The 57,671-nt window shown below is 44.5% G+C and carries 53 protein-coding genes, 1 pseudogene and 1 riboswitch (1 of these 55 running past the window's edge); of the genes and pseudogenes, 18 read left to right on the top strand and 36 right to left on the bottom strand.

From position 1 onward, the window contains the following. The 3 genes from elbB to L3V43_RS19240 form a co-directional block, all read left to right on the top strand. Positions 1–59: the 3' end of an isoprenoid biosynthesis glyoxalase ElbB gene (gene elbB, locus L3V43_RS19250; RefSeq protein ID WP_237117214.1), read on the top strand. 592 nt of this gene lie to the left of the window's left edge; only the last 59 of its 651 coding nucleotides appear in the window; its start codon lies off the left edge, out of view; its stop codon occupies positions 57–59. Between the two features lie 244 nt (positions 60–303). After that, the gene (locus L3V43_RS19245; RefSeq protein ID WP_010607776.1) at positions 304–696 is read left to right on the top strand and encodes a cytochrome c5 family protein; all 393 of its coding nucleotides are present in this window, start codon (positions 304–306) and stop codon (positions 694–696) included. Positions 697–918: 222 nt separating this feature from the next. Further along, positions 919–3,489 carry a diguanylate cyclase gene (locus L3V43_RS19240; protein WP_237123941.1) on the top strand — a complete coding sequence of 857 codons (2,571 nt, stop codon included), beginning with the start codon at positions 919–921 and terminating at the stop codon, positions 3,487–3,489. Here L3V43_RS19240 and rep read toward each other — a convergent pair. Beyond that, positions 3,475–5,490 carry a DNA helicase Rep gene (rep, locus tag L3V43_RS19235; RefSeq protein WP_010607774.1) on the bottom strand — a complete coding sequence of 672 codons (2,016 nt, stop codon included), beginning with the start codon at positions 5,488–5,490 and terminating at the stop codon, positions 3,475–3,477. The two genes, L3V43_RS19240 and rep, sit on opposite strands and share 15 nt — an antisense overlap. Before the next feature lie 191 nt (positions 5,491–5,681). Between rep and L3V43_RS19230 the strand changes: the two genes are divergently transcribed. Continuing rightward, positions 5,682–5,951: an accessory factor UbiK family protein gene (locus L3V43_RS19230; RefSeq protein ID WP_010607773.1), complete on the top strand. Its 270-nt coding sequence runs from the start codon at positions 5,682–5,684 to the stop codon at positions 5,949–5,951. Between the two features lie 66 nt (positions 5,952–6,017). Here the strand turns inward: L3V43_RS19230 and can are convergent, their stop codons facing one another. The 9 genes from can to ilvG form a co-directional block, all read right to left on the bottom strand. Next, entirely contained in the window at positions 6,018–6,686 is a 669-nt protein-coding gene (can, locus tag L3V43_RS19225; protein ID WP_010607772.1) for a carbonate dehydratase, read from the bottom strand. Further along, entirely contained in the window at positions 6,686–7,882 is a 1,197-nt protein-coding gene (locus L3V43_RS19220; RefSeq protein WP_010607771.1) for a methyltransferase, read from the bottom strand. Before L3V43_RS19220 ends, can begins: the two co-directional genes overlap by 1 nt. Before the next feature lie 27 nt (positions 7,883–7,909). Beyond that, positions 7,910–8,962, bottom strand: coding sequence for an ABC transporter substrate-binding protein (locus L3V43_RS19215; protein WP_102055918.1), 1,053 nt, complete (start codon positions 8,960–8,962; stop codon positions 7,910–7,912). Between the two features lie 122 nt (positions 8,963–9,084). Further along, positions 9,085–9,519 carry a hypothetical protein gene (locus L3V43_RS19210; protein ID WP_102055917.1) on the bottom strand — a complete coding sequence of 145 codons (435 nt, stop codon included), beginning with the start codon at positions 9,517–9,519 and terminating at the stop codon, positions 9,085–9,087. Positions 9,520–9,576: 57 nt separating this feature from the next. Beyond that, positions 9,577–11,118: a threonine ammonia-lyase, biosynthetic gene (ilvA, locus tag L3V43_RS19205; RefSeq protein ID WP_237117213.1), complete on the bottom strand. Its 1,542-nt coding sequence runs from the start codon at positions 11,116–11,118 to the stop codon at positions 9,577–9,579. A gap of 2 nt (positions 11,119–11,120) precedes the next feature. After that, entirely contained in the window at positions 11,121–12,977 is a 1,857-nt protein-coding gene (gene ilvD / locus L3V43_RS19200; RefSeq protein WP_102055915.1) for a dihydroxy-acid dehydratase, read from the bottom strand. 92 nt (positions 12,978–13,069) lie between these two features. After that, positions 13,070–13,993: a branched-chain amino acid transaminase gene (locus L3V43_RS19195; protein ID WP_102055914.1), complete on the bottom strand. Its 924-nt coding sequence runs from the start codon at positions 13,991–13,993 to the stop codon at positions 13,070–13,072. Between the two features lie 20 nt (positions 13,994–14,013). Then, positions 14,014–14,256: an acetolactate synthase 2 small subunit gene (gene ilvM, locus L3V43_RS19190; protein ID WP_010376329.1), complete on the bottom strand. Its 243-nt coding sequence runs from the start codon at positions 14,254–14,256 to the stop codon at positions 14,014–14,016. Continuing rightward, positions 14,253–15,914, bottom strand: a complete 1,662-nt coding sequence (ilvG, locus tag L3V43_RS19185; RefSeq protein WP_102055913.1) for an acetolactate synthase 2 catalytic subunit — start codon at positions 15,912–15,914, stop codon at positions 14,253–14,255. Before ilvG ends, ilvM begins: the two co-directional genes overlap by 4 nt. A gap of 528 nt (positions 15,915–16,442) precedes the next feature. Here ilvG and L3V43_RS19180 point away from each other — a divergent pair. Together L3V43_RS19180 and L3V43_RS19175 are read left to right on the top strand one after the other, a co-directional pair. Further along, positions 16,443–17,318, top strand: a complete 876-nt coding sequence (locus tag L3V43_RS19180) for a TraB/GumN family protein (RefSeq protein WP_237117212.1) — start codon at positions 16,443–16,445, stop codon at positions 17,316–17,318. A gap of 159 nt (positions 17,319–17,477) precedes the next feature. Beyond that, positions 17,478–18,095, top strand: coding sequence for a hypothetical protein (locus L3V43_RS19175; protein ID WP_010607762.1), 618 nt, complete (start codon positions 17,478–17,480; stop codon positions 18,093–18,095). Here L3V43_RS19175 and L3V43_RS19170 read toward each other — a convergent pair. Further along, a complete protein-coding gene (locus tag L3V43_RS19170) occupies positions 18,081–19,832 on the bottom strand; it encodes a response regulator (protein ID WP_237117211.1) in 1,752 nt (583 codons plus the stop codon). The genes L3V43_RS19175 and L3V43_RS19170 overlap by 15 nt on opposite strands. Before the next feature lie 142 nt (positions 19,833–19,974). Further along, a riboswitch (Lysine riboswitch) is annotated at positions 19,975–20,153 on the top strand. A gap of 115 nt (positions 20,154–20,268) precedes the next feature. Here L3V43_RS19170 and dapA point away from each other — a divergent pair. The 5 genes from dapA to L3V43_RS19145 all read left to right on the top strand — a co-directional run bounded on the left by dapA (position 20,269) and on the right by L3V43_RS19145 (position 25,460). Further along, the gene (gene dapA, locus L3V43_RS19165) at positions 20,269–21,153 is read left to right on the top strand and encodes a 4-hydroxy-tetrahydrodipicolinate synthase (RefSeq protein ID WP_237117210.1); all 885 of its coding nucleotides are present in this window, start codon (positions 20,269–20,271) and stop codon (positions 21,151–21,153) included. A 10-nt stretch (positions 21,154–21,163) separates the two neighbouring features. Beyond that, positions 21,164–21,904, top strand: coding sequence for a 2,3,4,5-tetrahydropyridine-2,6-dicarboxylate N-succinyltransferase (locus L3V43_RS19160; protein ID WP_130163346.1), 741 nt, complete (start codon positions 21,164–21,166; stop codon positions 21,902–21,904). After that, a complete protein-coding gene (locus L3V43_RS19155; RefSeq protein WP_237117209.1) occupies positions 21,904–23,109 on the top strand; it encodes a PLP-dependent decarboxylase in 1,206 nt (401 codons plus the stop codon). Before L3V43_RS19160 ends, L3V43_RS19155 begins: the two co-directional genes overlap by 1 nt. 2 nt (positions 23,110–23,111) lie before the next feature. After that, a complete protein-coding gene (locus L3V43_RS19150) occupies positions 23,112–24,224 on the top strand; it encodes a M14 family metallopeptidase (protein ID WP_237117208.1) in 1,113 nt (370 codons plus the stop codon). A 213-nt stretch (positions 24,225–24,437) separates the two neighbouring features. After that, entirely contained in the window at positions 24,438–25,460 is a 1,023-nt protein-coding gene (locus L3V43_RS19145; protein WP_235368588.1) for a phospholipase A, read from the top strand. Between the two features lie 73 nt (positions 25,461–25,533). Here L3V43_RS19145 and L3V43_RS19140 read toward each other — a convergent pair whose 3' ends face one another. Continuing rightward, entirely contained in the window at positions 25,534–26,433 is a 900-nt protein-coding gene (locus L3V43_RS19140; RefSeq protein ID WP_010607756.1) for a bifunctional GNAT family N-acetyltransferase/hotdog fold thioesterase, read from the bottom strand. A gap of 173 nt (positions 26,434–26,606) precedes the next feature. On the opposite strand from L3V43_RS19140, the gene L3V43_RS19135 reads away from it, so the two are divergent. Next, positions 26,607–27,296, top strand: a complete 690-nt coding sequence (locus tag L3V43_RS19135) for an SAM-dependent methyltransferase (protein WP_010607755.1) — start codon at positions 26,607–26,609, stop codon at positions 27,294–27,296. Positions 27,297–27,328: 32 nt separating this feature from the next. Here L3V43_RS19135 and dtd read toward each other — a convergent pair whose 3' ends face one another. Genes dtd through L3V43_RS19120 form a run of 3 tightly spaced genes read right to left on the bottom strand, consistent with a single transcriptional unit; the run spans position 27,329 to position 29,657 of the window. Next, the gene (gene dtd, locus L3V43_RS19130) at positions 27,329–27,769 is read right to left on the bottom strand and encodes a D-aminoacyl-tRNA deacylase (protein ID WP_237117207.1); all 441 of its coding nucleotides are present in this window, start codon (positions 27,767–27,769) and stop codon (positions 27,329–27,331) included. 19 nt (positions 27,770–27,788) lie between these two features. Then, positions 27,789–28,733, bottom strand: coding sequence for an alpha/beta fold hydrolase (locus tag L3V43_RS19125; protein WP_237117206.1), 945 nt, complete (start codon positions 28,731–28,733; stop codon positions 27,789–27,791). Between the two features lie 42 nt (positions 28,734–28,775). Further along, the gene (locus L3V43_RS19120) at positions 28,776–29,657 is read right to left on the bottom strand and encodes a virulence factor BrkB family protein (protein ID WP_237117230.1); all 882 of its coding nucleotides are present in this window, start codon (positions 29,655–29,657) and stop codon (positions 28,776–28,778) included. A gap of 157 nt (positions 29,658–29,814) precedes the next feature. On the opposite strand from L3V43_RS19120, the gene L3V43_RS19115 reads away from it, so the two are divergent. Next, positions 29,815–30,462, top strand: a complete 648-nt coding sequence (locus L3V43_RS19115) for a DUF2959 domain-containing protein (RefSeq protein WP_237117205.1) — start codon at positions 29,815–29,817, stop codon at positions 30,460–30,462. A gap of 389 nt (positions 30,463–30,851) precedes the next feature. Further along, the gene (locus L3V43_RS19110) at positions 30,852–31,457 is read left to right on the top strand and encodes a PLAT/LH2 domain-containing protein (RefSeq protein WP_010607750.1); all 606 of its coding nucleotides are present in this window, start codon (positions 30,852–30,854) and stop codon (positions 31,455–31,457) included. 107 nt (positions 31,458–31,564) lie between these two features. On the opposite strand, the gene L3V43_RS19105 is transcribed toward L3V43_RS19110, so the two are convergent. Genes L3V43_RS19105 through L3V43_RS19085 form a run of 5 tightly spaced genes read right to left on the bottom strand, consistent with a single transcriptional unit; the run spans position 31,565 to position 36,207 of the window. Beyond that, complete coding sequence (locus tag L3V43_RS19105; RefSeq protein ID WP_237117204.1) at positions 31,565–32,227, bottom strand: 3-oxoacid CoA-transferase subunit B; 663 nt, start codon at positions 32,225–32,227, stop codon at positions 31,565–31,567. Continuing rightward, positions 32,227–32,931: a CoA transferase subunit A gene (locus L3V43_RS19100; RefSeq protein ID WP_235368591.1), complete on the bottom strand. Its 705-nt coding sequence runs from the start codon at positions 32,929–32,931 to the stop codon at positions 32,227–32,229. The genes L3V43_RS19105 and L3V43_RS19100 overlap by 1 nt, the downstream gene beginning before the upstream one ends. An 8-nt stretch (positions 32,932–32,939) precedes the next feature. After that, on the bottom strand, positions 32,940–33,695 hold the full coding sequence (locus L3V43_RS19095) for a 3-hydroxybutyrate dehydrogenase (protein ID WP_235368592.1): 756 nt from the start codon (positions 33,693–33,695) through the stop codon (positions 32,940–32,942). A 13-nt stretch (positions 33,696–33,708) separates the two neighbouring features. Then, complete coding sequence (locus L3V43_RS19090) at positions 33,709–34,887, bottom strand: homoserine O-acetyltransferase (protein WP_237117203.1); 1,179 nt, start codon at positions 34,885–34,887, stop codon at positions 33,709–33,711. 15 nt (positions 34,888–34,902) lie between these two features. Then, positions 34,903–36,207 (bottom strand): SLC13 family permease, encoded by a 1,305-nt coding sequence (locus tag L3V43_RS19085; protein WP_193522345.1) that lies wholly within the window; start codon positions 36,205–36,207, stop codon positions 34,903–34,905. Positions 36,208–36,455: 248 nt separating this feature from the next. On the opposite strand from L3V43_RS19085, the gene L3V43_RS19080 reads away from it, so the two are divergent. Next, positions 36,456–38,738, top strand: coding sequence for a TonB-dependent receptor (locus L3V43_RS19080; protein ID WP_237117202.1), 2,283 nt, complete (start codon positions 36,456–36,458; stop codon positions 38,736–38,738). Between the two features lie 97 nt (positions 38,739–38,835). Further along, positions 38,836–39,501, top strand: a complete 666-nt coding sequence (locus L3V43_RS19075) for a response regulator transcription factor (protein ID WP_235368596.1) — start codon at positions 38,836–38,838, stop codon at positions 39,499–39,501. 4 nt (positions 39,502–39,505) lie between these two features. Here the strand turns inward: L3V43_RS19075 and L3V43_RS19070 are convergent, their stop codons facing one another. Then, a complete protein-coding gene (locus tag L3V43_RS19070) occupies positions 39,506–42,964 on the bottom strand; it encodes a PAS-domain containing protein (protein WP_237117201.1) in 3,459 nt (1,152 codons plus the stop codon). A 166-nt stretch (positions 42,965–43,130) separates the two neighbouring features. Between L3V43_RS19070 and L3V43_RS19065 the strand changes: the two genes are divergently transcribed. Then, the gene (locus L3V43_RS19065; protein ID WP_158299091.1) at positions 43,131–43,343 is read left to right on the top strand and encodes a hypothetical protein; all 213 of its coding nucleotides are present in this window, start codon (positions 43,131–43,133) and stop codon (positions 43,341–43,343) included. Between the two features lie 6 nt (positions 43,344–43,349). Here the strand turns inward: L3V43_RS19065 and L3V43_RS19060 are convergent, their stop codons facing one another. The 13 genes and pseudogenes from L3V43_RS19060 to rpsJ form a co-directional block, all read right to left on the bottom strand. Continuing rightward, entirely contained in the window at positions 43,350–45,302 is a 1,953-nt protein-coding gene (locus L3V43_RS19060) for a methyl-accepting chemotaxis protein (protein WP_235368598.1), read from the bottom strand. A 361-nt stretch (positions 45,303–45,663) separates the two neighbouring features. Continuing rightward, positions 45,664–45,838, bottom strand: a pseudogene (locus L3V43_RS19055) (30S ribosomal protein S17); the annotation flags it as partial. A gap of 264 nt (positions 45,839–46,102) precedes the next feature. Next, positions 46,103–46,360 carry a 30S ribosomal protein S17 gene (rpsQ, locus tag L3V43_RS19050; RefSeq protein ID WP_023398452.1) on the bottom strand — a complete coding sequence of 86 codons (258 nt, stop codon included), beginning with the start codon at positions 46,358–46,360 and terminating at the stop codon, positions 46,103–46,105. Beyond that, entirely contained in the window at positions 46,360–46,551 is a 192-nt protein-coding gene (rpmC, locus tag L3V43_RS19045) for a 50S ribosomal protein L29 (protein ID WP_058031280.1), read from the bottom strand. Before rpmC ends, rpsQ begins: the two co-directional genes overlap by 1 nt. Continuing rightward, complete coding sequence (gene rplP, locus L3V43_RS19040; protein ID WP_095728988.1) at positions 46,551–46,964, bottom strand: 50S ribosomal protein L16; 414 nt, start codon at positions 46,962–46,964, stop codon at positions 46,551–46,553. Before rplP ends, rpmC begins: the two co-directional genes overlap by 1 nt. Positions 46,965–46,977: 13 nt before the next feature. After that, a complete protein-coding gene (rpsC, locus tag L3V43_RS19035) occupies positions 46,978–47,679 on the bottom strand; it encodes a 30S ribosomal protein S3 (protein ID WP_010376374.1) in 702 nt (233 codons plus the stop codon). 12 nt (positions 47,680–47,691) lie between these two features. Beyond that, the gene (gene rplV, locus L3V43_RS19030) at positions 47,692–48,024 is read right to left on the bottom strand and encodes a 50S ribosomal protein L22 (RefSeq protein WP_010376375.1); all 333 of its coding nucleotides are present in this window, start codon (positions 48,022–48,024) and stop codon (positions 47,692–47,694) included. A gap of 12 nt (positions 48,025–48,036) precedes the next feature. Then, positions 48,037–48,315: a 30S ribosomal protein S19 gene (gene rpsS / locus L3V43_RS19025; protein ID WP_010376377.1), complete on the bottom strand. Its 279-nt coding sequence runs from the start codon at positions 48,313–48,315 to the stop codon at positions 48,037–48,039. A gap of 16 nt (positions 48,316–48,331) precedes the next feature. Then, positions 48,332–49,156, bottom strand: coding sequence for a 50S ribosomal protein L2 (rplB, locus tag L3V43_RS19020; protein ID WP_010607737.1), 825 nt, complete (start codon positions 49,154–49,156; stop codon positions 48,332–48,334). Positions 49,157–49,173: 17 nt separating this feature from the next. After that, positions 49,174–49,476 (bottom strand): 50S ribosomal protein L23, encoded by a 303-nt coding sequence (rplW, locus tag L3V43_RS19015; protein ID WP_095728987.1) that lies wholly within the window; start codon positions 49,474–49,476, stop codon positions 49,174–49,176. After that, positions 49,473–50,075, bottom strand: coding sequence for a 50S ribosomal protein L4 (gene rplD / locus L3V43_RS19010; RefSeq protein ID WP_088529602.1), 603 nt, complete (start codon positions 50,073–50,075; stop codon positions 49,473–49,475). Before rplD ends, rplW begins: the two co-directional genes overlap by 4 nt. Positions 50,076–50,092: 17 nt before the next feature. After that, positions 50,093–50,728: a 50S ribosomal protein L3 gene (gene rplC, locus L3V43_RS19005; RefSeq protein ID WP_010376387.1), complete on the bottom strand. Its 636-nt coding sequence runs from the start codon at positions 50,726–50,728 to the stop codon at positions 50,093–50,095. Between the two features lie 27 nt (positions 50,729–50,755). Next, entirely contained in the window at positions 50,756–51,067 is a 312-nt protein-coding gene (rpsJ, locus tag L3V43_RS19000; RefSeq protein ID WP_010376390.1) for a 30S ribosomal protein S10, read from the bottom strand. A gap of 472 nt (positions 51,068–51,539) precedes the next feature. Here rpsJ and plsB point away from each other — a divergent pair, with 472 nt between their 5' ends. Beyond that, the gene (gene plsB / locus L3V43_RS18995) at positions 51,540–53,966 is read left to right on the top strand and encodes a glycerol-3-phosphate 1-O-acyltransferase PlsB (protein ID WP_102055894.1); all 2,427 of its coding nucleotides are present in this window, start codon (positions 51,540–51,542) and stop codon (positions 53,964–53,966) included. A gap of 49 nt (positions 53,967–54,015) precedes the next feature. Here the strand turns inward: plsB and L3V43_RS18990 are convergent, their stop codons facing one another. Together L3V43_RS18990 and L3V43_RS18985 are read right to left on the bottom strand one after the other, a co-directional pair. Further along, entirely contained in the window at positions 54,016–56,100 is a 2,085-nt protein-coding gene (locus L3V43_RS18990) for a TRAP transporter fused permease subunit (protein ID WP_235368600.1), read from the bottom strand. 36 nt (positions 56,101–56,136) lie between these two features. Next, positions 56,137–57,153, bottom strand: a complete 1,017-nt coding sequence (locus tag L3V43_RS18985; RefSeq protein WP_237117200.1) for a TAXI family TRAP transporter solute-binding subunit — start codon at positions 57,151–57,153, stop codon at positions 56,137–56,139. Between the last annotated feature and the right edge of the window lie 518 nt (positions 57,154–57,671).

Here is a 57,671-nt window from a genome sequence, read left to right as displayed (position 1 = left end):
TCCTTGAAGCCGCGACAGGTATCGAAAAGGCGGTGACGAAACTAATCGAAATGGCATAAAAGCGATCGCTTCTCCTACCCATTCGTAATAGTAAAGGAAAACGTTAGAGCCGATCGACTCACATTTCGGCCTAACGTTATTGCAAATTTAGGCGAAAAAGCTTGCCCTAACGCAATAAATTAATGGTTTTAACCATTTATACTCAAGTTTACGTTTTATAAATGAACAGGTGACGTTATAATCCCAATAATTCCGTCATCCATTATCGTGATTGAACACGTTCAAACGAAGTGAGCAAGGTAAATGAAAAAACTTTCAGCAGCACTTTTATTGCTATCAACAGCCGCAGTTGCGCAACCATACGACAATTCTTTAACTGAAGAAGCGATTAAGAAACGTCTTCAGCCTATCGGCTCAGTATATTTAGCTGGTGCTGAAAGTGCTGCAGAAGCCGAGCCATCAGGACCTCGTTCAGGTGAGCAAGTTTATCAAGCAGCATGTTTTGCTTGTCACGGCACAGGCGCACTAGGTGCACCAAAAACAGCTGACGATTGGGCGCCTCGCATTGCCAAAGGTAAAGACGTATTACTAGACCATGCGATCAATGGCTTCAATGCAATGCCTCCTCGTGGTACTTGTATGAACTGCTCGGATGATGAGATTGCAGCGGCAATTGATTTCATGACAAGCAAATAAATATTTCAACTTCTCTATATTAGGGTAAAAAGACTTATTGGACAGTGCAGCGTTTATCGCTGCATTTTCGTCTCAATATAGTGCCATAAAAGCCATGATTAACGCTGGCTTGATATCGCTCTATAAAACGAGCAGGAATGAGAAATTTACACTTGACCGCTTCGGCTAAAAGTGAAACTATTAAGCTCAATAATTAAACAACAATAAGAACTGGTTTCGTCATTGGAAGAGCCACAACAGCAGGTTAGGAGACTATCTCGGCGAACCGCCAGATTAGAGTCTTTACTTAAAAAGTATAAAAGAAAGTCTCAACTTCAATACACACTAATTCAGTTATCAGAACAGGCTAGTACTGTTGCTGAGCTTACCTTGTTGTATCCCGCAATCCACAATATTCTGTCTCAATATTTACCTAGCAAAAGCTTTTATGTTGTCCTGCAAAATCGCTTTACTCAAGCGCTTGAGCTATCGTATTTTGTTGATGAGAAAGATGGTATTTCTGTCCCTCTTCATGAAGCACATCACTTCAAAGATGGTGTAACTGGGTTTGTATTTAAAACCGGTGAAACTGTTTACCTCACCAAAGACGACATGCTATCGCGAGCCAATGCTGGCGATTTTAAGATAATGGGTAGTCAAGCAGAGCATTGGGTAGGTGTACCTATCTATCGCGATGGCGCAATTATTGGCGTTATGGTGTCGCAAAGCTACGAAGCGGAACAATCCTACAGCGATCATCAAGTTGAATTGCTTGAAGTGATGTCATTATATTTGGCCACAGCGATTGAACGCGTTAAAAAGCGTGAGTTACTAGAGTCTGAAGTGAAAATTCGCACGCGGGCACTAATGCAAAGTAATGAAGCACTTAATAAAGAAATAGAAAACCGCAAGCGTGCGCTAGAAAGACAGCAAATCTTATTCAAGATCTCTGAATTAGCAACCCAGTTCTCCGATATTGACGATGTTTACCAACAAGTTCACGACATTATTCGTTCTATTACTTTTGCCGACAACCTCTACATAGCGCTTTACGATAAAGAGACGAATTGGCTCACCTTCCCGTATAGCGTTGATGAAAAAACCAGTTACAACCCTCGCCCATTTGCAAAAGGGTATAGTGAGCTGGTCATTCGTACTGAGCAAAGCCAATTGATAGATAGTACCCGTGCCAAAGCCTTAGCACTAGAGGGCACGGTAGAGCGCCCTGCAGGCTATAACCACAAGCTTGCTGCAACGAGTTGGCTTGGTGCACCATTAAAAACGGCTACTGGCGTCATCGGTCTGATCGCATGCCAAGCTTACGAGCACAAACACGAATTTAATTATGATGATGTTGAGCTGATCTCGTTTGTATCTAATCAGATTGCCTCTGTACTACAAACGCACCTAGCGAACCAAGCACTTAAGATCAGTCACCAGCAGTTAGAACATCGAGTTGCGGAGAAGACCAAAGAGCTACAGCAAGCCAATTTACATCTACAAATGCATATGGAAGAGCGCAAAAAGATTGAGCAACAGCTTTATCATGATGCCCATCATGATTCACTCACGGGTCTACCAAACCGTAGTTTGTTTTTAACTCAGCTCGAAAAGACGCTGCAAAAACATCATCGTTACCCCGAAGATAACTTTGCCGTTCTCTTTATCGATTTAGATAAGTTTAAAGACATAAATGATGAATTAGGTCACCAAGCAGGTGATCAGTTTTTGGTGTGGGTGGCTCAGTCGTTTTTAGAGTGTATTCGTGAACACGATTTATTAGCACGACTTGCCGGTGATGAGTTCGTGATCTTACTTGATCACCTAACCGATCGTCAGCAAGCGGAAGATGTCGCCAAGCGTATTATCAAAGTCATGCAGCAACCTTTCTGCTTGAAAGGAGTATGCATGCAAAGTGGTGCCAGCATAGGTATCACCTATAGTAATAAGCTGTATCGTAACACCGATGAAATTATCAGAGATGCCGATGCGGCAATGTACTATGCCAAAAACGCTGGCCGTGGTCGCTATGAATTTTATCATCCATTACTTACCGCAAGCTCAAACGCTCAGAAGCAACAAGAACAGCATCACTTAGATAAGCTCCCTACTCACTTCCGCTGCACGGAAATCGTAAACTGGTCAGATAGCGCCCAGCCAATTGGCTTTTTGGAAGCCTTTGGCGAACATCCAGTATTAGGCAGCACCAGTTTTGATATTCTGAAAAAGTTTGCCGCAGAAAAATCTCAGCTGCTTGAAATTGAATTGCATCTACTAAACAAAGCGCAAGAAATAGCACGTAACCGCGATGAAGATATGCTATTTGGTTGTTCTGCAATGTTACTAGAAAGTGCACATTTTGACGCGTTAAAGCAGCAGCTACAGCGGCAAGACAAAACACTTTGTTTACTCTTCGAAGAGAGCGAAATTCGCTTTGCTTCTAGTCAGCAAGTATTAAATCTCAGAGCCTTGGCCGATATGGGGATCCCTATCGGACTGAATAATTTTGGTAAAGATCGCTGCGATCTAACCCTGATCAGCCAAGTTGACTTTACCTATGTCTTATTAAGCTCGACGTTTAGTAAACGCGTCTTACAACAAACGAGTTATGAGGTTCAATTGCAAGGTATTTTAGCCGTTACTAAAGTGAAGAATATTAAGGTCATCGCCCGAGGTCCTGCGATTTTAAACTTTAGAAGCTTACTGGAAAAGCATGGCTTGCAGCTATTTTTTGGCAAACAGCAAATGTTGGATAAGGGCAACGAACGTGTAGCCTTTATCCAAAATTTTGATAACGAATCAGTCCCGTCTTAGCATTGCCCGTAAATTCGCAACGTTAGATTTACCTTTTTCCATTCGTTCTGCCTGTGTCGCTACAGGCTTTTTCCCTTCAATTTGTAAATCATCTTGCGGCAATTCTTGTACAAAGCGACTCAGCTCTGGGGTGATTTGCTCACCAAATTGACGACGACTTTTGGTATAAGTCAATGTTAGGGTTTGCTGAGCGCGAGTTATACCAACATAGGCCAAACGCCTTTCCTCTTCGACATTATCTTCGTCAATACTCGTTTGGTGGGGTAGTAACCCTTCTTCCATCCCCACCATAAATACGTGTGGATATTCAAGACCTTTGGACGCATGCAGCGTTAATAACTGTACTGCATCTGAGTCATCTTCCTCTTCATTGCGCTCAAGCATATCTCTTAATGTGAGTTTGCTTACCACTTCTGGCAGTGTCATGGCGGGGTTATCAGCATCTCCCGTGAGCATATCACTTATCCAACGGTATAGTTCTGATACGTTTTTCATCCGCATTTCCGCCGCTTTAGCGCTGGGAGATGACTCGTAAAGATACGCTTCGTAATTAATTTCACGGATCATATCTTTTACCGCTTCCAAGGTATCTCCGCGGGTTGCTCGGTCGGAAAGCTCAACCACCCAGCGCGCAAATCCCATCAATGCATTTAAGCCACGACCCGCCAAACGGTCCGCAAGCTCTGACTCAAAACACGCCGCAAATAGACTAATATGACGCTCGTTGGCAAAGCTTCCTAGCTTTTCTAATGTTACCGGACCAATCTCGCGTCGTGGGGTATTGACGATACGTAAAAATGCGTTGTCATCATCTTGATTCACTAAGAACCGCAAATAAGCCATGATGTCTTTGATTTCACTGCGTGCAAAGAACGACATACCGCCACTAATTTTGTATGGAATACGGTTGGTCATGAGTGCTTTTTCAAACACTCTAGCTTGGTGATTTCCACGATAGAGCAATGCATAGTCGCGATAGCTGGTACGTTTCATAAACTTGTGTGAAATGATCTCCGCGACCACACGCTCCGCTTCATGTTCTTCATCACGAGTCGCTATCACACGGATCGGATCGCCATACCCCAGTTCACTAAACAGCTGTTTATCAAATTCATGGGGATTGTTGGCGATAAGGATATTCGCAGCCTTTAGGATCCGCCCTGCGCTACGATAGTTTTGCTCCAACTTGATAAGTCTTAGGCCTGGAAAGTCTTTGCTCAGTAGCACTAAGTTTTGCGGTTTAGCGCCACGCCATGAATAGATAGACTGATCATCGTCACCAACCACAGTAAAACGTGCGCGCTCACCTACCAGCAATTTCACTAACTGGTACTGGCTGGTATTGGTATCTTGATACTCATCCACCAGCAAATAGCGGAAACGTTGCTGCCAGCGCTCTCTCACATCAACTGACTGATTCAAAAGCAAAGTTGGGATCATAATAAGATCGTCAAAGTCTAGGGCATTGTAAGCACGCAGCTGTGTTTGATAACGCGCATAAAGCTGAGCGAATAGCGCTTTTTGCGGCTCTCGCGCTTCTCGAATAGCACGCTCAGGCAAAATAAGCTCGTTCTTCCAGTTACCAATCTGCATTTTCAGCAAATTGAGTAAGTCTTTATCACGCTCAAGCTCTTTTTCAGTGAGTTCACTTAACAACTGATTCGTGTCTTGATCATCAAACAAGGAAAAGCCAGGTTTATACCCTAAGGTCTTGACCTCTTTTTTAATGATTTCCAGCCCTAATGTATGGAATGTCGACACCCACAAACCCTTAGCTTCTTGCTTGCCCAAAGTTTGTGCCACACGTTCACGCATTTCTTTCGCCGCTTTGTTGGTAAAGGTGACCGCTGCGATATTCTTTGCTTTGTATTCACACTGCTGCACTAGGTAGGCAATTTTATTGGTAATAACCCGGGTTTTACCTGAGCCCGCACCTGCCAATACAAGGCATGGACCACTGATATATTTTACCGCTTCGTCTTGTTTTGGGTTGAGCTTCATGCAACTAATCCGGTTATCTTCTCGCTTGGCACAATGTTGGCTACAACTGTCAGTGCTGAGGGGTTGAGGAATTCTTATAAACAGGCCCTAGTTTATCGTATCCATGTAAAACTATGAAGCGAACCTTTTCCGTCTGCGGCGCATAAGGTAAGATGGACTTTGTATACTGACTCGCAAGCTAAGGTAAGAAGATGATTAATCCAGCCAAAATTGAAGAAATTGCTAAGCAAATTTCCAGTAACATGCCACAGGGCGTAAAAAATCTTGCTGAAACATTTGAAGCAAGAACGAAACAGGCGATCCAGAGCAAATTATCAGAAATGGATTTTGTTAGCAGAGAAGAGTTTGATATTCAAAGCAAAGTGCTGATCCGCACGCGTGAAAAATTGGTTGAACTTGAAGAAAAAGTGGCGCAGTTAGAAGCACAACTTGCCAGCCAAGCATCCGACTCGCAGAAATAAGCAACCACAGCTTCGGATAGTAAAGCGTGCGCTTGTGGCGCACGCAATCTCTAAACTCTGTTGACCCTAGCAATAGCGCTGGTTCACACCAAGCAGAGACTTTTCATAGCAAAGCGACAGTTGCTCCATATTTTCTACGGCGTTCACCACCTCATTTAAGAGGCCATCAGCAAGGCCATAAACCCACCCGTGTACCGTCAAAGCTTGACCTCGCTGCCAAGCATCTTGAACGATATTGCTCTGACACACGTTACGCACCTGTTCTATCACATTTAACTCGCAAAGCGCCGCACACTGCTTTTCTTTGCTCACTTGTTCAATAATCGCTTGGTGTTTCTCTTTCACATCAGCGACATGACGCAGCCAGTTATCGATAAGGCCAAACTTAGCATTATCGAGCACCGCTTGCACTCCACCGCAACCGTAGTGACCGACCACCATAATGTGATCTACTTTGAGCACCTCAACCGCATACTGCATGACCGACAAACAGTTGTGATCAGTATGCACCACGACATTGGCAACATTGCGGTGAACAAACAATTCTCCAGGCATTAAGTCAACAATCTCGTTGGCAGGCACACGAGAGTCAGAGCAGCCGATCCATAGATAATCTGGATTCTGTTGTTGCGACAGTTTTTTGAAAAACTCAGGATCACTGGCATTGGTGCGATCTGCCCACTGTTTATTATTATCGAGTAAGTGACTCAGTGGACTTGGGCTCGTATTACACATTAATGGTTCTCCGACTGACGTTCAGCCTGTATCAAAATATTCCTTGGGGTGAGCGACTTTTCGCAAAAAGTACTAAGGGTGACATCATACCCAGCTGCTTGCAGATATAAAACCCTATCCAGGACCAACCAGATCTCAATCGCACGACGAAACACGTGTCGTACTAGCTCAATTCTGTCCGTTACTTGCTTTCGTTCACGCCCAATACGTTCATATTGGTCAAAATCAATTCCGTCAGGTAGGACGAGCTGCTTCTGCTCAGCTGCCCAATAACAGAATTCACTAAACGACCCCGAAAAAATAGCCTTATTGACCGAAGGCACACTCACGTAATGTTTATCTGCGGTAAGTTCTCTGCGCAGCGCATCAAACCCTAAGCGCCAACTCACCTCTTTTTTACGTACTTGTGCCACTCTCCCGGGTGCTGTAACTGTCTCTTGCAGCGCTAACTTCATATCGTGATGAGATAAGTTGAGCTGACTCTGCTGTGCTTCAACACTCATGGCTTGATAATCAGGTGGTGTAAATAAGTGATAGCAGCATGGAGAGAGCGATAGCTTTTTCATGCCATTCGCCACTGCTTGGTGCATAAATACACGATGTAATTCACCACATGCATGCAGGGCAATACCATGGCGGTTTTCAACGAAGTGGTGATGTATGTCATCTTTCAACACGTCGGCACAATGAAAATGCAAGTTTAGATTTTGCCGCTTCGCACTTTCCTCTCCTTGTCGACACAGATCCGCTTGAAGCTCAATACTGTTCACTTCAGGCGCGCCATGATAAGAAAGCAATCGGCCTAAATGACCTTTACCTGCGCACCACTCTAGTACCGATGCTTTAGTTTCGTTTACTGCGGCAACAAAGTCTTGAAGTTGCTCTAATTTACGTCCCTTTATGCCATTGCTCAGCCAAAACGGTAACTCATCTCTACGGCCCACTTTTTGCGGTAAAGCACTTAAGACCGTAAGTTGTTCAAGTTCGGGAATATAGCGACTAAAAAAAGTAAAAAGGGCATCAGTGTCACTGTCTAATGTTGATACTGCATCGTCGCTTAATCGCAGTAATTCAGATTGTAGTTGTGGCCAAGGAATAGTGAGATGCTCAAAAGCAACGACTTGCCAATATTGTCGGGTATCGAATAATAATTTATCTAGAAGTTGAAAGCGTTTGCTCGGTTCCACAATGGCCACGGTTGTCAGGGAAACAATACCCTTATTCTAGCGTAATTGTTGATGATATTTACGAGAAAAAATTAAGTGGATATACATTGGAATACAAACCAATGTCAAAATCGCTGCAATAATCAACACCCAAGATAACTTAGGTTGTTCATTCTTCACTTCTGAATAAATAAAGCGCGCTTTGTGTTCATGAAACTGACTCACATCTAAGTGATATAGCTGTGCTATCCATTGCCATTTTGCCGTTGACATTGTTCCAATTGGAATATTAGCCACCTTTATGAACTCCCTTAACTTCTCTGCCTCAAATGCGAGCTGTTCCAAGGATTTTTGGGTAGCGTATTGCTGCTTCGTTATCGCTAAGGTTTCTTCTAGATGTAACATAGCGTATCGCCAACCTTTAAGGCTCGCACGACGAAAGCGTTTAACAAGCTCAGGGCGGTTTTCTAGTACGCTTTCCGTAGTAAAGAGCACGTCAGCATAAACGTTTAAACCAAACTGCTTTGGGCAAATTTCACGGGTTGATAGACCGCTTTGCTGTACTGCATAGGGCTCATTGGTGCTATAAACTTGCATCGCATCAAATTTACCAGCGATAAAGTCTTTCAGTGGCTCATTGCCTGAATACAAGCGCATATTTTGTGTATTGACGCCGGCACGTTGCAACATCATGAGCAACTCACCGTTTTCTGTGTGTCCTAAATGACTGAGGCGTTTCCCCTGAAAATCACGAGGAACATAAATATCACTGTCGGCTCTTACCATCCAACAATAAGGAGAAGACTGTAGTATCGCAGCAAGCGCCACAAAGGGTTTACCATTGAGTCTTTGTTTTAAGAGGCCTGAGTGAAACACACCAAACTGAGCTTGACCATATAACACACGAAAATCAACGTTAGGATTATTGGGATCGGCAGGAAGAATATGAACGTCTAACCCTTCCCTATGATAAAACCCTTTTTCCTTTGCCATATAGTAACCAGCAAACTGAAATTGATGTGTCCACTTTAACTGTAATGTGACTTTTTCAAGGGCTGCAATTTGAGTGCTCAAAAATAAAAGTAATAACGCAACATAGTACCTAAACATCATATCCTTGCGTTTTTCAACTGATAATAGCTAACTATAGTTTACAGTGCTCAGGCTGCCATTAAGATTGGATAAGTATTGAATATAACAGTAAGCTAAGTGCTACTTTAGCTGACTAGGGCTCAAAGCAGTTGTACTTTACAATTCTCTATATGTGTACCTAGTATGTTCTTAAGGTGATGATAGATCTGCTCTTGGCTGCCTTTACACATAATGTCATAGCCATTACCATTATTCTTCTCGATGATCCCAAGATAATTCTCATCGATAGCGACAGACTCAACTTGTGCTATTGGCATCATAGTTTTATTTTCCCCGTAGATGAGTATTAACTTCTCGCCCTCTTTTAATAACATCTGCTCTGGGCGTCTGTTGGTATCAAAATCGCCTCGGAATACGACCGATATCATTGTTATTACAAGCGCAATTGGCAAGAAAAGTGTGTGCTCGATCAGGTCTGGCCAAAGCGCGCTCACACCAAAATATAAGCCCGCAAACAATACAAGCCTTGCAACTAACGTGATGAAGATGTCCTTATTTGTTCTTTTTCTAATCATGTAATCCACTGATAAAATTAGATACTTTCATGACCAGCGTACCTAACTCAGTACTTATTATCCAGCCTTTTGCTTTGTTAACTGCTCGCCATGCAAAAAGCGTGTAAAACACGGGTTATTTGTTTCTTCTTGAAATTGATACGCTAACTTTGCAAGATGTTCATCAAAACGCTCATAATCACTGGGCTCAACTTCAAAAGCGGCTAACACATTACCCTGTGCCGCACCGTGATTGCGATAATGAAATAAAGTAATATTCCAATTACAGCCGAGCATGTCTAAAAAGCGCGCTAATGCGCCTGGATATTCAGGAAATTCAAACCGCAATAAACGCTCATTCATGACGCTTGGTGGTTTACCACCCACCATATATCTCACATGTAACTTTGCCAGTTCGTTATCTGATAAGTCGTCAAACAGATAGCCATTTTGATGCAACGAGGCGGTTAACTCAGTTAGTTCTTGCTGGCCATTTCTAAGCCCGACACCAACAAAAATTTGCGCTTCGCCACAGCCGGCATAGCGATAGTTAAACTCAGTGATCGCTCGGCCACCAAGAGAGTGACAAAAACGCTTAAAGCTGCCTTTTTCTTCAGGAATAGTCACCCCGAGCAATGCTTCATGTTTAGCACCTAGCGCCGTTCTTTCGGCGATATACCTCAACCGATCGAAGTTTAAATTAGCGCCTGACAAGATAGCCGCAACACTCAGCCCCTTTTCGCCCGTTTGCGCGAGCCACTTCTTCAAGCCCGCAGTTGATAACGCGCCGGAAGGCTCTGCAGTTGCTCTCGTCTCCACAAAAATATCTTGAACCGCCGCACAAATTTCATCGGCATTAACCGTCACGACTTCGTCGCAGAACTTTTGTGCTAATCGAAAAGTTTCTGTACCAATAAGCTTTACCGCCACGCCGTCCGCAAAGCCACCGACTCGCTCAAGCTCCACGGGCTCTCCCGCTTCAAGCGCGGCTTTAAGGCATGCACTGTCCTCAGCTTCTACCCCAATAATACGGATATCAGGGCGAAGTGACTTCAAATACACCGCCATTCCCGCAAGCAAACCACCACCTCCTACAGGAATAAATACGACATCTAGTTCATCAAGTTGCTGAATTAACTCTCGCGCCACCGTACCTTGGCCGATGATCACATCTTTATCATCAAACGGCGGGACAAAAACACCACTTTGCGCTGCACAAAGATCTAGCGCGTACTGCTTTGCCGCATCGAAGTGATGGCCGTGTAAGATCACTTCACCACCGAGTTTACGAACCGCGTTGACCTTGATCTCTGGCGTAGTCACAGGCATTACAATGGTGGCGTGCTGACCTAGATGCGTTGCACTTAGTGCAACCCCTTGAGCATGATTACCCGCAGAAGCGGTATACACCTGCGATCCTTTCGGTAACTGACGTAGCTTGTTATACGCACCACGCAATTTGAAAGAATAGACCGGCTGTTGGTCCTCTCTTTTCAGCCAAATTTGGTTACCAAGCTGGGCTGACATTTGCTCTAGTTGATTCACTTGCGTTACCTCAACGAGCGGTGCCACATTCGCCTGAATAATGGCTCTAAAGTAATCAAGCTCTTGGGAAACCATCGCTAGCCTAACTCCTCTAGTTTTTGTAAGTCACGTACCGCGCCTTTGTCTGCACTCGTTGCTAACAGTGCATAGGCTTTTAGTGCGGGACTCACATAACGTTCTCTGTTAACTGGTTTGTACGCTTCTTTACCACGAGCGAGTTGCTTTTCATGGCGCAGCGCCAACTCGGTGTCGTCCAATTTAACGTCAATGCTGCGGTTATAGATGTCGATGGCGACAACATCGCCGTTTTCAACCAGCGCCAAATTGCCACCACTGGCAGCCTCTGGAGACGCATGGCCAATAGAAAGTCCAGAAGTACCGCCGGAAAAACGACCATCGGTAAGTAAAGCGCAGTCTTTATCTAGCCCCATCGATTTAAGATAGCTAGTTGGATACAGCATTTCTTGCATACCCGGACCACCTTTAGGCCCTTCGTAGCGAATGATCACTACATCACCTTTCTTAACTTGGCCACCCAGTATCCCCTCGACGGCATCGTCTTGAGATTCAAATACTACAGCGGGCCCCGTAAAGCGCAGCATTTCATCGGCCACCCCGGCACTTTTCACGATACAACCATCGGGCGCTAAGTTACCTTTCAATACTGCAAGGCCGCCATCTTGCCTAAAGGCATGCTCAATGGAGCGAATACAGCCACCTTCACGGTCTAAATCCAGCTCGTCCCAGCGATACTCTTGGCTCATAGCTTGGGTAGTGCGGATCCCAGCAGGCCCCGCGCGATAGAAAGTTTGTGCCCGTTCATTATCACTGTCTGCAGCATTCCAACGCGCAATAACTTCACCTAGATTTCCGCCAGCAACGTGCCCCACCGACAAGTCCAATTTATCGCCTCTGGCCAGCTCGTTGAGAATGGCCATAATGCCGCCAGCACGGTGAACGTCTTCAATGTGATACTGTTGTGTTGCCGGAGCAACTTTACACAAAAAGGGTGTGCTACGAGATAAGCGGTCTATGTCATTCATATCAAAATCGACAAAGCCTTCTTGCGCAGCCGCTAATAAATGCAGCACGGTATTGGATGAACCGCCCATCGCGATATCTAATGTCATGGCGTTCATAAATGCGGCTTGGTTAGCAATGTTGCGTGGCAGCACTTGCTCGTTGTCTTTACCATAGTACTCATCACATAAAGCCATGATGCGATTTGCTGCGCCCAAATAAAGCTGTTGGCGGTCTTTGTGTGTCGCTAGTGTCGTACCATTACCAGGTAACGCTAAGCCCAGCGCTTCTAAAAGACAGTTCATGGAGTTGGCAGTAAACATGCCTGAACACGAACCACAAGTAGGACAAGCAGAGCGCTCAACTTGCTCAGAGTCTTCATCACTCACCGTCGGATCTGCGCCTTTTACCATGGCATCGACAAGATCCAATTTTAGATCGATATCCGCTAAACGAGTTTTTCCCGCTTCCATCGGGCCGCCGGAAACAAAGATCACCGGAATATTCAACCGCAGTGCCGCAAGTAGCATACCAGGGGTGATCTTGTCGCAGTTAGAAATACAGACCATAGCATCGGCACAATGAGCGTTAACCATGTACTCTACCGAATCTGCAATTAAGTCTCGAGACGGAAGCGAGTAAAGCATGCCGCCGTGACCCATGGCGATACCATCATCAATAGCAATGGTATTAAATTCGCGAGGTACGCCGCCAGCTTCTGTTATCGCATCAGCCATCAATGCGCTAAGTTGATTGAGGTGAACATGACCCGGAACAAATTGGGTATATGAATTCACGACCGCAACGATCGGTTTATGGAAATCACTGTCCGTCATTCCCGTTGCTCGCCACAATGCACGAGCTCCCGCGCGTTGTCTGCCCTCAGTAGTTGTCTTGCTCCGTAATTTAGCCATGTTTCACCTTTTTCTCGGCTATGCCGAGTTCCTCATTCCCACAATTTACAATGCGCTTTTGTTCGGGCCGTTTGACCCCGATACCAATAAAATTATTCGTTTACGTACTCTAACCAGCCATTTTCGTCATCAGCTTGACCTTTAACCAAAGCGAAATAGGCCTGCTGTAACTCTTCCGTAATTGGACCTCTACCACCATTACCAACCGTAATTTTATCTACGCTGCGAACAGGTACTACTTCCGCTGCGGTACCAACCATAAAGAACTCATCAGCAAGATAAAGCGCTTCGCGAGCGATCGGCTCTTCACGTACTTCATAACCGCGTTTTTTCGCCAAATGGATGATAGTGTCACGCGTAAGACCTGGTAGAATACAAGCTGTGGTAGGCGGGGTGTAAAGCACGCCTTTTTTCACAACAAATAAGTTCTCACCAGCACCTTCGCTCAGATAACCATTAACATCAAGCGCGATCCCTTCAACATAACCATTACGCTTCGCCTCACCTGAAATAAGCTGTGAAGATAAATAGTTACCACCCGCTTTAGCCGCTGTAGGCATGGTGTTTGGTGCAAGGCGGCTCCAAGAAGAAACACACACATCAACACCTTGCGCTAAGCCTTCTTCACCAAGGTACGCACCCCATTCCATCGCAGCGACTGTCATATCTGCACGGTGCGATTTCGGATTTAAACCAAGGCCGACATGACCTAAAAATGCAAATGGACGAAGGTAAGCATTGGTAAAGTCATTTGCACGGATTGTCTCTTTACATGCCGCAATTACTTCCTCTTGGGTAAAAGGAATTTCCATACGGTAGATCTTCGCAGAATCAAAGAGGCGTTGAATATGATCGGTTAAGCGGAAAACAGCTGGACCATTTGGCGTATCGTAAGCACGGATCCCTTCAAAAACTGAGCTGCCATAATGTAAAGCATGACTAAGCACATGGGTGGTCGCTTGAAAATAAGGAACCATTTCACCGTTATGCCAAATTACTTCTGATGTTTGTGTCATTGTTAACTACCTTAATTCTTCTAAATTGCCTGTTTCTGTAGTGTATGCAAGTCAACCGCTTGCACTTCTACTAGCTTACTCAGTTGTGAGGTTAATAAATAGATAGGTTTGTCACTATCTACCGTCATTTTGACGTGGAATAAGTCATCTTGACCTTGTAATTCCAAATTCGTTAAGCGAAATCCGCGATGTCTGGCTACGCGTAAAAAGCGCTCCACTGCGATGCTCTGTTGTTTTACTGCAACGGTTAAATGGTGTTTCATGAAAGGCTCTCCGTCATCATTTCATCATTGGCAGCACCAGGTGGAACAAGCGGCCATACGTTTTCTTTATCGTCGATACAAGCATGTAAAATATAGGGTCCTTGCGCATTCACTATGGCGTCAACGGCGTCATCTACTTGGTTTGCATGAGTAATTGTCTGCCCAGGAATACCGAACACGGCAGCCAAAGAGACAAAATCTGGATTGTCTGACAGGTCGGTTTCACTGTAACGACCGTCAAAAAAGAGTTGCTGCCACTGTCTCACCATACCCAGCCTTTGATTGTCTAATATCAATATTTTAACTGGCAGGTTATTACGGCGGATGGTTGCTAACTCTTGAATATTCATCATGATGGAGCCGTCGCCAGATACCGTGATCACCGTGTTGTCTGGACGTGCTATCTGTGCCCCAATTGCAGCAGGTAAGCCAAATCCCATCGTGCCTGCACCGCCACTACTTAAGTGATTGCTTGGATGACTGAATTTCATGTGCTGGGCCACCCACATTTGATGTTGGCCTACATCGCAGCACACTACCGCTGTATTGGGTAGCTTCTGGCTAAGTTGATTTAACAAATACGGTGCAAATACTTTTTCGCCAGGATAGTCATAACGCCATGCATGTTGACGTTGCAGTGCTTCGATGGTCTCTAGCCATTCGCTATTCGTAACCACACACTCAAGTTGTGGCAATGACTGTTTTAAGTCTGCAATAAGCGAAGCCGCTGCGGGTTTGCGTTTACCCACTTCTGCAGGGTCGATATCTAAATGGATCACCTTTGCCCCTGCAGCAAACTTTGCCAAATTCCCCGTTACACGGTCGTCAAACCGTGCCCCGATACATACCAATAAGTCGCATTGCTGAACCGCCAGATTCGCCGCCTGAGTACCGTGCATACCGAGCATTCCTAAGTCATAATCATAATCCGGCGTTACGCTGCCCAAAGCTTTTAGCGTCGATACGGCCGGCATATGGGTCTTTTCTAAAAATTGCATCAGCTGTGACTGCGCATCAGCGCTTTGCACGCCACCGCCAATGTAGGCAACAGGTCGTTTAGCGTCACATAATAATTGATTGGCTTTTGCTACTTCAGTTTGTGAAACCTTCGGCTGTTCGTCTTGTGGCGCAGCAAAAGGATGAAAAGGTACTTTAGCTAACTGGATATCTTTGGGAATATCGACCAACACCGGACCGGGTCGGCCAGACTGCGCTAAGTACATGGCTTCTTGTAATATCTCAGCCAAGTCTTCCGCTCGCTCAACCATGTAGCTGTGCTTAGTACATGACAAAGACATGCCCAGTACATCCACCTCTTGAAAGGCATCCGAACCGATAGCAGCGGTCGGCACTTGCCCAGTGATAGCCAATAGCGGAACTGAATCCATCATGGCATCAGCAAGTGCGGTGATAAGGTTCGTCGCGCCGGGTCCAGAAGTGGCAAAACAAACCCCAAGCTTGCCAGTACTGCGAGCATACCCAACAGCAGCAAAACCAGCACCTTGCTCATGACGAGTCAAATAATGCTTAACTGGCGCGCCATACAAAGCGTCATAAATGGGCATGATGGCACCACCTGGGTAACCAAATACGTGTTTAACGCCTTGCTCTTCTAGCACCTTGATAACAAGTTGTGCGCCGGTTGTTGAATTGCTCATGATCTGCTCTCAGTTGCCTTTTTTATGCCCTAAAACGAAAACGCCCCCCGAACCTTTTGGTGCGGGGGGCGTTTATGCTGATACTTTTCTTACAGCACTAACTAGCCCCCGCGGTAATAATAATCACCACGTTGATAATCACGACTAGTAGAGTTGCTGTTAGTAACATTGCTTGAATTCCGTAAATTTAAACTTGGCAATCATTCAGTGTAAGCACTGTGCTGCCTCTTTTTCTATTAATACCGCGCCTTGCACACTGAAGTCAACACAAAAAACTATGCTATTTAAAATTAAAAACCCGAGTTTAACGCATAAAAAAACCAAAAAACCACAAACTAAAGAATTAAAACAACCACACATTTTAAAATGCGAATTTTCTATTGGTTCAGTTTCGATATAACGAAAAATTTACTTTCCCGATTTGCCCATATGAAATTTTTTCTACCGCCCAAGCGTACTTCATTTTTTAGTGACATTCACATTTCGATATCGCAGACTGACTTTTTAAAACCAACAGGGATCATTACTATGGTTAAAGTATTTTCACCATTGTTATTTATTTATCTTTGCTTAAGCCTTTTCAGTAATCTCGCCAACGCAGAAGTTGGCCTGTGGAAAGTAGAAAAGGACAACAAAACGTCGTACTTATTTGGTACCGTCCACGTCGGTGACGAACAAATGCATGGTTTACCAGCCAAGGTAAAAAGCGCCATTGCGAGTAGTGATAGAGTCATGGTTGAAGTGAACTTAGAGGCGCTTTCTCCATTTGCGATCCAACAGCGCTCCATGCCATTTATGCTGTTAAAAAACAACCAAACACTAAAAGATCAGCTCTCTGCAGAAGTCTATCAGAAGCTACAAGACTACTTTTCCAAAAAGCAGATAGATATCGCCTTATTTGAACGCTATGCGCCATGGGCCGTGATGATAACTATGCTACAACTGGAATATCAAAAGCTTGGATTTACCGATACCAATGGCATCGATAAACAAGTAATTGCCTACGCAAACGAAAAGAAGATCCCAATTGGTGAATTTGAAACCTTAGAATATCAGCTTGAAATGTTCAGTCACCTGAGTATTCATAGTGACGCTATGCTCAAGGAAACATTTGCACAGATGTCTGATTTGAACACCTACTTCTTGGATTTAGTTTCCGCATGGCGAAGCGGCGATTTAGAGAAGTTATCACATTACTATCAGGTAAGTTTTTCGGATGATAAATATGGCAAATTAGCCGAGCAATTGATGATCATTGAACGCAATAATAACTGGGTGAAAATGCTTAAAAAGCAGCTCCCCAATGAATCAACGTTTATTGCCGTTGGTGCATTACATCTTGTTGAAAAATATGGTCTTGTTGAGCAGCTTAAAAACAATGGTTATTCAGTCACCCGACTATAACACTCAGCGCTATCTTGCCAAGAGGTAAGCAGTTTACTTTGTAGGCGTGTTAAACAGATACTTCCATTAACACGCCCTAAAAAAATAAAAATCTTTTTAAACCTTTTCATTTTTATGTGCGACTTACCTTTCAAACACTCTCGTTGAAGGTAAAAAATAATGAAAAAGGTAGCGTTAGTTTTAGCATTAAGTGCAGCGGCAATGACTGCACAAGCAGAAGATTCAAAAACCATTACAGCATCATTCCCAAGCAATAGCCTAGCCGAGTTAGAAGTGGATATTGCCGTAGGTAAAATCGACCTACAAACTTACAACGGCGACACCATAGAGGTCGAAATTTTGGTTGAACCGAAAGAGTCAGACAGTTGGTTTGGTAAACCAGATGTGAGTGAGGCCACCCTAAACAGCAACACATCAGGGGATAAATTATCACTTGAGATCAATTCGGATGATTATGAACTATCTTGGCAAGTTAAGGTGCCTGTTAATTTGGCTTTAGATGTTGAGGTTGGTGTTGGCAAAATTGATATTCAAGATCTTAATAACTCTGCTGATTTAGAGGTAGGCGTAGGAAAAATTAAAATTGAGACTACCACCACCGATTTCAAAAAAGTGTCTTTAGATTCAGGTGTTGGTAAAACGGCAATGTCAGGTTTTGGCAACGTAGAAACTTCCGAAAAGAGTATGGTTGGCTCGACAACAGACTATCGTGGTCAAGGCCAGTATTCCATCGATGCAGAAGTCGGAGTTGGAAATATTCGTTTAAGACGAGACTAAGTCTCCACACTTATTCAGTAATAGCGCCACTTTGCTATGCAGCACATCCGGTTGCAACGGCTTATACAAATGAGCCGTTGCGCCAAGTGCGTAGACCTTATCCAGATCCTCCGCATTGGTATTTGCGGTCACGACCAAAATAGGCACAGCTGGATCTAGCTTTCTCAAACGCTCAGTGGCTTCAAAGCCATCCATCACAGGCATATTCAAATCCATTAGCACGATATCAAACTTACCCACCTCATATACTTCAAGGGCACCTTCACCATGTTCGACATGCGTTACCAATTTTGCTATGGGCTGAAGCATTTTTTCAATCACGCGTGCATTTAGTAAATTATCTTCCACCAGTAAAATGCGAGCCGACACCTGCTCCATTGTATGAGCCGACACCTGCTCCATTGTATGAGCCGGTACCTGTTGATTGTCAATTTCAATAGGGACTCTCAGGATTGCTCTTGTACCGATTGGCTCCCTTGCACTAAAATCTAATCGTCCTCCAAGCGCTGAGGTGAGTAATTGGCAACGCTTCAGCCCTAACTGCGTGCCTTGAAAATGCTCGCTATGCACAGCTTCTCGTAACTGCTGATAGTCGAACCCGGGCCCAGTATCTTCAACGACAAATTCTAAATATGGTGTATCTTCATCTATAACTAAATCCGCAAATACTTGAATGCTGCCACGCTCAGTAAATTTAATTGCATTATTAACCAATTCACTGATCAACCAACCAACACGCTTACAATCACAATAACAAGTCACATCTAACTCATTACTCAATGCCAAATTAAAAGCGAGAGATTTCTTGTGTGCGGTTAGTTGAAAGGCGATACAAGCTGACTTTATTACTTCTCGCAATGCGACTTGATGACGCTCAATAACCACTTCTTGCTCGGAAAGGTTATTAAAGTCTTGAACCGAATAGAGTAATACATCCAATTGATTTGCTGCGCTTTTCACATGCTGTAATTGCTGCGTGTCTTTGCTCCTCAGATATTCATCTAAATACCCCTGAATGGCCTGCAATGGTGTTCTTAGCTCGTGACTAACGCGTGCTAAAAATCGTGATTTTGAGTGTAATGCATCGTCAGCAAGCTTTCTTGCCGCCTCTAATTTATCGAGTGCTTCAGCAATTTCTCGCGCCATTGGGCGAAATACAAGTTTCGCTTCTATAAACAGTAGCAACAGTCCAAGTAGCCAGATTAACAATTCTATTTTCCTCACCATCTCTGTTTTACTTCGCGCATGCTGCTCGAATAGTGAAACGGCATCATTCAGGTTTGGGAGTATATGCTGAGACGCAGTAAAGATTTGCTCCATTAATTGAGGAGTGGATTGCTGTAACCGAGACCTTGATAAAGTGACAAAAGTAGTACTTTGCAAATCCAACTGCACCGGCCCTTGGTAGTAAAGCGCTGTAAGCGCCTCATTCAGATAAATAGCCTCTCCACTACTTTCTGTTTTAGTTAAAAACTCATGATTACTTTCAAACTTATCAATGGCTTGACGTAGCGCTTCACTATCTCGTTGATTGTCTTGCGCACTATATAGCGCGATACGTTGGGACAACATCCGCTGCATACCCGCAATATTAATTACGTGTGCATCTAGGCTCTGCTGATACAGCAAGTACTGCATAATCCCCATCGCCATCGACAGCAATATAGCCATAGCTAGTAACGCCCCGATATAGCGATTTTTAACTTTACTTATTAACGACATATTTTTGTTTTTCATCTCATAGCATTGTCTCAGCGGCAATGTTAAGTGTAGTTAACAATCGTATTATTTACAGTCTGATGCTTGACACCTAGACGGCCAAAATGTTTCAATGCGCGTTCACCCTATTTAGATAGTTTGATGCCACGGCGTCAAATTGAGGGCTGGAAGAGGTGCGTTATTCAGGTAACTAAGTGAAGGAGAGCAAACTCCGTTGCAGCTTAGTGAGGGGAATATACGCCGAGAAATTGAGTTATTGTTTGCTAATACTCATTTCGGGCGACTGGGCTGAATCCCAGCGACTGTCACCAACATACTTGGTGGAGAGCTTCTGGTCTTAGAAAAATAAGGCCATTGGCTGCCTTATCCTTTTTAAGTCCATTGCTCTTCGAATTTTAACAGTTCGAAGTTTGGACACCCTCCTAACTCCGAACATGATTTAAGTTCGGTAGAGATGAAATCACAATTCAACTTATCTGACTATCCGTTGTGGACGGCCTTAGTAACGCCTTTTGATGCTGAAAATCAGGTTGATTTTAACGCATTAACGACGCTTGTACGCGATCAAGAGCAAGCTCGTAACGGTATTCTTTTACTAGGCAGTACCGGCGAAGGCCTTGCGCTTACCCAACAAGAACAGCAACAAATCGTTGAGTTTGTTTGCCAGCTCGCCCCGAGCGTACCGCTCATGGTTGCCGTTGGCGGCAGTAATCTTGAGCAGCAAACACAATGGGTGCGCTTTTGTAATACACAACCCATTCATGCGCTCTTACTGGGCTCACCAATCTACGCAAAGCCCGGCAAAGTTGGTCTGGCACATTGGTTTAGTACACTACTCGATGAGAGCCACAACCCTTGTATGCTCTACAATGTACCTGGTCGCAGTGCTGTTGCTATCGCCCCTGAACTACTCGGCGAACTAGCTTGCCACCCTAATCTGTGGGCACTAAAAGAAGCCAGTGGTGATATTGCCACCTTTGAAGCATTTCGTCAGGCAGCACCAGATGTCGCCATCTATAGCGGCGACGATGGCTTAATGCCCTACTTTGCACAAGCAGGTGCAACGGGTCTGGTGTCTGTTGCAGCAAACGCATGGCCACAGCAAACCGCAGAATTTGTAAGGCGCTCGTTAAGCGGCACCTCTCCTAATTTATTTACCACTTGGTCAGAAGCTGCAAATAGCTTATTTGCAGTGGCAAATCCCATACCAGTCAAAGTGTTAATGCACTTGCAAGGGAAGCTCACAAGTCCAAACTTGCGCCCGCCACTGACACATTTGGAACTCACCCATACCGATGCGATCACTCGCGCGAACGAAACGATTTTATCTTGGAATTAAGGCAGTAAACATGAGCTGGTTAACCCTACTAAACGATTTAGAAAATGGCACAGTACGTGCGGCAACACAGGATGAGCAAGGCCATTGGCATGCTAACGTAGAAGTAAAACAAGGGATCCTTGAAGCATTTAGAAATGGCGTAAATACGGAGTTCCCAGGTGGATTTGTTGATAAAGACAACTTAGCACCACGCGGATTTGCTGCCCAAGATGGCGTTCGTATGGTTCCTGGCGGAAGCAGTGTAAGACGTGGCGCTTACGTTGCAGCCGGCACAATCATTATGCCACCGGCTTATGTCAACATTGGTGCCTATATTGATTCAGGTACTATGGTAGATAGTCATGCGTTGGTTGGTTCTTGCGCGCAAATTGGTAAAAATGTGCACCTTAGCGCAGCTGTGCAAGTAGGTGGTGTATTAGAACCAGTTGGAGCAAGTCCTGTTGTTGTTGAAGACGATGCCTTTATTGGTGCAGGCTGTGTATTGGTTGAAGGGGTTGTTGTTAAACGCGGTGCCGTATTAGCACCGGGTGTGCGCCTTTCAGCAAGTATTCCTGTCTATGACTGCGTGAACGAGCGCTTGCTTGACAAAGGTGAAGCCATCCCTGAAAACGCGATAGTGATCCCAGGCTCTCGTCCAGCCTCAACTGAGTGGGCACGCGAGCAGGGATTAAGTATGTCATGCGCACTTATCGTAAAATACCGTGATGAACAAAGTGATGCATCACTGGCGCTGGAAGAGGTTCTACGCTAATGACTTGGTTGAGCACGTCACAGCGAACTGCAGCTGAGGCATTGATCCAGCAACAAGATACGCCATTCTTTTGCTACGATTTAGATAACCTAAGTGCACATGTTAAGCCCTTAGTTGATCAGCAAATCGTTAAGCTTTGGTATGCCGTAAAAGCGAATCCGTTATCACATATCATTCAAACCCTAGATAACGCTGGGTTTAACTTTGATGTGGCATCTAGCGGCGAGCTTGATCAGGTGTTATCTCAAGGGATCGCACCTGAACGCGTGCTCAACACAGGTCCTGCCAAATCGCTAAAGCAGATCCGTCATTTTGCCACACAAGGCGTACGTATTTTCGTGGCTGAAAGTCACAATCAAGTACGCTGGTTAAATCAAGTGGCCGAAGAGTTTGAGCTTCAATTTGAAGTTTTACTGCGGGTGCAGTTACGCTTTGATAAAGCAGAGCACAATCCACTTGGTGGCAATACGCTGACTCCTTTTGGTCTTGGCGCAGAGCAGTGGCAAGCCCTAACTTTAAGTGACTACACCTACCTAGACTTTGTCGGACTGCATATTTTCCAGTGGGGCAATATGCTCTGCAGCGATACGCTCGCTGAACTTTGGCAGGCTATGGTTGCACCTTTAGTTCAGCTCGCTGCTGATTTAGGGGTTACTCTAAAGGTGCTCGACTTAGGTGGCGGCCTTGGCATTCCCTATGATAGGCAAAGCCCTTCTCTCGATTGGCAGAAATTATTAGACACGCTCGCATTGATAAAATCCGCCACGCAAGTGCAAGAATTATGGATGGAGTTAGGCCGCTATGCGGTTGGCGAATGTGGTTTTTATCTCAACCCTGTGGTGGAACAAAAGCAAAACTACGGTGCACAACAACTGATTGTCGCAGGCGGTGTCAATCACCTGCTGCGTCCGGCCGTTACCGGACAAGCTTTCCCCGCTGAATTGTTACGCCAGTCTCAAGCTGAGGCCATAGACTTTCATATTCATGGCCCACTTTGCACAGCATTGGATAAATTAGGCACCCTAGCCTTACCAAGCGACAGTGCCGATGGCGATTGGCTTGTTTTCAGTCAGTGTGGCGCTTACGGCTACACCGAAAGTATGCCGTTCTTTTTATGTCATGAGCTCCCTGCAGAGTACATCATCTCAGCTGGAGAAATCAGCTGTGTCCGTGAAGCAGAGCCCGCTTCAAGTTATTTGAGGTAAACATGAATACCATTACACAACAACATATTCAGGTTGGTGAAATTGCCAATGGTCTGCCTTTGACTATTCCAGTCTATCGCATCAAAGGCGATGGCAGTGGGCCTAAGGTGTATATTCAAGCGAATATGCATGGCGCCGAGGTGCAAGGTAATGCAGTGATTTATCAACTGCTGGAACGGTTGAAGCAATTGTCATTAAAAGCGGACATCACCCTAGTGCCTTACGCAAACCCGATTGGTTGTAATCAGAAATCTGGTGAGTTTACCTTAGGGCGTTTCGATCCAATTACGGGCACGAATTGGAATCGAATGTACATCAACCATTCCGGGTTGGTTGCCGAGTTTGTGGAGCAAAACCCGACGCTATCAATAACAGAAATCGCTCAGCAATTTCGCCAACGATTAGTTGAGCGCACCCAAACACTACTTGATGGGCCCTTAGATAGGTTGACGACAGGTAAGCGCATCGCCTTGAATTTACAGCGTCTAGCTCATGAGGCTGACATTGTTTTAGACCTTCATACGGGACCAATTTCAGCAAAACACCTGTATTGTCCTGAGTATGCAAAAAACAGCGCTCGATATTTTGATATTCCACATGTGTTACTTATTCCAAGTGACTTTGATGGAGCAATGGATGAAGCCAGTTTTTGTCCATGGTGGAACTTGCAGCAAGCCTATCAGGCTATAGGCCGAGAGATCCCAGTATTAACCGAAGCGTTTACGGTTGAGCTTGGCTCTCAAGAAAAAATTGATTTAGCGGAAGCATTGAATGACGCTAATAGCATTTTGAGCTACCTGAACTATAAACAGGCCTTTCAAGATGCACACTTTATGCCGCAAGACATCACCCGTTACGTCTGTCGACTAGAAAATTATCGCGCCTTTTATGCCCCAATGGGTGGTATGGTGGAATATACGGCAAAGCTTGGAGAGCATATCAAGGCGGGTCAAACCATCGCCAAAATTCTCAGAATGGAGCGCTATTTATCAGAAACGCCCTTAAATGAGATCAAGTTAGACGAAGATGCCATCGCCATTTTGCACTTTGCCTCTGCTAGTGTGAATCAAGGTACTGAGCTTTATAAGTTTTTTACTCAAGTTGAAACGCTTTAACTTGAGTACTTTTATTGCGTGAGAGTAAGTCAAAGCAAATAAGCTCTGCTTGTTTAGCTTAACGCTTACTAAGGTATGGCGGCGATAGCCGCCACCTTTTTCTTATTCGACCGTATTTTTCTTTCTGACATTTTTGACCTTCGAGATTCATTTCCCTTTCATTATCATTGGTTAATAATGTAATCAATTGTACTTACTCTCGGCGCACACAGGATGAAACTTACACACTTATCAATACCGGCTTTGGCCTTGCTTACCTTGCCACTTTACGCTCAAGAAGCCCAACAGGAAGATGAAATCGATTTAGTCAAACAGTGCGTGCTAAACGCGGTGTTAACTGGAGAAAAAGATAAAACCATAGAGCAGGTCCGTACCGAATGTGCCGAGGCTGATGCAGATAATACCTTAAGCCAATTAGATAAACGCATGGCGCGTGAACGTGTAACGGAAAAAAACCGTAATGTATTAACACCACATAAGCGTAACTATATTTTGCCAGTTTCTTATATGACCAACGTCAACAGCAGACCATTCGACGGTCTAAAAGCCATTGACGATGAAGACGGCGAGCCAATCGACAACTTTGAAGCCAAATACCAAATCTCGTTAAAAGCGCCTATTTATAAAAATTTTTCGGATAAAGATCAGGCAATCTATTTTGCTTTTACGCTGCAATCATATTGGCAGCTGTACAACAAAGATGTGTCTTCGCCATTTCGTGAAACCAACTATGAACCAGAAATCTTTTGGATTAACTTTTTAGATGATGAAAACGTGCTGTGGGGCGATGAGATGGCCTTTGTACTTGGGATTTCCCACCAATCTAACGGTCGCAGTCAACCAAACTCCCGCTCTTGGAATCGTATCTATGCGAATTTTATCTGGGAAAACCGAGGCTTTGTATTCAGCTTTAAACCTTGGTATCGCTTACCCGAAGACGACAAAGAAGATGCCTTGGATCCACGCGGAGACGACAATCCAAATATCGATGAGTACTTAGGTCACTTCGAGTTTAGTGGGGTATATCGCCACGAAGAGCATGAGTTTGGCTTTATGTGGCGCAATAACTTAAACAGTGATAATCGCGGTGCAATTCAATTAGACTGGTCATTCCCGATTTGGGGAAGGCTGCGCGGCTACGCACAATACTTTAATGGCTACGGCGAAAGCTTAATAGACTATAACACACATACCCAAAGGCTCGGTATTGGCGTGCTACTCACTGATATTCTTTAAGCGCATTCGAATACAAAAAAAGCTCTGAAAACTCAGAGCTTTTTCGTTTGGAAAGCTGAGAATAATTCTCTACTTATTGCGGTTTAATTACCACAAACTGTCCCTCAAATTTAGCAACTAGCATGTCACCATCATAGACATTCACTGGCACCACATATTTTGCTTTGCCAGCCGTCTCTAGCGCTTGCAATTCACCTTCACAGTCCGCAATGGTAACCGTTGCCGCTGGTGCCGTGGTTAAAGGTTTTAGATATTTAATATTGGCGTCAGCCAACACAATATCTCCCTCTAACCCAAGCTCTTTAAGTGCTAAATAAGTCGCCCCCCAGCCCGTTAGCGTCGCCATGCTATATATAGAACCTGCAAACATCGAGTTGTGTAAATTGAGGTTCGCTTTTAAATCAGCCTTAGTGGAAAACTGCCAGTCTGTATAACTTTCTACTTTAATCCCCATCGCATCACTGATTGGAATAGACTCGCGCCAAGTATTTTGTAATACATGGGTCCAATCTGGCTGCCTAAACCAGCCCGGCTCTGTAGGTCGTTGCTTTACCATCTTCCAGTGCTGCACATCGCCATAGGCTAAGTGTGCCTTTTCAACCACTTGATAGCCATGACGTTCGTAAAATGATAACGCGCGCTCGCGAGCATACAAAACCAGCTCTTCTGCTTTTTGCGTCCACGCAATAACCTCAAGCTCGTGTAGCAAACGACTACCTAAGTGATGACCTCGATGCCCTTCTGCAACGGCCATATAGCGTACTTGTGCTTGCTTATGATTGTTAAAATGGAGCCTAGCTACGCCTAACACTTCACCATCATTATTTTTAATGTAGCGATGTTCAGCTTCTTGTTCTAAATCATCCTGTTCGCTGCCACGAGGTTGATCCCATGGCGCTCTTAACACCTGCCAGCGTAACTGGTAATAGGCTTGCCAATCTTCGCTGCTTTGTGGTGAAGTTACCTCAAACATCACTGACTCCTGTTTTGTTATTAGCCTGTTAAATGACTTTGAATCTAGTACGGATACACCCTACAAGATAAGCTCAGTGTAGGGAATAAAATGCGCCAAAACACTTATCCCTTAGTGTAAAAACTGGTGGACAAGCTGGCATTCACAAAATCCTCGTCTATGATGATGTTATCATGGGAGAATTTATTACGCATTCAGGCACTATCAGCAACGATTTTGTGGACCGGAGCCACCAACTAGGACACTTGCTATATTGGCATAAACAAGGCAGAAATAGCATCCAAGTGCGGCAAGAGAAATCGTTGAGATGGCTTCTGATAAACAACACATTACAATCCGTTGTGGAGTTAAACCACCCGGAGCACTTGTTATTTCCTCATTTAAAAACATTCGCGAGTCGCTGGCAGCAAGTCGCCCCGCCGACCAGCGTACTGGAGCTGGGTCTTGGCGCAGGTGCAATCCGTGATTACCTCAATGCCACTTATCCAAATTGTCATATTACCACCATAGATAACAACCCAGATGTGATCCATTGTTACAAACGCTACTTTGGCGGCGACCCTTTGTGCGATGTTAATTGTGTTGATGTATTTAAAGCGTTGCAACAAGGCAAACGCTACGATTGGATAGTGCTCGATTTATTTAGCGAACTTGAGCCCCCCATCTTCTTGTTTCAGCACCAGTTTTATCGCCTACTCAGAGCTGCTATTAATGATGGGGGCCGACTGTATATCAACTTTTTAACTGAGCATGAGTCGCAGCTCAAGCAACTTCAACACTTATTAATTACCAACTTTGGTAAAAAGCCCTTTATCGAAAAAGTGCCGGACTACGCCAACATAATTATCGAGGTTAAACGCTAACACTGGCTGACCCTAGTTTTTTCGTCAAATCACTATTCAACACTAAAATTAAAAGTCACAGGGCCGTCATTCAGTAAACTCACCTTCATATCCGCAGCAAATTGTCCTGTCGCGACTTTCAACCCTGCGGCCTTGGCTTGAGCCACAAAGTATTCGTAGAGTGTATTCGCTTGCTCAGGTGTTCCTGCGCTCGAAAAACTTGGCCTCATGCCTTTTTTGGTGTCTGCCGCCAAGGTGAATTGCGATACAACTAATAGTTCGCCTTCAATGTCTTTTAAACTTAAATTCATTTTTCCCTTGTCGTCAGTAAAAATACGGTAGTTACTAACCTTGTGCAGTAACTTATCCGCCGTTTGCTCTGTATCCGACTTTTCAACGCCTAATAGTAACAATATTCCCTTATCGATTTGACCTACAATCTTACCCTCTACTTCTACCTTTGCTTCGCTGACCCTTTGAATTAGTCCTTGCACTACCTACCTCTTGTGACTGCTAATGATGCTGAATTTTGCACAGTAATAGATCAGCCGCTCGCCTTATCGCTTCTACATAAACGGGGTTAGCACTACAATGCCCAACTCCATTCAAAATCAACAACTGCGCCTTAATGCTTTGTGCTAACTGATGAACCGGTGCGTATCGACACATTAAATCATGCCGACTGTGAATAAACCAGATAGGTAAGTGATTGAGCTGATCTGCATCTGCTGTAATTTGCTGTTTTTTGATAAAGCACTGGTGACTAAAAAAATGCACCATATGCTGTGCTTTGCTGAGCTGTTTGTCTGCTTTGCAGAGCCTAATACCTTGTGTATCGCTATCTGTTGTGATCAGGTTATCCCACTCACACCAGCGCTGTGCCGCTTTTCTTTTGAGTAATTCATCCTCGCCAAAGAGTGCCGAATGATAATGGTCTAGCAAGGATTCCACAGTTTGTGCACCTTGTGCAAAGGCAAGATACTGCTCTGGATAAATTTGCGCGGGGGCACCTTGGCTACCATAAAGCCAATGAAGATCCGCCTCATTACCCAAAAAACTCGACCACAACACCATCCCCGAGACATCTTCACGATGCTGCTCAGCATAAAGAAGTGCCAGCATGGCACCGAAAGATTCCCCGGCGAGTACAATCTTTTGCAGTCCTAAATGCGCACGAATGGTGTGAATATCTTTCAGCAGGTTCGCGGTATTTATATTGCTAAAGTCAGTAGGGGTTGAGTTGCCACAGCCTCGCTGACTAAACAGGATGATGCGGTATTTTTGCGGATTGAAATAACCGAGCACATTACGAGAATGGCCCTGACCTGGGCCACCATGCAGCATGATAAGTGGTGTGCCATCACTGCTGCCATATTCCTCTATGCCCAATTGATGCCCTTCACCTACCGCGAGATGAAAACGACGCAAAGCATCGCCATGTTGATACAATAAGCTCATAACTCCCCCTTCGGGGCTTAAGCTAACCGTTATCGGTAAAAGCTAAAGTCCCTGCGCGTCTGGTGGGTCAAGCTCCGAGCTCGTATCTAATCCTGCGGCTTCCATATCTTGGGTTAAGCACACAGTAAACTCCGCACCTAACAACACCACTATCCAAGATAAATATACCCAAACAAAAAGAATAGGTACTGTTGCGAGTGCCCCATAGATAACTTCGTATGAGGGAAAATGGCTAATGTATAATGCAAAGCCTTTTTTCGTTAGCTCGAATAACAAAGCTGCAAACAAAGCACCCGGAACCGCGGCTCGAAATGACACACTGGTATTTGGTACTAAAGTATAGAGCATGATGAAGCCAACCATAGAAATTAAATAGGGCAACATCTTAATTAGTGCACCACTAAACCCAGGGATCCCTTGATCGGCAAATGTCACTAAAGAAACGATATAAGATGTCATACCAATACTCGCGCCCAATAGCACAGGGCCAAGCGTGAGCACCATCCAATAAATCGCAAATGAAATCATCAACGGGCGTTTCTGCTTTACTCGCCAAATTCGGTTGAGTGTGGTGTCAACATTACGAATAAGTAATAAAGCCACGACGGCCAAAAAACTCACCCCCACAGCTGTCATCTTATTCGCGTTGCCAGTAAACGCACTGATGTGCTCTTTAATGGTGTCCGTCGATGTTGGCACAAAGTTATTGAACACAAAGTTTTCAATTGCAAAACGCGTATCTTCAAATCCAGGAAACGCCGAAAAAATTGCTACACCCACCGCAACTAAAGGGACTAACGATAACAGTGTAACATACGCTAAATAGCCCGCGTTGACCGTGATCTGGTCCTCAATACAACGCTTACTATAGCGGCGCCACCAGCTAGGCTGAGAATGTAAGAATCGCAGTGCTACGACCTTCATTTCGGTTATTCTTTGCATCATAATCAAGTTAATATTCATGGATCACTTTACACATCATAACAATCCCCGCCATAATTTATAGCGCTAAATAGTAATATATAACGACGGTCACATGGCCACTTACTGATTATTGACCTTCTAGAGCCCGGGAGTGCAAATGAAGAAACTCACCTTAAGCGCAGTGTTACTTTTACTCGTTACTGGCTGCCAAAGTGCCTATTACGCCACCATGGAAAAGTTTGGTGTGCATAAACGCGAGATATTGGTTGATCGTGTCGAAGAAACAAAGGAGTCCCAAGAGGAATCACAAAAAGAGTTTCAATCGGCATTGGAAAGACTCACCACGTTAATTAATTTTAATGGTGGTGAATTACAAGAAGCCTATAACCTGCTTAACGATGACTACCAATCATCCCTTGCCGCTGCTGCTGAAGTAAGTAGCAATATAGACAAAGTGGAAGACGTGGCAAACGCGCTATTTGACGAGTGGCAAGATGAACTTGAGCAATATTCGAGTGCAAACCTAAAACGCGAGAGTGCTAAGCAATTAAGTCAAACACAACGCCAATTTGAACGCTTACTTCGCTCAATGCGCAGCAGTGAAGCCAAAATGCAACCCGTACTCGACTCACTACAAGATAATGTGCTGTACCTTAAGCACAACCTAAATGCACAAGCGGTAAGCGCTATTAAAGGTGAGTTTACGGGGTTAAAGCGTGATATTAGCGCCCTAATCGCAGATATGAACCGCTCTATTGAAGATTCGAACAAGTTTATTGCTGAGATGAGTGCACGTAGCGCGTAATAGACAGCATCTGCAAAGATAGATTTCACGATATCAGAAAGTTGCTTCCTGATATCGTGGTAATTTTGTGTGTAAAGCCAGACGTTTAACCTTTATTGATAAGATCTTCAATGATGCCATTCATTTCCATTGGCATTTGCACTAGAAAAAATAAATAAATATCATTCTCATAAATAAAACTATGAAAGTGAAGCTTCTCTTACTTTTCCTATCCCCTACTTGAATTTCTGGTTATTTTCCAGACAGATTAATTGCAAAACAAAAATAACAATTACCAAACAAAAACAAAACAAATTTGATACAAATCAAGATTTTTGATAGCTTATAGCTGTCTCATATTTAGGTAAGTTATGAGATAAATTATTTAAATTAAAAAAGGAAATTTTTAAATGAAATATATTTTAAAACCCCTGTTGGTAGCTGGATTAGTTCTCTCCCCTATATCTTTTGCCCAAGAGCAAATTGAAAAACTCCCTACATCAAAGATTTCTAAAAGTGTATCTGACTTTGAAGCAAAAATGGAGCAGTATGATTATCAAGATGAAGAAAGCTATATACAAGAATATGTATTGGAGTTTGGCAATGGTGAGCCTGAAAAGCTACTAGAGCGCGCATCTTTTTGTCAAGGCCAAAACACTGAGTATATCGTTACTGTTTATACTTCAACTATCAGAGCTGCGGGAACTGATGCAGATATTAAAGTGAAGATTAATTGGGTCGGTGGCTCAACGTCTCCATGGAAATACTTAGACGATACGGGCAGAGATGACTTTGAAAAAGGCTCCGTAGATGATTTCTATATTTATTTACCTAACGGCGGTCAATTGAGTAACTCAACACTCACAATCAATAGCAATAATGCCGGTGACAAAGCGGGCTGGTTTGTGGAGCGTATTTCTGTTGAAGACACATGTTCGGGTGAAATCGCTACAGCTCAGTTCAATCGTTGGATCTCGAAATCCGTCGGTCTAACTTCAACTAGAAGATTACAATAGGCATTACTTTACACCGTTAAAATTTAAAGTGAGCTATCACTTCAATAGTTCACTCTTTAATAGCACACCTACCGTAGCGTAAAACCAGCTACGGTAGGTAAATAATCCTATGTACTAAACGCCATCTCCGGTACGTCATCTGGGCAAATCAATATACCAGCGGTTTTGGCTTGTATTTCCGCGATGCTAACACCGGGAGCTCGCTCAAGTAAATGAAACGCACCACCTTTGACTTCAAGCAGCGCAAGATCGGTTACTATCTTATTGATACAGTTTACGCCGGTGAGCGGTAAACTGCAGTGCTGTAGTAGCTTGGACTCGCCTTGTTTATTCGCATGCGTCATGGTACAAATTATATTTTTAGCCCCAGCGACAAGATCCATCGCGCCACCCATGCCCTTGATAAGCTTACCTGGGATCATCCAGCTGGCAAGATTACCGTGCTGATCTACTTCAAAAGCGCCAAGCACTGTCAGGTCCACATGACCGCCACGGATCATTGCAAAGCTTTCTGCCGAACTAAAAATGGCAGCTCCTGTACGGGCCGTAACGGTTTCCTTACCCGCGTTGATCATATCCGCATCCACTTCCTGTTCAGTTGGATAAGCGCCCATGCCTAATAAGCCGTTTTCCGATTGCAGCATCACATCCATGCCCTGTGGCACATAATTGGCCACCAGCGTGGGGATCCCAATGCCAAGGTTGACATAAAACCCATCTCTTAATTCCTGTGCCACTCGCATGGCCATTTGCTCTCTGGTTAGTGCCACTATGCTTGCTCCTTCACAGTACGTTTTTCGATGCGTTTTTCGAACTGTCCTAGAATCACTCTGTCGATATAAATTCCGGGGGTATGAATTTGGCTCGGCTCGATTTCGCCGGGCTCAACTATTTCTTCCACTTCAACGACAGTAATTTTTCCAGCTGTTGCGGCCATCGGGTTAAAGTTCATGGCGGTGTGGCGATAAATACAGTTGCCAAAACGGTCTGCTTTCCACGCTTTTACAATGGCAAAGTCTCCCGTAATACTCGGCTCTAAAATATATTCTCTATCACCAAACGTTTTTACCTCTTTACCCTCAGCGACGGGTGTACCAACGCCTGTTGCGGTGTAAAAAGCGGGGATCCCAGCTCCACCTGCGCGCATCTTTTCTGCAAGTGTCCCTTGTGGAGTTAATTCAACTTCCAATCCACCGCTCAATAACTGCTGCTCAAACAAGGCGTTTTCCCCCACATAAGAAGCCACCATTTTGCGGATCTGCTTATCCTCAAGCAAAATCCCTAAACCAAACCCGTCTACTCCGCAGTTATTAGAAACCACGGTTAAGTCCTTTGTGCCCGAGTGGCGTATTTGGCTTATCAAACCTTCAGGGATCCCACACAAACCAAAGCCCCCTGCAATCACGGTCATGCCATCACACAGTCCTGCCATTGCTTCTTCGTAGCTTACGACTACCTTATCAAATCCAGCCATCATTCCTCCTATTGCACTGTCCAGCCGCCGTCCAGCACTATGGCTTGACCAGTAATGTTGCGTGACTCATTTGCGAGTAAAAAATTGACGGCATGAGCAATCTCATCCAACCCTATAAAGGCCTTTTTCGGCATTGGCGCCAACATGATATTGTTTATCACTTCATCTTCGCTGATCCCATGCTGTTTCGCTTGCGCGGTAATTTGCTCTTCTACCAATGGGGTTTTTACATAAGCGGGGCAAATGGTGTTCACGGTGATATCGCAGTCTGCGGTTTCCAGCGCCAATACTTTGCCAAATCCCATTAACCCATGTTTTGCAGCGACATAAGCAGACTTATATTTAGAAGCAACTAGAGCATGGATAGAACCAATATTGACGATGCGACCAAAGCCTCCTTTACGCATATGCGGCAATACCGCCTTACACAACATGGCCGGGCCTGTTAGCATCACGTCTTGCAGCAATTGCCATTTATCTTCTGGATAATGCTCTAGTGCTTCAACATGTTGCACGCCTGCGTTATTGATAAGCACATCAATGTTATCGTGCTGACGGATAAAGTCAGCGATGTCTTGCTTATTAGCGATATTGAGTGCAAACGCTTGTGCATTTCCTCCGTCACAGACGATAGACTCGGCTACCGTCTGTGCTTGCGCTAAGTTCAAATCTACGAGCAATAAGCTGTAACCTTGTTTGCTCAGGGCCATCGCGATATAGCGACCAATGCCACTTGCAGCCCCTGTGATCAACGCCGTCTTCATCGTCACTCCTTGATTATTTTGCTAAGAACTGAGCAATGGTGTCAGCCTGTGATTGAATTGAAAAAATACCGTCTAAATGCCCCCAAACGCCTTCTATCTCTGTAATTTGCACGTCTTTATTCTTGGCTTTAAGGGTTTCTGCTAACTTACGAATGGGCTCAGGCCTTAATAACAAGTCATTGCTTGCAGGCATCAACAAAACCTTTGCTGTGATTTTATCGATAGCGCTATCAAAATTACCTTGCATGCCTGCGGTGTATAATTGCGAGGCGCGGACTAAATACAAGATAGAATTCGCATCTTGCGTTTCGGCCCTCTCTCGTGCGCGTGTGGCTAGCGTTTGGCTGAGTTTAGGAAGCTGACGAATATCTTGTTTTGCTTTGGGATCAAGCACAATAAAGTCTGGAAAACTGGCGTTGTAAATAGCGGGGTGCATCGCGTCTTGAGTAATATTAAGCATCGTGGCCGTGAGTCCAGCAAGCGGCCTTTCCCCGTCGTAGTAGTCCCCGCCCTGCCAATTTGGATCAAGTCGGATAGGTAAAGCCCATTTCTCTAACGCCGCAACGGTCCAAGCATCCATCTTTGCCGCGCCAATCACATGAATTAAACGTGACACTTTTTCGGGATAGCGCACCGACCATTCTAACGCTTGGAAAGACCCCATAGACGCGCCCATCACCGCATGTAGTTTGTCGATACCTAAGCTATCCAGTAGTTGCTTTTGCACTTCAACAAAATCACCGATAGTCACCACGGGAAAATCCAAGCCGTAAGGTTTGCCTGTTTTCGGATTAATAGACGCCGGGCCCGTCGTGATCACATCTTTACTATGCCAGTTTGCATTGACCAAAGTATCTGCGCTTATCACAAAGTACTTGTTAGTATCTATCGCTTTACCCGGGCCGATAATGGCATCCCAGTAACCTGCCAATACGTCAGACTCTCGATACTTACCCGCAGCGTGAGATGTGCCAGAAAAGAAATGCGTGATCAAAATTGCATTGCTTTTGTCGGCATTTAATTTGCCATAGCTTTCCCAGCCGACCTTAACGTCAGGAATGCTGACTCCAGACTCCGTAGTAAAATGCGCGAGTGTAAATGACCGCTTTTCAACCAGCATAGGTTTGTTTGTCTCACTGCCATAGACAATATTGCTGGCAACGAACAAAAGTAACAGGAAAATCCGCTTCATTGCTGTATCTCTCCGTTAAAATAAGATGAATAGGGTTAATGCGAGGGCAACGCCCACCAGCGGCACGACCGCAGTCAACGCCGCCATGGACCAATATGCTCGTTGATGTGTTTCTTTACAGATGGCGCGAATAGTTGTGACCACATAACCGTTGTGCGGTAAGGTATCCAAAGCGCCTGAGCTAATAGCTACAACACGATGTAATTGTTCTGGATTGACACCCGCATCAATGTAGTGCGGTGCCACTAAAGGTAACGCAATAGCTTGCCCACCGGATGCCGAACCAGTTAAACCGGCTATTACACTTACCGCCACAGCGGCGCCAAGTAGCTCATTACCGGGCATCTGTGTCATCATATCGACCGCTAATTGAAATGCCTCGGTGTTTTTTGCTACCGCACCAAAACCAACCACTGCACTAGTATTACCGATAGCAACTAGCGCACCTGTTGTACCTAAGTTAATCGCAGCACCCATGTTGTGAAAATGCTTAAAGTTAATCGCGACAATACTGAGTACACCACCAAGTAGAGCTACAATGAGTGCACTTTGCTGCAACACATCATGAAGTGTAAAAGATAAGATCAACACCACGATTAGAGGTAGTACGCCAGTGATTGGATGAGGATAGTTACGTTCATGGATTTCAGGGTCGTCTTCTTTCGCCTCAAAGTGCTCTCCATTTGCCACCGCTTTGGCTATCATCTTTTTCAACCACCAATAGCCAGTAATAGCCATAAACGTGGCAACCACTAGACTGACTTCCCAAGCCGCATAAGGCGACGTACCTAAATATTTTATTGGGATCCAGTTTTGAATTTCAGGGGAGCCTGCCGAAGTCATGGTGAAGGTGACCGAGCCGAAGGCCAGAGTTGCGGGAATAAAGCGCCTTGGTAAATTGGCATCTTTAAATAAGCTGAGCGCCATAGGGTAGACAGAGAAAGCGACAATAAAAACACTGACGCCGCCATACGTTAGTACCGCACAGGCAATCACCACCGCTAATACCGCATGTTTCATACCTAACTTGTCGACAATATAACGTGCCACGCTGTCGGCAGCACCACTGTCTTCCATGAACTTACCGAACAAAGAGCCAAGCAAAAACATGAAAAACCAAGCACTCAAAAAGCCAGCAAAGCCATCCATATAAAGTGTAAGAAAGCTGCTTTCTACAGCTTCTGTGGGAAATAGTGCAACGCCACTCGTTAATGCGACCAATAAAGCGCACAATGGAGCTGCGATAAACAAGTTTACGCCACGGAGAGTTAGCCAAATAAGCAGGCCAAGTCCTCCTGCCAGTCCAAGCATACTGAGCATAAGGGCTTCCTTTTATTGTTATTAATGCCCGTTATAAGTTGATGTGTTGGGCATACTGTTGATGAATATCAGTGTGGCGTGCAGGCGCAATAAAAACCATAGTACTAAGGTTATAGAAGCCCTACACCCCGTGTTAATCCTAGCGTATCAAGGCATTAGTACTAAGGTACTAATAGAAAAACTTTACAACTCTCCTATGCTTTGGTGTGACAACAAGCACCCAAAATGACAATAATAGGGATCACAGGATGAACATTTACCAACCTAGATATTCAGCTATCGCGTTGGCTATTACACTCGCAACTCAAGTCAGCCCAGCGGCAGCAGAACAAGCAACACAATCAGAAGGCAAGCTAGAACGCATCGAAGTCACGGCGCGTAAGACGGTAGAAAACCTTCAAACCGTTCCAGTTGCAGTGACTTCTATCGGTGAAACCGATCTACTCGAAAATGGCATTTCGGTACTTTCTGAAGTCCAGCAGTTTTCACCCAATACCACGCTTCAAGCTAGTCGAGGTACTAACTCTACCCTCACTGCCTTTATTCGTGGTGTGGGGCAACAAGACCCATTATGGGGTTATGAACCTGGTGTCGGCATTTACGTCGATGACATTTATTTAGCAAGGCCACAAGGGGCCGTACTCGACCTCCTTGATGTACAACAGATTGAAGTACTACGAGGACCGCAAGGAACGCTATATGGCAAAAACACCATTGGTGGTGCAATAAAATATGTCACTAAGGAAATGTCTGGCGATGCGACATTTAACGTGGAGGGAACGGTTGGTAGTTATAATCAACGCGATCTTAAGATCACAGGTCAATTGCCGCTCGTGGAAGACACGCTCTATCTAGGTTATGGCTTTGCTACTTTGAATCGAGATGGTTTTGGCGAGTTCAAGGTTTCAACGCTACCCGGCCAAGACAAGGAAAACTACAATAAAGAAATTCAAGCTGCGCGGTTAACTTTGGAATATCGTCCAAGCGACGATTTGTTCTTCCGGTTAGCATGGGATAAAACCGACGATGACTCCAACTCTAAAGGGGGTTATCGCTTGTTGCCGAGCTTACTGACTGACGCCCCCGTGCCCGACAGCGTATTTGATTCTTACACCAGTATGCCAACCTGGAATAAAGTCGAGCTTGAGGGATATAGTTTGACCGCTCGCTGGGATCTTTCTGACGCCACCACAATAAAATACATCGGTGCTAGCCGAGATAGTTACTCCCCGACCAATATCGACTTTGATAATACGCCATTACGGATCTTTGATGTACCCGCCATTTATGATGACGAGCAAACCACGCATGAGATACAGCTAAGCCATGCAGGTAACGGCTATAAATTTGTCTCAGGTCTATATTATTACGATGGCGAATCATGCGGTCAATTCCAAGCAATTTTGGAAGTGTTAGGACAAAGCTTGGGCGCTCCTGGTCTTACGCGAGAAGTCAGTGGTTGTAACAACTCAAATAGTAAAGCCGCGTACATTCAAGGCACCATTGATTTAGCAGAGCAGTGGTCGCTCACATTGGGCGCTCGTTATACTAAAGACAGCAAAGAGGCACAAGTCAGCAATGGTTTGGTCTTTGATGTCGTGTATCCCGAATCAAATTGGATCCCAGGTTATACACGCCCTGCTGGTGAACTCGTACCGTCAGTGCTTGACGATGAAGAAGATTGGTCACGGTTTACACCAAGAGTGGGAGTGGAATATCAATACAACCGCGATATTATGTTCTTTGCCAGCTATGCTCAAGGATTTAAATCCGGCACCTTCAACCCCAGAGCCAGCACCGCAGAGCCTGCTGCAGACCCTGAAATCGTAGATTCATTCGAAATCGGAATGAAAAGCGAGTGGAACGATAATCTAAGAGCCAATATCACGCTATTCACGTTAGATCACAAAGACCGCCAATATATTTCCGTATTGCCCGGTGCAACTTCTGCCGATCTAAACCAACGACTTGGCAACATTGGTAAGTCTACAGCAAATGGTATTGAAGCCGAGCTGAGCTATGTCGCTACAGAGGCGCTGAGTTTTGACGCCGCAATAGGATATATAGACAGCGACTTCGAAGAGGTACTCGACACTAACCCAGACACAGGCGCGACATTTGACAAATCAGACCGCTTTAGTATTTCTAACACCCCTGATTTAACTTTTAACCTTGGGGCGACATACAAACTCTACAGTGATATTGGCGATTGGGTATTCAATGCCAGCTACTACCATCGTGGTGATTATGTCTTATTTGAGGAAGATAGCCTACTGACGCAGGATAGCTATGGTTTAGTCAACCTGAGTATTAATTGGTATAGCACAGACGGCAATTGGCGTGTTGGTCTTCATGGGAAAAACCTGACCGATAAAGAATATATGATAGGAGGCTATCAGTTCGTGACACCAGACCCGAGCGATCCGAGTAATGTGAGTAAGTACACGCCGGGGCTTGGTGGTGATAATACTTTGATAGGCTACTTTGGCGACCCAAGAACCGTTTCGCTTACCGTGGGTTATCGTTTTTAGCACCGAAAGCGAGGCTGCAAGGGAGCCTCGCTATCTCAATCACTTGATGTAGTTTTGGAAATACCCTATAACAACGGATACTAGGAGTTAGTTAAGGATGCCTCAGGTGCAAGCAATTATCGCTGATGACCACCCATTATTTCGCAGCGCACTCAAACAAGCCGCTGCACAAGCGATTGGTCATGACCCTATCAAAGAAGCCAGTACCTTAGACAGCTTATTCGAGATGTTGCTCGCGCATCCTGAAACAGAGCTAGTATTTTTGGACTTATCTATTCCTGGCGCGAAAGGTCTCGAAGGTCTTGCCCGGTTAAGAAATCAATACCCAGACATATTAGTGATCATGGTTTCAGCCAACGAATCGGCAGCCGTTATTAGCCAATGCATTGCCCTCGGGGCAAGCGCTTATATTCCCAAGTCTTCCTCACTAGAGGTGATCAGTGATGCCATCAAGCTCGTTATTGAAGGAGAAACTTGGTTACCCGAAATCGTGGATATCGCGCCTGAAAATGACAGCGAACAAGCGCAATTTGCGCGTAATTTAGAAAAGCTAACTCCCCAGCAATATCGAGTATTAACCATGATTGCCGACGGCCTTTTGAATAAGCAGATTGCGTATGCAATGTCGATTCAAGAGACCACCATCAAACAGCATGTTTCAGCTATTTTAAAAAAGCTCAATGTGTATAACCGCACCCAAGCTGGGATCCTCTTTAATCAGCTGGCTACGGATGTGCATCTCGACGATGAAGCGAGCACATAAACAACTAGATTAGTCGCTTAATCATGCGCTTTAGGGCTGGCGTTTTAAGTGGTTTATAGAGTAATGGGATCCCTGCATCACTCACTCGCTCGCGAATAGCCTCGTCGTGGTTAGCCGTGTTAATAATGATTGGCATATCATCAAGCTTAAGCGCTGCTATCACCTCAAGTCCCGTGACACCATGATCAAGCTGATAATCCGCGATCAGCATATCTGCACGACTCGTTGCTTGCAGCGCGCTAAGCTCTGCTTCATCTCGCGCCACAGCTACTTGGCACCCCCAACTTAGTAATACTTGAGATAATGCATTAAGTGCGTTGGCATCATTATCTAGCAACCAAATAGATAGACCCGATAATTGCGAATCACCGCTGGGCTTGTCAGCGGTTACTTCGGTCTTTTGATCCGTCTGCATTCCAAAACTTGGCAGTGTTAAGGTAAATTGTGTGCCTTTATTAAGTTGTGACCCAAGGGTGATGGGAATTTCCAACACTTCGCAAATTCGTTTGCTGATCGCAAGTCCAAGTCCTAACCCCTGCGCTAGCTCTTTACTGTGAAGCTGTTTGAACTCTTGAAATATGGCGTCCTGATCTTGCTTTGCAATGCCCACGCCTGTGTCTTCAACAATGATAGAAACACTCTCCCCCTGACATTCAGCAATAAGTCTTACCGTACCAGACTCAGTGTAACGGATAGCGTTACTCAGTAAGTTTCCCAATACCCTTTTTAGCAGTGCTTTATCGGTGTAGAGCATGACATCACAAACCTGCACTGCAAACGCTAATCCTTTGTCTTTCGCAACCGCCCCATATTCATTTTCCAATGGTTCCAGCAGTGACGACAATGCAAAGCGCGAGCGATTAACCTTAAACGCCCCAGCCTCTAACTTTGTGAGCTCAAGAATGCTCGACAACAGTTCTTCAGCACTTGCCAATGAACTTTTGATGCTTTGCGAAAGCTCAGCTAAGTCGGTCCCTTGGGCCTTTTCACTCATCAATGAACAAAACAGGCTCGCTGCGTTAAATGGCTGTAACAGATCATGACTCGCTGCGGCGAAAAAGCGGGTTTTACTCTCCGTTGCATGCTCTGCTTGGCGCTTAGCAGAAGATAAAGCTCGGTTGGCATCTATCAACTCTTTAGTCCTTGCCGCGACTGTTTCTTCTAGGTTCACATTAACTTGCTCTAGTAAGGATTGTTGTTTTACAAACTCAGTGATATCCGTATAGGTCGTTACAAATCCACCGCCAGGCAATGGGTTACCTTGCATTTCAAACACTCGGCCATCGTGGTGCTCACGGCGGTAGCGATATGCATTGCCTCGTCGTAAATGTGATAGACGCTTCTCTACTTGCTGCTCGACATCAGCATCACCAAATAGCCCACGCTGCGCATTGTAACGAATAAGCTCAGCCACAGGACGACCAATAAACAGCGCATTGTCTGGATAATTAAACATTTCTGCGTAGCGCTGGTTCCAAGCGACCAATTGCAGTTGGCTATCTACTACACTTATCCCCTGACTGACGTTTTCTATCGTCGACTGCAGTAAGTCGCGATTAAAACGTAGCACCTGTGACGCTTCATCGACAAATTCTGCAACTTGCTCTAAAGGCTGGCGTTTTTCATCTTTGGCGACATCTAAAATCAGTTTCGCAGATGCCCCGCCAACGAGCGTCGACATCTCCCGTTCGATCATATTTTCAACTTGCAATGGCGCTGGCAGTTTCCAGTTTGCAGGTTCTTTAGGAAAATGAAGCTCAACAAGCTGCTGCGCACGCGCTTGCTCGCTAAAGCGCTGCAGTAATGTTGCCAAGTCTTGGTAACTCAATACCGTGTTAGCGGACTGTACAGATTTGGACGGCATTACAAATTTATTGCTTTGTAAGCGCTCAGCAAGACGTGCGGATGAAATAAACGGCACCAGCAAATAAACCAACAAATTTGCACTTAAAGAGATCAGGACGGACTGGCTAGTACTGTCTAACCCCAGACCCAAAAAGTCTAAAGGTGCTAACCATGTGATATTCAAAGGCCCCGCGCTCAACCAGTGACTTTCGAAGTTAAAGCCACTAATGAGGCTCGGTAACAACAGCGTGTAAAACCAAATAGCAAACCCCGTCACAATCCCCAATTGCGCGCCTAAGCATGAAGCCCCACGCCACCATAAACCAACCACCATAGCGGGCGCAAACTGCGCAACCAAGGCAAATGACATGAGCCCCATATTGGCCAACGTGTTGCCCTCAGCCAGCACGCGATGACTGGCGTAACTCAGTAATAAAATGCCAACAATGACCATCCGTCGAGCATTGAGCAGATTAAACTTAGATAAGCCCCGATGGCTCGAATTTAACTGCGAGCGGCGCAACAAAAATTGATTGATAAAGTCATTGGTGATCATAATAGATAGCACGATGGTTGAGACTATCACCATGCTCGTTGCCGCAGAGAACCCTCCTAAAAAGGCTATCAAAGCGACTAACGGTGCATCAGATCCCAGTGGTAAGGCAAGCACAAACGTATCGTAGCCAACATCTTGACCATTAAAATACACCAGTCCGGCGTAGGCGATTGGCAAAATAAACAAATTAATTAGCAACAAATAAACGGGAAACAACCAGCGTGCGGTCTTAAATTGGTTTTGTTCATCATATTCAATAAAAGAGGTATGGAACTGCCTCGGCAAACACAGCGTTGCCAATATCCCTAAGAGAACATGGACTAAATAAACATAGGTTGGGCTAGCAGTTGCCTCTATTTGCTTGGCAATTCCCTGCTGATCCGCCTGGCTAAATAAGTGAGTGGGCGACTCGAAGAGTACAAAACAGACGTAGACACCAACGGCAATAAACGCCAGCAACTTAACTAATGACTCAAAGGCGATTGCAGTCATCAACCCTGGGTTATGCTCACTCGGTCTCAGCCTACGTGTGCCAAACAAAATGGCAAACAAAGCTAACAGCAAGGTGATATAAAAAGTACTATCCTGCCAAAACGTGACACTCACCCGCTGGGTGTCGCTTGTTAGCATACCGATACTGGCGCTGGTGGCATTAAGCTGAAGTGCAATATAGGGCACAACCGCAATAACAGAGATCAGAGAAATGAGTCCAGACAAACTAGAAGAATTACCGTAACGAGTGGCAATAAAGTCCGCCATGGAAGTGAGCTGCTGCTGGCGGCATATTTCGGCAATTCGTGTGTAGACTTGCCAACCAAATATAAACAGTAAAATCGTGCCAACATAAGTTGGGGCAAGCCACCAGCCATTATTTGCCGCTTGCGCGGTAGTACCAAAAAACGCCCAAGAGGTGCAATACACCCCTAGTGACAAGGCATAGGTAACTTGCTTGGCACGATAAGATCTAAATTTAGTACTCGCCCTATCTGCGCCCCATGCAATGGTAAATAAAAGCGCTAAATAAAGCAGCGCAATAAGACTGATCAGCCCGATAGAAAACATAACTGTGATGATTTTTTATTGTTTGCTCTAGCATAACGGCTGTACTGTAAAAAAACAGCACACTTTAGTGCTATCCCCTCCGGACCTATGAATTTTTTGCAATTGACTAATGATTACTTTTAAAACAAAAATATTTACCTAACGTTAACAGAAAAGGAAATTGACAATGCAATTTAAGTTAAACAAAAAACGTCTTAAGAACCTATCAGACATTAACACGCAGTTATCTCCTCAACATACTCCACGGATAAATGGTGGAACGGGTTCATGGCCAACTCCAGCAACCACATCGATTAGAGAAAGGACGTGTGGTTCTGATATAGCTTGCCAAACCTTGCCGGCGTTAATGTGTCAGCCAGACTATAGCCGAATTTGCTAACAGTACTTATAATCTAAAACTGCTCACCGACTTATCGAGTGTGCGGGATAAAGACAGCAGCGATAATGCTTCATCTGACGCGCGCTCGGCTCCCGTAGCAGTCTCTTGTGCAGTTTCACTGATTTCTGTCACACTTTGCGAAAGCTGCTGTGTAACCGTGTTTTGCTCCTCAGAAGCACTGGCAATTTGTAGATTCATATCTTTAATTGTGCTCACAGATGAAGAAATAGCTTGTAACACTTCATCCGTTTTCGCCGATTTGTCTGCTGTATCTTTAGCATCTTTAACGTTATCTCGCATCATGCCAACGGAGCGCTTCGCTTCATTTTGCAATTTAGAGATCATCTCTTGAATTTCGTCTGTACTCTTCTGGGTGCGACTCGCAAGGCTTCTCACCTCGTCAGCCACTACGGCAAAGCCTCGCCCTTGTTCGCCTGCTCTTGCGGCTTCAATCGCTGCGTTGAGCGCCAACAAATTAGTTTGCTCCGCGATACCCCTGATAACATCCAAAATAGAACCTACCGACTCTGTTTCTTGTTCAAGATTCTCAATGGTTTTGCTAACATTTTCTATTTTACCAACTAGACCTTCCATTGCTTGCTGTGTTGCAACAACAACTTGAACACCTGAATTAGATTGAGAATCCGCATCGGTCGCGGCATCCGCTGCGAGTTGAGCACTTTGGGTTATCTCAGCAATCGTAGCAGCCATTTCATTCATCGAAACAGCACTATGACTGAGTTGCTCCATTTGGTTATCTGCTCCTTGTTTAGACTGGGAGGTGATAGCACTAAGAGTTTCCGACGAGGAAGATAATGCATGCGTGGAGCTTTGAATTTCTGCAATGATGGCTTTTAGTTTGTCAGCCATATCACGCATTGCCAAATAAATACCGCTCACCGATTCCCCCCTGTCAAACTGTATTGTGAGGTCGCCACTGGCTATCCTTGATGCCACTTCTGCGATTTCTTTTGGCTCCCCACCAATAGGGGCTTTGATTAGTCGTGTGATATACCAACTTAAAAAGCAGCCTAACAAAATTACCACAACAGATACTGCAATAATAACTGTTACTGTCTTCCTACTCTCACTTTGAGCTATGGGACCTAATTCATCCTGTCTTTCCTTGATCGATTCTTTCACACGTGCCAAATGCTCTGCGATATTTTGACCATTAATATTTAGTACTTCGGTAATCAGTCGATTTCTCTCTGTGATAATATCTTGTACTTCTCTCACTCCATCTAAGTAGCGTTCTCCTGATTGTTCTATATCAAGCAGTAAATTTTTTGCATTTTCATTCATAAACCTAGACTTAGACTGAGTTAGAAACATCTTCTCTTGCTTTAGTTCATCCATGGCTCTGTTGTAGTCATTTAACTGGTTACTCACTAAGAATTTCGTTACGAAAAGTCTTCCTAGCAGCAGCTTTTCCTGCATATGTGTAGCAGCGGCAAGTCCTTCAAAGTCACTCATATCAATGCTAGATTCTATTAATTGCGAAATATTCTTGCGCATTTGAGGGCCTATTTTATCCAGCCCGTCATGAACCACAGTATTTCTACGACCATAAAGTGCCATAATCTCCCTAAAAGCAGTTTCATATGTAACCAAAGCTGTTTCACTTTTTTCAATAAGCTGCTTGCTTTCTTTTTGACTAAGGGCCTCCTTGGCTTCCGCTAGTTCATCATGTAAAAGCCTTACCTTCTGTTCAAATTGTTCAATATCGTCTTTTGATTGCTGCTTCAAATAATTCAGCACATTGATCCTAAGCGAGAGCAAATTCGCTTCTAATGTACTTGCTAGATTGCTAGCCCTTGCCAAAGAGCGATACTCAACAAAATTACTATAACCGCCATTCAATCCAACATAAGCGACGCTAGAGAGTGCAACCATAAGTACAATCATTACTCCAAATGAAGTAGATAATTGTTGGCTTAACCTTAACTTAGAAAGCATAAAAGCACCTGACATTGTATTTATAGATAAGCCTATCAGCATTCATAGATGCCAAAACTATTAGCTTGTATTTAATACAATAATCATTGTCGTGTTTTTTGATTTAGTAAAGAAATGTACCGATTAAAAATCGAACAAAGTAAAGTAACGACCTTTAATGCTCCATATTTATGATTGGCTTGTTGAATAAGGAGCGGCGTATTACGTCCAGCACTGCGATAAAACTATCTACTCTGGAACAAATAAGTATATAGAGGTAATAACCAACCATCTTCGTTGCGCTCAAACATACATCCATAAACGCAAAAGCCCCAGCAGATGCCGGGGCTTTATAAAAGTCTAATTTAGTTAAAAACTAAAATTAAGCTTTCTTAGGACGTTCAATCACGTCAACTAGCGTCCAAGATTTTTTCTTAGAGATTGGCGCACATTCGCGAATAGTCACGACGTCACCTGTGAGTAGCTGTGTTGTTTTCATCGTGTGCGTGCAACTTAGTTGTACGCTTGATGCTTTCTTTCTATAAAGAGTACCGTAGATCGGGTGGTTATACCAATTGCACTAAGTCTCCAATCAATTTGAAGGGTGAAATACCATATTAGCGTCGTTAAAAATTTCTCATTTAGAACAACTAAATAGCAAAATTTTTGCCTAGCTACTAAAGCTATTTCTCCGCTTCAAATTGCTCATTTACCTAATACAATTGGTGCTCGATAGCTGCTTATAAGAGCTATCCAGAAACGCAAAAGCCCCAGCTGATGCTGGGGCTTTATCAAAAGTCTAATTTAGTTAAAAACTAAAATTAAGCTTTCTTAGGACGTTCAATCACGTCAACTAGCGTCCAAGATTTTTTCTTAGAGATTGGCGCACATTCGCGAATAGTCACGACGTCACCTGCTAGTGCCGTGTTGTTTTCATCGTGTGCGTGCAACTTAGTTGTACGCTTGATGAACTTACCGTAGATCGGGTGTTTAACCTGACGCTCGATAGCAACAACGATTGATTTGTCCATTTTATCGCTTACTACACGACCTTGAAGAGTACGGATCTTATCGCTCATTATGCACCTGCCTTCTGGTTAATAACCGTTTTAACACGCGCAATGTTGCGACGTACTTTTCTCAGTTCGTGAGTTTGAGCTAGCTGACCAGTGCTCGCTTGCATGCGCAGATTAAACTGCTCACGAAGTAGCTCTAGAAGTTCAGCATTTAGCTCTTCTACGCTTTTGTCTTTTAATTCGCTAGCTTTCATTACATTACCGTCCGAGTTACGAAAGTTGTCTTGAATGGTAGTTTACGAGAAGCAAGGTTAAATGCTTCACGAGCAAGCTCTTCAGAAACACCTTCCATTTCGTAAAGAACTTTACCAGGCTGAATTTCAGCAACCCAGTATTCAACAGAACCTTTACCTTTACCCATACGAACTTCAAGCGGTTTTTCTGTAATTGGCTTATCTGGGAATACACGGATCCAGATTTTACCTTGACGCTTGACGTGACGTGTCATAGCACGACGAGCTGCTTCGATTTGACGAGCAGTCATACGGCCACGGCCAGTCGCTTTCAAGCCGAAAGAACCGAAGCTAACTTTGTTACCGCTGGTAGCCAGACCACGGTTGCGGCCTTTGTGTACCTTACGGAATTTTGTACGTTTTGGCTGTAACATTAGTCGCTACCTCTTACTTAGCACTTTTTTTAGCTTTCTTCGGCGCACGTTTAGCTGGCTTCTCTTGCTCTTGAACTAGTGGAAGACCACCAATTACTTCGCCTTTGAAGATCCAAACCTTAACACCGATGATACCGTAAGTGGTCAAAGCTTCTGAAGTTGCGTAGTCGATATCAGCACGTAGAGTGTGTAGAGGTACACGACCTTCACGGTACCACTCAGAACGTGCGATTTCAGCACCGCCTAGACGGCCGCTTACTTCAACTTTGATACCCTTAGCACCTAGACGCATTGCGTTCTGTACTGCGCGCTTCATAGCACGACGGAACATAACACGACGCTCTAGCTGAGAAGAAATACCGTCAGCAACTAATTGTGCATCTAGCTCTGGCTTGCGTACTTCTGCGATGTTGATTTGCGCAGGTACACCAGCAAGCTTAGTTACAGCTTGGCGAAGCTTTTCAACATCTTCACCTTTTTTACCGATAACAACACCAGGACGAGCTGTGTGAATTGTTACACGGATTGATTTAGCTGGACGCTCGATAACGATCTTAGCTACAGAAGCACTTTTCAATTCCTTAGTAAGGTATTGACGTACTTTGTGATCGCCAAAAAGCTGTTCAGAGAAATCTTTTGTATTCGCGTACCAAGTAGATACCCAAGGCTTTGAGATACCTAGGCGAATACCAGTAGGATGAACTTTTTGTCCCATTACTTATATCTCCTAGCTATCCGATACCACAACAGTGATGTGGCTTGTACGCTTAAGGATGCGGTCTGCGCGTCCTTTAGCACGTGGCATAATACGTTTCATTGTAGGACCTTCGTCTACAAATACTTTAGCCACTTTAAGCTCATCAATGTCAGCACCTTCGTTGTGCTCCGCGTTCGCGATAGCAGACTCAAGTACTTTCTTAACTAATACAGCCGCTTTCTTCGGGCTGTACGCCAGGATTTCTAGCGCGCGATCAACCGGAAGTCCACGGATCTGATCTGCCACTAGACGTGCTTTCTGCGCCGAACCAGAGGCGAATTTGTGTTTAGCTAATGCTTCCATCATACCCTCCGATTAACGCTTCTTAGCTTTCTTATCCGCAGCGTGACCGCGGTAAGTACGTGTAGGTGCAAATTCACCCAGTTTGTGACCGATCATTTCGTCTGTGATGAACACAGGAACGTGCTGACGACCATTATGGACAGCGATGGTCAATCCGATCATGTTAGGTATGATCATTGAACGACGGCTCCAAGTTTTAATTGGCTTCTTGTCACCGCTTTCCAACGCTTTCTCTACCTTCTTCAGCAAGTGTAGGTCAATAAATGGACCTTTCTTGAGAGAACGTGGCATGGCAATTCCTCAACTATTATTTAGTACGACGACGTACGATAAACTTATCAGTACGCTTGTTCTTACGAGTCTTGTAACCTTTAGTAGGTACGCCCCATGGAGATACAGGGTGACGACCACCAGAAGTACGACCTTCACCACCACCGTGTGGGTGGTCAATCGGGTTCATGGCAACACCACGAACTGTAGGACGGATACCACGCCAACGATTTGCACCAGCTTTACCTAGTGAACGTAGCATGTGTTCTGCGTTACCTACTTCGCCAAGAGTCGCACGACAATCAGACTCAACCTTACGAACTTCGCCAGAGCGAAGACGTAGTGTTACGTATTGACCTTCACGAGCAAGGATCTGTACGTAAGCACCAGCAGAACGTGCAATTTGTGCACCTTTGCCAGGTTTAAGTTCAACGTTGTGTACAGTAGAACCTACAGGGATATTACGCATAGGTAGTGTGTTACCAACCTTGATTGGTGCATCAACACCAGATTGGATTGCATCACCTGCTTTAAGACCCTTAGGTGCAATAATGTAACGACGCTCACCGTCTGCATATAATACAAGAGCGATGTTTGCGCTACGGTTTGGATCGTACTCTAGACGCTCAACTTTAGCTGGAATGCCATCTTTTGTGCGTGTAAAGTCGATTACACGGTAGTGCTGCTTATGACCACCACCGATGTGACGAACCGTGATACGACCGTTGTTGTTACGACCACCTGATTTAGAGTTTTTCTCTAATAGCGGAGCGTAAGGCTTACCCTTGTGTAGATCAGGGTTAACCACTTTAACGACGTGACGACGACCCGCAGAAGTTGGTTTACACTTTTGAAGTGCCATAATTCTAACTCCCCTTATTACTCGGCGCCGCCGACAAAGTCTAGCTCGCTACCTTCTTTAAGAGTAACGTATGCTTTTTTCCAATCGCTACGACGGCCAAAACGCATACCAGTACGCTTTGTCTTACCCTTAACATTTAGAGTGCGAACACCAGTTACTTCTACTTCGAAAAGCTTTTCAATAGCAGCTTTGATTTCTGCTTTGTTTGCATCTTTAGCTACTTTGAAAACGATAGTGTTGTTTTCTTCAGCAGATACAGTGCTCTTCTCAGAGATGTGTGGAGCAAGGATTACTTTTAAAAGACGTTCTTCACGGATCATGCTAGCGCCTCCTCAAGTTGCTTAACAGCAGCAGCAGTAATCAGAACCTTATCGAAAGCGATTAGGCTTACTGGGTCGATGCCAGCTACGTCACGCGTGTCAACCTTGTACAGGTTACGTGCAGAAAGGAATAGATTCTCATCTACTTCTTCAGTCACGATTAGTACGTCTTTAAGCTCAAGTTCTTTAAGCTTAGCTACTAGTTCTTTAGTCTTTGGTGCTTCTAGACCAAAGTTTTCAACAACTACTAGACGATCTTGACGAACAAGCTCAGAAAGAATGCTCTTGATCGCACCGCGATACATTTTACGGTTAACTTTTTGGCTGTGATCTTGCGGCTTAGCTGCAAAGCTCACACCACCGCTGCGCCAGATTGGGCTGCGGATTGTACCAGCACGTGCACGGCCAGTACCTTTTTGGCGGAATGGTTTCTTACCACCACCGCGTACTTCAGAACGTGTCAGTTGAGCTTTAGTACCTTGACGAGCACCTGCTGCATAAGCAACAACTACTTGGTGTACTAATGCTTCGTTAAACTCACGTCCAAAAGTAGCTTCGGAAACTTCAAGCGCGCCAGCGCCTTTAATTGCTAATTCCATCACTAAATCTCCAGGACTTATGCTTTAACAGCTGGTTTAACGATAACGTCACCGCCGATAGCGCCAGGTACTGCACCTTTAACTAAAAGCAAGTTACGCTCTGCGTCAACACGTACTAGTTCAAGGTTCTGTGTCGTTGAACGAACATTACCCATTTGACCGGCCATTTTCTTACCTTTGAAAACTTTACCAGGAGACTGGTTTTGACCGATTGAACCAGGAGCACGGTGAGATAGAGAGTTACCGTGAGTTGCGTCTTGCATGCTGAAGTTCCAGCGCTTAACACCACCTTGGAAACCTTTACCTTTTGAAGTACCAGTAACGTCTACTTTTTTCACTTCTGTGAAAAGTTCAACAGTTAGCTCTGAACCTACTTCAAATTCACCTTCACCGCCGTTAAGACGGAATTCCCACAGGCCGCGACCCGCTTCAACGCCAGCTTTAGCGAAGTGACCCGCTGCTGGTTTGTTTACACGGCTTGCTTTTTTCTCGCCTGCAGTAACTTGAAGCGCGTTATAACCGTCAGTTGCGTCAGATTTGATCTGCGTAACACGGTTAGGAGTCGCTTCGATAACTGTCACAGGGATAGATACACCATCTTCAGTGAAGATACGTGTCATACCCACTTTACGACCGACTAGACCTAATGCCATTTTCCTAAAACCTCTCTAATCTTCCGATTAACCCAGGCTGATTTGAACATCAACACCAGCAGCAAGGTCTAGGCGCATTAGAGCGTCTACAGTCTTGTCAGTTGGTTCTACGATGTCGATCAGACGTTTGTGGGTGCGGATTTCATACTGATCACGCGCGTCTTTGTTTACGTGCGGAGAGATCAATACTGTGAAACGTTCTTTGCGCGTAGGTAGTGGGATTGGACCACGAACCTGTGCACCAGTGCGCTTCGCTGTTTCCACGATTTCCGCCGTTGATTGGTCAATCAAACGGTGGTCAAAAGCTTTTAGGCGAATACGAATGCGTTGATTTGACATTCTTAAACCTCAAAATAAAAAGAGCATTTAAAAAGAGCATAAAAAAACGACCGAGACTAACTCAATTATTCCTGAGAAGTCGGTTGTTAATTTATTTCTACCGTTGAACTCACAATTGGAGTTCCTGTTCATAGGGCCTGAAATCCAGACCTTTCATTTACTTTCCTAGACACTATGGTCAAGAAAGTCTGCATATTATAGTGATATTGGTGATAAATGCAACAACTAATACAAAGTAATTTTATCATCGCTCGGATCCGTAGGCGCTGTCGCGCAGATAAAGCGCATTGAACATACACAATATTTCACTCACAAAAAGCACTTAGAGCAAAATTCACTCTACTCAAGCATTTGCTTCTGTTAATCTTCCATAGATATATTGCGGCAGGAAAACATGGATGACACCTTTGAAAATGGTCAGTCCAGTTAAATCTTGGTATTCTATGGTTAATGATAATTGTTCGGTATTCCCATGCAGATTTTTTCTTATTTGCTAACAACCATCGCTCGCTGTAGCAACTGGCTTTTTGTTAAAAGTAAAGTATTGCCAGAGCATCCCATTGAGGATTACGAGCTAGATCCCAGCATTCCCACATTTTATGTAGCGAGACTCGACTCGGTATCAGACATGGTCGCGCTAGACGTTATGTGTAAAAAGCTTGGTTTACCAAGGCCGTCTCAAAAAGCGCGAATTGGCAATAAAGAGCTCAATCGTTTTGTTGGGATCCAGACTCCGCCAAGTGTCTTTGGTAATAGTCATAAACCAAGTGATGCGCTTGAACATAGCAAAGCGATTTTTGAAGCCTTAAAAGATAACGACAATACCGATGCGCAAGTTATTCCAGTCACTATATTGTGGGGTCGTAATCCAGGTAAAGAAAAGCCTGGTGTGGGAACCTTATTATCCAACTCATTAACACCGAGCTGGCTACGCAAATGCTTTGTGATCTTGTTTTCAGGCAGGGATAACTTTGTTCGATTTTCCCGCCCGATTGAACTCAACCAATTGTTAAACGATAAAGCAGACGTTGAGGAGCTGCCACATAAGCTGCTGCGCGTTGCACGCGTGCACTTCCGTCGTCAAAAGTTGGCTGCTACCGGCCCCAAATTACCATCACGTGAGCAGCTATTTAATTCTATCTTAGCGTCGCAAAGCATTAAAAAGGCCATTGCAGAAGAAGCAAAGGCAAAAGGTCTAAGTCAGGAAGAAGCGAGATTACAAGCACTTAGATTATTAGACGAAATAGCCGCAAACTATTCAGACGCCATGGTGCGCGTAGCTGACAGGGCCCTCACTTGGCTGTGGAACAAGCTTTATAATGGTATTGAAGTTAATAACTCAGACAAAGTACAAGCACTTGCGGACAAAGGACACGAGATCATTTACGTGCCATGTCATCGTAGCCATATGGATTACTTGCTTCTAACTTATGTGATTTACCATCAGGGTTTAGTACCACCGCATATCGCAGCTGGCGTTAATCTCAACTTTTTCCCTGCGGGCCCGATTTTCCGTCGTAGTGGTGCCTTCTTTATTCGCCGCTCTTTTTCGGGCAACAAACTCTATTCCGCGGTATTCAAGGAATATTTAAGTCAGTTATTTATCAAAGGGTATTCCGTTAAGTTTTATACCGAAGGCGGCCGCAGTCGTACAGGTCGTCTACTACCACCAAAAACGGGGATGCTGGCAATGACACTGCAATCTATGCTTCGCGGCATTGATAGACCTATATCATTAGTGCCCGTTTATCTCGGCTACGAACATGTTATGGAGATCAACACCTACCTCAAAGAGCTGGCTGGCAACAGTAAGAAAAATGAGTCTATCTTTGGTATTTTTAAGGCGATTAAGAACCTTAAAAACTATGGTAGAGGGTATTTAAATTTTGGCGATCCGATATCAGTCAACCAATTTTTAAATGAACATCAACCAGATTGGCGTGATTCTATCCACCCCACCGAAACTCAAAAGCCAGCTTGGCTGAACAAGCAAGTTGCCGATCTCGCTGATGTCATCATGACTGAGATAAATAACTCAGCAGCACTGAACTCAGTTAATTTGCTTGCGACAATTTTGCTGAGTAACGAGCAATTTGCATTGCCTAAATCACAACTGCTACAACAGCTCGATTTGTATCTTGGACTACACAGACATGCACCTTATCACGACAATGCGACGGTGCCAGATTCGAGTCCTGAGGGCCTACTCGATCATGCGCTTAAGCTTGATAAGTTCGATATTATTGAAGACAGTTTTGGCAGCATCATTAGTGTTAAGGAAAAAGAACGCGCTCTGCTTAATTATTACCGTAACAATATTCTGCACCTGTTTGCCGTACCAAGCTTAATCGCTCAGCAGCTCTTCAATCGCTACAGCTTGACTGTTGATGAGTGCCGCAAAGAGGTAGCGCTGTTGTATCCCTTGTTTGCAAAAGAGTGGTTCTTAACAGACCTTAAGACAGGATATATAGAGTCCATTTTTGAATACTTTGCGGCTAAGGATCTGATCACCTTTGATGGTCACCTTGCCTCAGTTAACAAAGATGGTAGCGCATTGGCACAATTAGAAATGCTAGGTAAAGTGATCCACTTAACGCTTGAACGCTATGCAATCACGATTAACCTCGTTAAGCGTCATCAAGGATTAAGTCGTAGCGAGCTTGAAAAAGAAAGTGCACTTCTTGCCGACCGACTAGGAACTTTACACGGTATCAAAAGCCCAGAGTTTTTTGATAAAAAAGTGCTCAGTGCGTTTGTTACTAGTCTAAAAGAGCAAGGCTTTATAGAACAAGATGAAGCCGTGGGCATTCGCGGCACAGAATCACTACATACTTTAGAGCAGTACTTAAAAACCCTGCTACCTGCTCGAATACATCAGTCTATTCAGCATATCGTCTAATATCATAAGGCCCCAATTTAGGGGCCTACTTTATGGTGCATAGCAAAGCTTAAGTTAGACGATTATCTACTACTTGCTTTATAACAACAGCAATAACACATAGTGCCGCCGCTATATCTACAGAGATCATTTGATGCGGCCAAACTAAAGCGATACCTAAAAGCGCTAGCACCATCCTAATTGGCTTATTGAGCTTCGCCTCTGCATAACCGTATATCGCTGCTACCAAAGCGTACATCCCTATAAGCGCGGTGAAAAAAACCTGCATGATCTCAAAGTTACTCCCTCCAATAAACGGCGTATAAGCAAACAGTAAAGGAACGATGTATAATGCTTTGGCCGTTTTCCATGCTTCTATACCTGTTGCCATCGGCGGTGTTTTGGCAATTCCCGCAGCGGTAAAAGCGACCAAACATACTGGCGGTGTCACATTGCTATCTTGCGATAACCAAAAAATAATCATATGGGCAGAGAGTAACATCATGGCTAAATGCGTGGTATCAAATTGGCTACTGCGAATAATATCAATAGCCTCTGGCGGCAAGCTTGCCAAAATAGTAAACACTTGAGCCGTGGTAATATTTGGCTGGTTGTATATCTCACCTAGTGCTGGCGCCATCATACTCATCATCATCGTCGCAGTGTCATTGAGTTGACCATTTACTATGATCTCTACCAGTGCAGACTGGCTGATCAAGCCATACAAAGCCGGTGCAGAAAGCGTTGCCAACACAATATATGATGCCGTCACGGGCAGTCCCATACCGATAATTAACGAGGCCAGTGCAATCAATACCAACAACAGTATCAAGCTTGCTCCCGCCCATTCATTTATCATTAGAGAAAAAGTAACCCCTAATGAGCTGATCGAAATACAATTAACCAGCATGCCAATGGCCACCAATAATATTGCTGTCTTGGCGCTGTTTTCAGTTGCATTTGCAAGCGCAGCCAAAATCTTTGACCACCTCATCGGCGCAGGTGAAAACAAAGAAAACAGACACACACTGAGCGTCGCAATGCTGACTGCATAAGTTGGCGTAAAGCCATAAATCATCAATGTTACGAGCAACACGATAGGTAATAAATGATGCCAACCGGACTTCAGCTCTTGCCAAGCACTCAATTGCCCTGACTCTAATGCTGGCTGGATATTCAAACGTGTAGCTTGAATACGTACAAAGATGGCGATAGATGCGAAATAAAGCAGTGCGGGAACAAAGGCCGCCGCAATTATCGTAAGATAAGGAATTTGAGTATAGGAGGCCATCACAAATACACCAGCCCCCATAATCGGCGGGATCAGCTGACCTCCCGTCGATGCTCCCGCTTCAACTGCTGCCGCAAACTTTGCAGGAAAGCCAGCTTTCTTCATTAATGGAATGGTGATCACCCCAGTCGCCGCTGTATTCGCGATAGCAGAGCCCGATACGGAGCCCATCATACCCGAGCTCACGACAGCAACAAGCCCTTGTCCGCCAACCATGCGACCAACAAGCGCATTGGCAAAGCGAATGATAAAATCCCCAGTTCCTGCTTGGACTAGAAATGCGCCAAACAAGATAAACATAAAAACAAACGTCCAAGAGATTTTAGCAATAGGTCCAAACAAGCCGTCATCAAAGTAATTGCGAAACAAAATAGTTTCTGCACTTAAACCAGCGAAATGAAACACGCCATCAATATACTGTCCCAAAAACAGTACATAACTCATCGCCAGTAGGATCATCATCGGGATAAACCAGCCCATACAGCGCCGGACCAACTCAAGCGCGAGGAGTACAGCGGTGAAAGAAGCTATCCAGTCAGCCGTAGCAAATTCATAATTACGCGCAGCCAGCGCATCACTGTACAGAACAAGATAGCCACAGCTCACGATTAAACCGATAAACAGCCCGATATCAATAACGCTAGAAAGCACTGCTAATTTACCAACTCTAAGTGGCAAGGTGAGCAAGATAATGCTACCAAATAGCATGAAATGAATGGCTGAAATATAGTTATCCGGCCAAGTGGCGACCAAGTTAAAATAGAGGTGCAACAGACTCGTGAGTATCGCTAAATAAAAAGCGATCCGCTCACGATCTGCTGTTGGTGCTGCTAATGTGCTTTGCTCATTGCTACTATTACTCATTGATAGATACTATCCCGTTTTACTTAGTTGGCGGCGTTACTGCAGATGAGCAGGTACGGCAATACCTATTTCTTTATAATACTTCAGCGCGCCGGGATGTAGCTTAGCAGGCAGTCCCATGAGTGCCTTTTCTATCGCCATGGCTTTAGTCGCTTTATGGATGGTTTGAAGAAAGACTAAATTTTCATAAATTGCCTTGGTGAGTAGATATACATCTTCCTCACTCATGTCTTTATGTGCAGCAAGAAAGTTTGGCTGCGCAATCGTTTTGATTGCGTTAGTTTGGCCGGGGTAAGTGTTAGCTGGGATCTCGAAGCGTGACCATAGTTCTACCTCAGCGTTGACTTTATTTAGCTGCTCATCAGTAAAATCCAGCACCGTGATACCATTGGCATCGGCTGCATAAGCACTTGTAATAGCGCTGACAGGCACTCCTGCTGGAATATTCATTCCCGCAATCTGACCATTTTGTAGAGCGCTAGAAGAGCCCGCGTAACCTTTATGCACCAAAGTGAATTTGTCACTATCAACGCCCAGTGCAGCCATGATGTGCTTCCCAGAACCTTCCGTTCCAGAATTACGCTTACCAATACCAAACCCTTGTGAATATAGGTTTTTCAAATCTGAGACGTTGCCCGTTTTGGCATACTTCTTAGCAATGACAAAGTGCTCTACGTTTTGCCACAGCATAGTCACAGAACGCAAATAATCTTGTTTGCCAACGGGTGCCATTGCCCCCGTCCCCTGCGTCGCCCACGCACCGTAAAGACCCTGTAGAATAGCCAGTTCAGCTTCTTTATTGCGCATGAGTTTAGGGTTATCACCAGAACCAGCAGAGGTAATGGCCGAGACACTCATGCCATGCTGCGGTGTGACTTTTAGCTTAGTTAGTGTCGCAATCGCGACACCTACTGGATAAAAAGTGCCGCCAGATGAGGCTGTTGCCAAAATATAGGATCTGTCTTTATCTACATTAGCAAAACTTGCAAAAGTACATAGCGACATTGTAATGCTGAGCACAGCGGAAATTGTTCGAGCCGAAAGACCTAACATCTTTACACTCCCTAATTTTAGGTTTTATATGGGCTTATTGTGCACACCTTTACGCAATTAACCAAATTTTTACGTGACTGGTGGCAGGATATCAGCATATAGAATAGGGAGATTAAATGGTGAGAATATGGATTTTAAGCTATCGAAAGCAAATATAAGAACATTATCGAGTTGTTCGTTATAAACATCACAATGACAGAAATGATGCTTTTATAGGAGAATGACCCTGTTCGCAGGTCGCGATCTAAAATCGCTGCTACGAGGTATTAAGAAATCTGTATTTCTTATTTGAGAATGACCCTTTCATTGATCGCGATATAAAATCGCTGCTACGACAAAGAGTTTATCGCGAGGTAAACTCGCTCCCACCACAAAAATTCTTTCTTTGAAATCGCGATATAAAATCGCATCTACAAGGCATTAAAAAAGGCCGTACTCTTTATCAGAGAACGACCTTTTTTGCTGGTCGCGATATAAAATCGCTGCTACGAAGATTACTCTTCGATTGTTGCTACAAC

It is taken from the genome of Pseudoalteromonas sp. L23 (assembly GCF_021728455.1).
In the GTDB taxonomy this organism is placed as follows: Bacteria; Pseudomonadota; Gammaproteobacteria; order Enterobacterales; family Alteromonadaceae; genus Pseudoalteromonas.
The sequence above is the reverse complement of the archived record's forward strand: the minus strand, read 5'-3'. Positions and strand labels throughout refer to the sequence as shown.

What these genes read in the sequence shown, in the direction of transcription:
- L3V43_RS19245 (WP_010607776.1), top strand. Translation starts at nt 304, where the DNA reads ATGAAAAAACTTTCAGCAGCACTTTTATTGCTATCAACAGCCGCAGTT.
- rep (WP_010607774.1), bottom strand. Translation starts at nt 5,490, where the DNA reads ATGAAGCTCAACCCAAAACAAGACGAAGCGGTAAAATATATCAGTGGT.
- L3V43_RS19230 (WP_010607773.1), top strand. Translation starts at nt 5,682, where the DNA reads ATGATTAATCCAGCCAAAATTGAAGAAATTGCTAAGCAAATTTCCAGT.
- can (WP_010607772.1), bottom strand. Translation starts at nt 6,686, where the DNA reads ATGTGTAATACGAGCCCAAGTCCACTGAGTCACTTACTCGATAATAAT.
- L3V43_RS19215 (WP_102055918.1), bottom strand. Translation starts at nt 8,962, where the DNA reads ATGTTTAGGTACTATGTTGCGTTATTACTTTTATTTTTGAGCACTCAA.
- L3V43_RS19210 (WP_102055917.1), bottom strand. Translation starts at nt 9,519, where the DNA reads ATGATTAGAAAAAGAACAAATAAGGACATCTTCATCACGTTAGTTGCA.
- ilvA (WP_237117213.1), bottom strand. Translation starts at nt 11,118, where the DNA reads ATGGTTTCCCAAGAGCTTGATTACTTTAGAGCCATTATTCAGGCGAAT.
- ilvD (WP_102055915.1), bottom strand. Translation starts at nt 12,977, where the DNA reads ATGGCTAAATTACGGAGCAAGACAACTACTGAGGGCAGACAACGCGCG.
- L3V43_RS19195 (WP_102055914.1), bottom strand. Translation starts at nt 13,993, where the DNA reads ATGACACAAACATCAGAAGTAATTTGGCATAACGGTGAAATGGTTCCT.
- ilvM (WP_010376329.1), bottom strand. Translation starts at nt 14,256, where the DNA reads ATGAAACACCATTTAACCGTTGCAGTAAAACAACAGAGCATCGCAGTG.
- ilvG (WP_102055913.1), bottom strand. Translation starts at nt 15,914, where the DNA reads ATGAGCAATTCAACAACCGGCGCACAACTTGTTATCAAGGTGCTAGAA.
- L3V43_RS19180 (WP_237117212.1), top strand. Translation starts at nt 16,443, where the DNA reads ATGGTTAAAGTATTTTCACCATTGTTATTTATTTATCTTTGCTTAAGC.
- L3V43_RS19175 (WP_010607762.1), top strand. Translation starts at nt 17,478, where the DNA reads ATGAAAAAGGTAGCGTTAGTTTTAGCATTAAGTGCAGCGGCAATGACT.
- L3V43_RS19170 (WP_237117211.1), bottom strand. Translation starts at nt 19,832, where the DNA reads ATGAAAAACAAAAATATGTCGTTAATAAGTAAAGTTAAAAATCGCTAT.
- dapA (WP_237117210.1), top strand. Translation starts at nt 20,269, where the DNA reads ATGAAATCACAATTCAACTTATCTGACTATCCGTTGTGGACGGCCTTA.
- L3V43_RS19160 (WP_130163346.1), top strand. Translation starts at nt 21,164, where the DNA reads ATGAGCTGGTTAACCCTACTAAACGATTTAGAAAATGGCACAGTACGT.
- L3V43_RS19155 (WP_237117209.1), top strand. Translation starts at nt 21,904, where the DNA reads ATGACTTGGTTGAGCACGTCACAGCGAACTGCAGCTGAGGCATTGATC.
- L3V43_RS19150 (WP_237117208.1), top strand. Translation starts at nt 23,112, where the DNA reads ATGAATACCATTACACAACAACATATTCAGGTTGGTGAAATTGCCAAT.
- L3V43_RS19145 (WP_235368588.1), top strand. Translation starts at nt 24,438, where the DNA reads ATGAAACTTACACACTTATCAATACCGGCTTTGGCCTTGCTTACCTTG.
- L3V43_RS19140 (WP_010607756.1), bottom strand. Translation starts at nt 26,433, where the DNA reads ATGTTTGAGGTAACTTCACCACAAAGCAGCGAAGATTGGCAAGCCTAT.
- L3V43_RS19135 (WP_010607755.1), top strand. Translation starts at nt 26,607, where the DNA reads ATGGGAGAATTTATTACGCATTCAGGCACTATCAGCAACGATTTTGTG.
- L3V43_RS19125 (WP_237117206.1), bottom strand. Translation starts at nt 28,733, where the DNA reads ATGAGCTTATTGTATCAACATGGCGATGCTTTGCGTCGTTTTCATCTC.
- L3V43_RS19120 (WP_237117230.1), bottom strand. Translation starts at nt 29,657, where the DNA reads ATGAAGGTCGTAGCACTGCGATTCTTACATTCTCAGCCTAGCTGGTGG.
- L3V43_RS19115 (WP_237117205.1), top strand. Translation starts at nt 29,815, where the DNA reads ATGAAGAAACTCACCTTAAGCGCAGTGTTACTTTTACTCGTTACTGGC.
- L3V43_RS19110 (WP_010607750.1), top strand. Translation starts at nt 30,852, where the DNA reads ATGAAATATATTTTAAAACCCCTGTTGGTAGCTGGATTAGTTCTCTCC.
- L3V43_RS19100 (WP_235368591.1), bottom strand. Translation starts at nt 32,931, where the DNA reads ATGGCTGGATTTGATAAGGTAGTCGTAAGCTACGAAGAAGCAATGGCA.
- L3V43_RS19095 (WP_235368592.1), bottom strand. Translation starts at nt 33,695, where the DNA reads ATGAAGACGGCGTTGATCACAGGGGCTGCAAGTGGCATTGGTCGCTAT.
- L3V43_RS19090 (WP_237117203.1), bottom strand. Translation starts at nt 34,887, where the DNA reads ATGAAGCGGATTTTCCTGTTACTTTTGTTCGTTGCCAGCAATATTGTC.
- L3V43_RS19085 (WP_193522345.1), bottom strand. Translation starts at nt 36,207, where the DNA reads ATGCTCAGTATGCTTGGACTGGCAGGAGGACTTGGCCTGCTTATTTGG.
- L3V43_RS19080 (WP_237117202.1), top strand. Translation starts at nt 36,456, where the DNA reads ATGAACATTTACCAACCTAGATATTCAGCTATCGCGTTGGCTATTACA.
- L3V43_RS19075 (WP_235368596.1), top strand. Translation starts at nt 38,836, where the DNA reads ATGCCTCAGGTGCAAGCAATTATCGCTGATGACCACCCATTATTTCGC.
- L3V43_RS19070 (WP_237117201.1), bottom strand. Translation starts at nt 42,964, where the DNA reads ATGTTTTCTATCGGGCTGATCAGTCTTATTGCGCTGCTTTATTTAGCG.
- L3V43_RS19065 (WP_158299091.1), top strand. Translation starts at nt 43,131, where the DNA reads ATGCAATTTAAGTTAAACAAAAAACGTCTTAAGAACCTATCAGACATT.
- L3V43_RS19060 (WP_235368598.1), bottom strand. Translation starts at nt 45,302, where the DNA reads ATGCTTTCTAAGTTAAGGTTAAGCCAACAATTATCTACTTCATTTGGA.
- rpsQ (WP_023398452.1), bottom strand. Translation starts at nt 46,360, where the DNA reads ATGAGCGATAAGATCCGTACTCTTCAAGGTCGTGTAGTAAGCGATAAA.
- rpmC (WP_058031280.1), bottom strand. Translation starts at nt 46,551, where the DNA reads ATGAAAGCTAGCGAATTAAAAGACAAAAGCGTAGAAGAGCTAAATGCT.
- rplP (WP_095728988.1), bottom strand. Translation starts at nt 46,964, where the DNA reads ATGTTACAGCCAAAACGTACAAAATTCCGTAAGGTACACAAAGGCCGC.
- rpsC (WP_010376374.1), bottom strand. Translation starts at nt 47,679, where the DNA reads ATGGGACAAAAAGTTCATCCTACTGGTATTCGCCTAGGTATCTCAAAG.
- rplV (WP_010376375.1), bottom strand. Translation starts at nt 48,024, where the DNA reads ATGGAAGCATTAGCTAAACACAAATTCGCCTCTGGTTCGGCGCAGAAA.
- rpsS (WP_010376377.1), bottom strand. Translation starts at nt 48,315, where the DNA reads ATGCCACGTTCTCTCAAGAAAGGTCCATTTATTGACCTACACTTGCTG.
- rplB (WP_010607737.1), bottom strand. Translation starts at nt 49,156, where the DNA reads ATGGCACTTCAAAAGTGTAAACCAACTTCTGCGGGTCGTCGTCACGTC.
- rplW (WP_095728987.1), bottom strand. Translation starts at nt 49,476, where the DNA reads ATGATCCGTGAAGAACGTCTTTTAAAAGTAATCCTTGCTCCACACATC.
- rplD (WP_088529602.1), bottom strand. Translation starts at nt 50,075, where the DNA reads ATGGAATTAGCAATTAAAGGCGCTGGCGCGCTTGAAGTTTCCGAAGCT.
- rplC (WP_010376387.1), bottom strand. Translation starts at nt 50,728, where the DNA reads ATGGCATTAGGTCTAGTCGGTCGTAAAGTGGGTATGACACGTATCTTC.
- rpsJ (WP_010376390.1), bottom strand. Translation starts at nt 51,067, where the DNA reads ATGTCAAATCAACGCATTCGTATTCGCCTAAAAGCTTTTGACCACCGT.
- plsB (WP_102055894.1), top strand. Translation starts at nt 51,540, where the DNA reads ATGCAGATTTTTTCTTATTTGCTAACAACCATCGCTCGCTGTAGCAAC.
- L3V43_RS18990 (WP_235368600.1), bottom strand. Translation starts at nt 56,100, where the DNA reads ATGAGTAATAGTAGCAATGAGCAAAGCACATTAGCAGCACCAACAGCA.
- L3V43_RS18985 (WP_237117200.1), bottom strand. Translation starts at nt 57,153, where the DNA reads ATGTTAGGTCTTTCGGCTCGAACAATTTCCGCTGTGCTCAGCATTACA.